Source organism: Micromonospora sp. NPDC049359 (assembly GCF_044466585.1).
Classification (GTDB): Bacteria; Actinomycetota; Actinomycetes; order Mycobacteriales; family Micromonosporaceae; genus Micromonospora.
In genome coordinates this window covers 224,877-281,563 of sequence record NZ_JBITMW010000007.1, presented here as the reverse complement: position 1 = coordinate 281,563, position 56,687 = coordinate 224,877, and the positions used below count along the sequence as shown (strand labels likewise).

General features: G+C 71.1%; 50 protein-coding genes and 3 pseudogenes (2 of these 53 cut by a window edge). 33 read left to right on the top strand and 20 right to left on the bottom strand.

Features of this window, described 5'->3' with window-relative positions:
- On the bottom strand, positions 1-120 hold the beginning of the coding sequence (locus ACIBTX_RS18540) for an NAD(P)H-binding protein (protein ID WP_357121038.1). The gene continues 747 nt to the left of window position 1, outside the view; 120 of the gene's 867 nt are visible here — the first part of the coding sequence; the start codon lies at positions 118-120; its stop codon lies off the left edge, out of view.
- Between ACIBTX_RS18540 and ACIBTX_RS18535 the strand changes: the two genes are divergently transcribed.
- Positions 110-1,084: a LysR family transcriptional regulator gene (locus tag ACIBTX_RS18535; protein WP_396832769.1), complete on the top strand. Its 975-nt coding sequence runs from the start codon at positions 110-112 to the stop codon at positions 1,082-1,084. The genes ACIBTX_RS18540 and ACIBTX_RS18535 overlap by 11 nt on opposite strands.
- Before the next feature lie 32 nt (positions 1,085-1,116).
- On the opposite strand, the gene ACIBTX_RS18530 is transcribed toward ACIBTX_RS18535, so the two are convergent.
- Complete coding sequence (locus ACIBTX_RS18530) at positions 1,117-2,964, bottom strand: glycoside hydrolase family 15 protein (protein ID WP_357172079.1); 1,848 nt, start codon at positions 2,962-2,964, stop codon at positions 1,117-1,119.
- Between the two features lie 159 nt (positions 2,965-3,123).
- Here ACIBTX_RS18530 and ACIBTX_RS18525 point away from each other — a divergent pair, with 159 nt between their 5' ends.
- The gene (locus ACIBTX_RS18525) at positions 3,124-4,359 is read left to right on the top strand and encodes a low temperature requirement protein A (protein ID WP_396832768.1); all 1,236 of its coding nucleotides are present in this window, start codon (positions 3,124-3,126) and stop codon (positions 4,357-4,359) included.
- An 86-nt stretch (positions 4,360-4,445) separates the two neighbouring features.
- Here the strand turns inward: ACIBTX_RS18525 and ACIBTX_RS18520 are convergent, their stop codons facing one another.
- The 7 genes from ACIBTX_RS18520 to ACIBTX_RS18490 form a co-directional block, all read right to left on the bottom strand.
- Positions 4,446-5,012 carry a hypothetical protein gene (locus tag ACIBTX_RS18520; RefSeq protein WP_357121051.1) on the bottom strand — a complete coding sequence of 189 codons (567 nt, stop codon included), beginning with the start codon at positions 5,010-5,012 and terminating at the stop codon, positions 4,446-4,448.
- A gap of 109 nt (positions 5,013-5,121) precedes the next feature.
- Positions 5,122-5,964, bottom strand: coding sequence for an oxygenase MpaB family protein (locus tag ACIBTX_RS18515; RefSeq protein ID WP_396832767.1), 843 nt, complete (start codon positions 5,962-5,964; stop codon positions 5,122-5,124).
- A complete protein-coding gene (locus ACIBTX_RS18510; protein ID WP_396832766.1) occupies positions 5,964-7,178 on the bottom strand; it encodes an MAB_1171c family putative transporter in 1,215 nt (404 codons plus the stop codon). The genes ACIBTX_RS18515 and ACIBTX_RS18510 overlap by 1 nt, the downstream gene beginning before the upstream one ends.
- A gap of 7 nt (positions 7,179-7,185) precedes the next feature.
- Positions 7,186-7,764 carry a hypothetical protein gene (locus tag ACIBTX_RS18505; RefSeq protein ID WP_396832765.1) on the bottom strand — a complete coding sequence of 193 codons (579 nt, stop codon included), beginning with the start codon at positions 7,762-7,764 and terminating at the stop codon, positions 7,186-7,188.
- A gap of 3 nt (positions 7,765-7,767) precedes the next feature.
- Complete coding sequence (locus ACIBTX_RS18500; RefSeq protein ID WP_357121060.1) at positions 7,768-8,277, bottom strand: hypothetical protein; 510 nt, start codon at positions 8,275-8,277, stop codon at positions 7,768-7,770.
- A gap of 276 nt (positions 8,278-8,553) precedes the next feature.
- On the bottom strand, positions 8,554-9,603 hold the full coding sequence (locus ACIBTX_RS18495; RefSeq protein WP_357121063.1) for an SMP-30/gluconolactonase/LRE family protein: 1,050 nt from the start codon (positions 9,601-9,603) through the stop codon (positions 8,554-8,556).
- Between the two features lie 89 nt (positions 9,604-9,692).
- Positions 9,693-11,171, bottom strand: coding sequence for a family 43 glycosylhydrolase (locus ACIBTX_RS18490; RefSeq protein ID WP_357121066.1), 1,479 nt, complete (start codon positions 11,169-11,171; stop codon positions 9,693-9,695).
- Positions 11,172-11,494: 323 nt separating this feature from the next.
- Here ACIBTX_RS18490 and ACIBTX_RS18485 point away from each other — a divergent pair, with 323 nt between their 5' ends.
- Both ACIBTX_RS18485 and ACIBTX_RS18480 read left to right on the top strand, forming a co-directional pair.
- Complete coding sequence (locus ACIBTX_RS18485) at positions 11,495-12,211, top strand: alpha/beta hydrolase (protein ID WP_357121069.1); 717 nt, start codon at positions 11,495-11,497, stop codon at positions 12,209-12,211.
- 58 nt (positions 12,212-12,269) lie between these two features.
- Positions 12,270-12,728: a GNAT family N-acetyltransferase gene (locus ACIBTX_RS18480; RefSeq protein WP_357398727.1), complete on the top strand. Its 459-nt coding sequence runs from the start codon at positions 12,270-12,272 to the stop codon at positions 12,726-12,728.
- On the opposite strand, the gene ACIBTX_RS18475 is transcribed toward ACIBTX_RS18480, so the two are convergent.
- Positions 12,729-14,129 carry a PLP-dependent aminotransferase family protein gene (locus ACIBTX_RS18475; protein ID WP_396832764.1) on the bottom strand — a complete coding sequence of 467 codons (1,401 nt, stop codon included), beginning with the start codon at positions 14,127-14,129 and terminating at the stop codon, positions 12,729-12,731.
- 352 nt (positions 14,130-14,481) lie between these two features.
- On the opposite strand from ACIBTX_RS18475, the gene ACIBTX_RS18470 reads away from it, so the two are divergent.
- From ACIBTX_RS18470 to ACIBTX_RS18425, 10 genes and pseudogenes are all read left to right on the top strand, one after another.
- A complete protein-coding gene (locus tag ACIBTX_RS18470; RefSeq protein ID WP_396832763.1) occupies positions 14,482-15,951 on the top strand; it encodes an anthranilate synthase component I family protein in 1,470 nt (489 codons plus the stop codon).
- A pseudogene (locus ACIBTX_RS18465) lies at positions 15,948-16,520 on the top strand (anthranilate synthase component II); the annotation flags it as partial. The gene ACIBTX_RS18470 and the pseudogene ACIBTX_RS18465, both read left to right, overlap by 4 nt.
- A 116-nt stretch (positions 16,521-16,636) precedes the next feature.
- Positions 16,637-17,425 (top strand): phenylalanine--tRNA ligase beta subunit-related protein, encoded by a 789-nt coding sequence (locus ACIBTX_RS18460; RefSeq protein WP_357398722.1) that lies wholly within the window; start codon positions 16,637-16,639, stop codon positions 17,423-17,425.
- Positions 17,422-18,657, top strand: coding sequence for an ATP-grasp domain-containing protein (locus ACIBTX_RS18455; RefSeq protein ID WP_396832762.1), 1,236 nt, complete (start codon positions 17,422-17,424; stop codon positions 18,655-18,657). The genes ACIBTX_RS18460 and ACIBTX_RS18455 overlap by 4 nt, the downstream gene beginning before the upstream one ends.
- Positions 18,648-19,868: an MFS transporter gene (locus ACIBTX_RS18450; RefSeq protein WP_396832761.1), complete on the top strand. Its 1,221-nt coding sequence runs from the start codon at positions 18,648-18,650 to the stop codon at positions 19,866-19,868. Before ACIBTX_RS18455 ends, ACIBTX_RS18450 begins: the two co-directional genes overlap by 10 nt.
- 29 nt (positions 19,869-19,897) lie before the next feature.
- Positions 19,898-21,202, top strand: a complete 1,305-nt coding sequence (locus tag ACIBTX_RS18445) for a TrpB-like pyridoxal phosphate-dependent enzyme (RefSeq protein WP_357121091.1) — start codon at positions 19,898-19,900, stop codon at positions 21,200-21,202.
- Positions 21,203-21,261: 59 nt separating this feature from the next.
- The gene (locus ACIBTX_RS18440) at positions 21,262-21,960 is read left to right on the top strand and encodes a flavodoxin family protein (RefSeq protein ID WP_357121094.1); all 699 of its coding nucleotides are present in this window, start codon (positions 21,262-21,264) and stop codon (positions 21,958-21,960) included.
- Positions 21,950-22,297: a cupin domain-containing protein gene (locus ACIBTX_RS18435; protein WP_357121097.1), complete on the top strand. Its 348-nt coding sequence runs from the start codon at positions 21,950-21,952 to the stop codon at positions 22,295-22,297. The genes ACIBTX_RS18440 and ACIBTX_RS18435 overlap by 11 nt, the downstream gene beginning before the upstream one ends.
- Complete coding sequence (locus ACIBTX_RS18430; RefSeq protein ID WP_357172088.1) at positions 22,294-22,662, top strand: chorismate mutase; 369 nt, start codon at positions 22,294-22,296, stop codon at positions 22,660-22,662. The genes ACIBTX_RS18435 and ACIBTX_RS18430 overlap by 4 nt, the downstream gene beginning before the upstream one ends.
- A complete protein-coding gene (locus ACIBTX_RS18425; RefSeq protein ID WP_357172089.1) occupies positions 22,659-24,119 on the top strand; it encodes a UbiD family decarboxylase in 1,461 nt (486 codons plus the stop codon). Before ACIBTX_RS18430 ends, ACIBTX_RS18425 begins: the two co-directional genes overlap by 4 nt.
- Here ACIBTX_RS18425 and ACIBTX_RS18420 read toward each other — a convergent pair.
- Both ACIBTX_RS18420 and ACIBTX_RS18415 read right to left on the bottom strand, forming a co-directional pair.
- Positions 24,064-25,575: a PLP-dependent aminotransferase family protein gene (locus ACIBTX_RS18420; protein WP_357121106.1), complete on the bottom strand. Its 1,512-nt coding sequence runs from the start codon at positions 25,573-25,575 to the stop codon at positions 24,064-24,066. The two genes, ACIBTX_RS18425 and ACIBTX_RS18420, sit on opposite strands and share 56 nt — an antisense overlap.
- 23 nt (positions 25,576-25,598) lie before the next feature.
- Positions 25,599-26,093, bottom strand: coding sequence for a MarR family transcriptional regulator (locus tag ACIBTX_RS18415; RefSeq protein WP_357121109.1), 495 nt, complete (start codon positions 26,091-26,093; stop codon positions 25,599-25,601).
- Positions 26,094-26,295: 202 nt separating this feature from the next.
- Here ACIBTX_RS18415 and ACIBTX_RS18410 point away from each other — a divergent pair, with 202 nt between their 5' ends.
- Positions 26,296-26,670 carry a DUF6069 family protein gene (locus ACIBTX_RS18410; RefSeq protein ID WP_396832760.1) on the top strand — a complete coding sequence of 125 codons (375 nt, stop codon included), beginning with the start codon at positions 26,296-26,298 and terminating at the stop codon, positions 26,668-26,670.
- Between the two features lie 52 nt (positions 26,671-26,722).
- Here the strand turns inward: ACIBTX_RS18410 and ACIBTX_RS18405 are convergent, their stop codons facing one another.
- Complete coding sequence (locus ACIBTX_RS18405; RefSeq protein ID WP_357121115.1) at positions 26,723-27,106, bottom strand: DUF6223 family protein; 384 nt, start codon at positions 27,104-27,106, stop codon at positions 26,723-26,725.
- A gap of 216 nt (positions 27,107-27,322) precedes the next feature.
- Here ACIBTX_RS18405 and ACIBTX_RS18400 point away from each other — a divergent pair, with 216 nt between their 5' ends.
- The 3 genes from ACIBTX_RS18400 (at position 27,323) to ACIBTX_RS18390 (ending at position 30,089) form a co-directional block, all read left to right on the top strand.
- Positions 27,323-28,441, top strand: a complete 1,119-nt coding sequence (locus ACIBTX_RS18400) for a histidine kinase (RefSeq protein WP_357121118.1) — start codon at positions 27,323-27,325, stop codon at positions 28,439-28,441.
- Entirely contained in the window at positions 28,438-29,100 is a 663-nt protein-coding gene (locus ACIBTX_RS18395; protein WP_396832759.1) for a response regulator, read from the top strand. The genes ACIBTX_RS18400 and ACIBTX_RS18395 overlap by 4 nt, the downstream gene beginning before the upstream one ends.
- A gap of 80 nt (positions 29,101-29,180) precedes the next feature.
- Positions 29,181-30,089 carry a hypothetical protein gene (locus ACIBTX_RS18390; RefSeq protein WP_363659813.1) on the top strand — a complete coding sequence of 303 codons (909 nt, stop codon included), beginning with the start codon at positions 29,181-29,183 and terminating at the stop codon, positions 30,087-30,089.
- Between the two features lie 111 nt (positions 30,090-30,200).
- Here ACIBTX_RS18390 and ACIBTX_RS18385 read toward each other — a convergent pair.
- Positions 30,201-30,593, bottom strand: a pseudogene (locus ACIBTX_RS18385) (multiprotein-bridging factor 1 family protein); the annotation flags it as partial.
- A gap of 391 nt (positions 30,594-30,984) precedes the next feature.
- Here ACIBTX_RS18385 and ACIBTX_RS18380 point away from each other — a divergent pair.
- The 8 genes from ACIBTX_RS18380 to ACIBTX_RS18345 all read left to right on the top strand — a co-directional run bounded on the left by ACIBTX_RS18380 (position 30,985) and on the right by ACIBTX_RS18345 (position 42,745).
- On the top strand, positions 30,985-31,803 hold the full coding sequence (locus ACIBTX_RS18380) for a basic amino acid ABC transporter substrate-binding protein (protein ID WP_357172092.1): 819 nt from the start codon (positions 30,985-30,987) through the stop codon (positions 31,801-31,803).
- A gap of 78 nt (positions 31,804-31,881) precedes the next feature.
- The gene (locus ACIBTX_RS18375) at positions 31,882-32,676 is read left to right on the top strand and encodes an amino acid ABC transporter permease (protein ID WP_357121130.1); all 795 of its coding nucleotides are present in this window, start codon (positions 31,882-31,884) and stop codon (positions 32,674-32,676) included.
- A 5-nt stretch (positions 32,677-32,681) separates the two neighbouring features.
- Entirely contained in the window at positions 32,682-33,518 is an 837-nt protein-coding gene (locus ACIBTX_RS18370) for an amino acid ABC transporter ATP-binding protein (RefSeq protein WP_357172093.1), read from the top strand.
- A gap of 231 nt (positions 33,519-33,749) precedes the next feature.
- Positions 33,750-34,754, top strand: a complete 1,005-nt coding sequence (locus ACIBTX_RS18365) for a multicopper oxidase domain-containing protein (RefSeq protein ID WP_357172094.1) — start codon at positions 33,750-33,752, stop codon at positions 34,752-34,754.
- A 19-nt stretch (positions 34,755-34,773) separates the two neighbouring features.
- On the top strand, positions 34,774-38,724 hold the full coding sequence (locus tag ACIBTX_RS18360) for a ThuA domain-containing protein (RefSeq protein ID WP_396832758.1): 3,951 nt from the start codon (positions 34,774-34,776) through the stop codon (positions 38,722-38,724).
- 8 nt (positions 38,725-38,732) lie between these two features.
- Positions 38,733-40,262, top strand: coding sequence for an OmpL47-type beta-barrel domain-containing protein (locus ACIBTX_RS18355; protein ID WP_396832757.1), 1,530 nt, complete (start codon positions 38,733-38,735; stop codon positions 40,260-40,262).
- A gap of 32 nt (positions 40,263-40,294) precedes the next feature.
- Positions 40,295-41,272: a hypothetical protein gene (locus ACIBTX_RS18350; RefSeq protein ID WP_396832756.1), complete on the top strand. Its 978-nt coding sequence runs from the start codon at positions 40,295-40,297 to the stop codon at positions 41,270-41,272.
- A 261-nt stretch (positions 41,273-41,533) separates the two neighbouring features.
- On the top strand, positions 41,534-42,745 hold the full coding sequence (locus ACIBTX_RS18345; protein WP_396832755.1) for a helix-turn-helix domain-containing protein: 1,212 nt from the start codon (positions 41,534-41,536) through the stop codon (positions 42,743-42,745).
- 370 nt (positions 42,746-43,115) lie between these two features.
- On the opposite strand, the gene ACIBTX_RS18340 is transcribed toward ACIBTX_RS18345, so the two are convergent.
- Positions 43,116-43,268 carry a hypothetical protein gene (locus ACIBTX_RS18340; RefSeq protein ID WP_396832799.1) on the bottom strand — a complete coding sequence of 51 codons (153 nt, stop codon included), beginning with the start codon at positions 43,266-43,268 and terminating at the stop codon, positions 43,116-43,118.
- On the opposite strand from ACIBTX_RS18340, the pseudogene ACIBTX_RS18335 reads away from it, so the two are divergent.
- A pseudogene (locus ACIBTX_RS18335) lies at positions 43,257-43,475 on the top strand (hypothetical protein); the annotation flags it as partial. The gene ACIBTX_RS18340 and the pseudogene ACIBTX_RS18335 sit on opposite strands and share 12 nt — an antisense overlap.
- A 212-nt stretch (positions 43,476-43,687) precedes the next feature.
- On the opposite strand, the gene ACIBTX_RS18330 reads toward ACIBTX_RS18335, so the two are convergent.
- Positions 43,688-44,812, bottom strand: a complete 1,125-nt coding sequence (locus ACIBTX_RS18330) for a DUF1996 domain-containing protein (RefSeq protein WP_357172101.1) — start codon at positions 44,810-44,812, stop codon at positions 43,688-43,690.
- A 693-nt stretch (positions 44,813-45,505) separates the two neighbouring features.
- On the opposite strand from ACIBTX_RS18330, the gene glsA reads away from it, so the two are divergent.
- The 4 genes from glsA to ACIBTX_RS18310 all read left to right on the top strand — a co-directional run bounded on the left by glsA (position 45,506) and on the right by ACIBTX_RS18310 (position 50,170).
- Positions 45,506-47,143, top strand: coding sequence for a glutaminase A (glsA, locus tag ACIBTX_RS18325; protein WP_396832754.1), 1,638 nt, complete (start codon positions 45,506-45,508; stop codon positions 47,141-47,143).
- A gap of 63 nt (positions 47,144-47,206) precedes the next feature.
- Positions 47,207-48,226 (top strand): glutamine synthetase, encoded by a 1,020-nt coding sequence (gene glnII / locus ACIBTX_RS18320; RefSeq protein ID WP_357172103.1) that lies wholly within the window; start codon positions 47,207-47,209, stop codon positions 48,224-48,226.
- A 67-nt stretch (positions 48,227-48,293) separates the two neighbouring features.
- The gene (locus tag ACIBTX_RS18315) at positions 48,294-49,613 is read left to right on the top strand and encodes an ammonium transporter (RefSeq protein ID WP_357121160.1); all 1,320 of its coding nucleotides are present in this window, start codon (positions 48,294-48,296) and stop codon (positions 49,611-49,613) included.
- 179 nt (positions 49,614-49,792) lie between these two features.
- Positions 49,793-50,170: a MerR family transcriptional regulator gene (locus ACIBTX_RS18310; RefSeq protein ID WP_357121163.1), complete on the top strand. Its 378-nt coding sequence runs from the start codon at positions 49,793-49,795 to the stop codon at positions 50,168-50,170.
- Positions 50,171-50,261: 91 nt separating this feature from the next.
- Here ACIBTX_RS18310 and ACIBTX_RS18305 read toward each other — a convergent pair whose 3' ends face one another.
- Complete coding sequence (locus ACIBTX_RS18305; protein WP_357172105.1) at positions 50,262-50,555, bottom strand: hypothetical protein; 294 nt, start codon at positions 50,553-50,555, stop codon at positions 50,262-50,264.
- Positions 50,556-50,962: 407 nt separating this feature from the next.
- A complete protein-coding gene (locus ACIBTX_RS18300; RefSeq protein WP_363659806.1) occupies positions 50,963-52,060 on the bottom strand; it encodes an ROK family protein in 1,098 nt (365 codons plus the stop codon).
- Positions 52,061-52,101: 41 nt separating this feature from the next.
- Between ACIBTX_RS18300 and ACIBTX_RS18295 the strand changes: the two genes are divergently transcribed.
- The gene (locus tag ACIBTX_RS18295; RefSeq protein ID WP_357392720.1) at positions 52,102-53,322 is read left to right on the top strand and encodes an MFS transporter; all 1,221 of its coding nucleotides are present in this window, start codon (positions 52,102-52,104) and stop codon (positions 53,320-53,322) included.
- A 16-nt stretch (positions 53,323-53,338) separates the two neighbouring features.
- On the opposite strand, the gene ACIBTX_RS18290 is transcribed toward ACIBTX_RS18295, so the two are convergent.
- Entirely contained in the window at positions 53,339-54,724 is a 1,386-nt protein-coding gene (locus tag ACIBTX_RS18290; protein ID WP_357121175.1) for a serine hydrolase domain-containing protein, read from the bottom strand.
- 228 nt (positions 54,725-54,952) lie between these two features.
- Here ACIBTX_RS18290 and ACIBTX_RS18285 point away from each other — a divergent pair, with 228 nt between their 5' ends.
- Complete coding sequence (locus ACIBTX_RS18285; RefSeq protein ID WP_396832753.1) at positions 54,953-56,329, top strand: FAD-dependent oxidoreductase; 1,377 nt, start codon at positions 54,953-54,955, stop codon at positions 56,327-56,329.
- Between the two features lie 51 nt (positions 56,330-56,380).
- Here the strand turns inward: ACIBTX_RS18285 and ACIBTX_RS18280 are convergent, their stop codons facing one another.
- Positions 56,381-56,687: the 3' portion of a heme-degrading domain-containing protein gene (locus tag ACIBTX_RS18280; RefSeq protein WP_396832796.1), read on the bottom strand. The gene runs 131 nt beyond the window's last position; the window shows 307 of its 438 coding nt (coding positions 132-438); its start codon lies beyond the right edge, outside the window; its stop codon occupies positions 56,381-56,383.

The window sequence follows — 56,687 nt, the reverse complement described above, 5'->3', positions numbered from 1 at the left end:
AAGGGGCTCGGGCAGGCGGGAGGGGTCGCGGGCGATCAGGCGCAGCGGTGCGCCGGCGGCGCGCAGGGACTCGGCGACAGCGGCGCCGATCGTGCCCGTGGGAGTCGTGATGACGATCATGGCTCCCATCGTCGCGCGGGTGCTCGCGGGCGAGAAGGACCAGTTCGGGCGGCATTATTATCCTCAGGGTATGAATCCCGTGGAGTCCCGGCCGCTGCGTTACTTCGTGGCCGTCGCCGAGGAGCTCAACTTCAGCCGGGCCGCCGAGCGGCTCGGCATCGCCGCGCCGGCCCTGTCGCGCGCGATCTCCGGGCTCGAGGCGGACCTCGGCGTCCGTCTGCTCGACCGCACCACCCGAAGCGTCGCGCTCACCGACGTGGGCGCGGTGCTTCTCGCCGACGCGCGGGCAGCGCTCGTCGCACTCGACGCCGCCACCCGACGCTCCCGGCGAGCCGCGGGTGTGCCCGGCGGCAAGCTGGTGGTCGCGGTGAAGGCCGACGTCGAGGGCGGCCTGCTCGAGGAGGTGCTCGCGGCGTACCAGGCGGAGCACGCCGCCGTGCCGATCGAGGTCATGTTCACCGGCTGGCGCGAGCAGCCGGCCCTGCTGCGTGCGGGCGAGGCCGACGTGGCGATCGTCATCGAGCCGTTCGATGCCGATGGTCTGGACGTCGAGCCGCTGCTGTGTGAGCCGCAGGTGCTGGCGCTACCGGCCGGGCATCCGCTCGCCGGACGGCCCCGGCTGCGGATGGCCGACATCGAGACCGGGCATCAACGGACTGTTTCCGGCGCCCACGTCTACGTACGACGCGGCGAGCAACCGCCACCGTTCGGGGACATGGTGCAGATGCTGCGTCAGATCGAACTCGGGCGGATGCTCGCCCTGCTCCCGGTCTCGCTCGCCGAGCGCAACGCCAGGCCGCAGCTCACCTGGCGGCCCGTCGACGACGCGCCGGAGGCCGCCTTCTCGGTGGCGTGGTCGCAGAACTCGCACTCGCTCGCGGTCGCCGCGTTCGTCCGGGTGGCCACCGCGATCTCGGCCAGCCGCCGGACCAGCCGGCTGCCGGACGCCGCGGAGACCGCCTGAGCACCCGTCCGGTCAACCACCGTGACGCGGCGCTAGCGGCGGCGACGGGCGTCGGCCTCGGCGTCGAGCAGGCTGTTGAGGGTCAGCGCCGTGTTGATCAGCGACAGGTGGCTGAAGGCCTGTGGGTAGTTGCCGATCTGCTCACCGGTCGCGGCGATCTCCTCGGCGTAGAGGCCGAGGTGGTTGCTGAAGGTGAACATCTTCTCGAACGTGAGTCGGGCGTCGTCGAGGCGGCCGGACCGGGCCAGCGCCTCGACGTACCAGAAGGTGCACATGTTGAAGGTGCCCTCGTGGCCGGGCAGTCCGTCGGGGGAGTGGACCGGGTCGTACCGGTGGACGAGGCTGTCGGAGACGAGTTCGCGTTCGATCGCGTCCAGGGTGGACAGCCACAGCGGGTCGCTCGGCGTGACGAACCCGACCGCCGGCATGGCCAGCAGCGCGGCATCGAGCACGTTCTCGTCGTACGCCTGCACGAAACTGCCGCGTTCCGGGTGGTACCCGCGGGCCATGACCTGGTTGTAGATGCGGTTGCGCTGTTCGGTCCAGCAGGTCAGGTCGCCGGGGCGGCCGGTGCGGTTGGCCAGGCGGATGGCCCGGTCCAGCGCCACCCAGGACATCACCCGCCCGAACGTGTAGTTACGGGGGTGGTGCCGGCTCTCCCAGATGCCGGCGTCGCGCTGGTCCCAGTTGTGACAGAGCCAGTCGACGAGCCGGACGGTGCTCTTCCACACCTGGTGTGAGACGCGGATGCCCTGCTCGTCGGCGAGGTGCATGGCGTAGAGCGCCTCGCCGTGGATGTCGAGCTGGAGTTGGTCGGCGGCGCCGTTGCCGATGCGCACCGGCCGGGAGCCGCGGTAGCCCTCCAGGTGGTCGAGCACCTCCTCGTGCAGGTCGGAGGAGCCGTCCACCCGGTACATGATCTTCAGTGGGTCCTGGTGCTCGCTGGCCGTGCGGATGCGCTCGTCCAGCCAGTCCATGTAGCGGCTGACCTCCTCGGTGAAGCCGAGGCCGAGCAGCGCGTGCACCGAGAACGACGTGTCGCGTACCCAGGTGTAGCGGTAGTCCCAGTTGCGGCTGCCGCCGACCAGCTCGGGCAGCGCGGCGGTGGGCGCGGCGATCATCGCGCCGGTCGGCGCGTACGTCATGAGTTTCAGCGTGATGGCGGAGCGCTCGACCATCTCCCGCCAGCGGCCGGTGTAGCTGGAGCGTTCCAGCCAGCGACGCCAGTAGTCCCGGGTCCATTCGAACATGCCCTGGATCTCCTCCGGCGGAAAGATCCGTGGTTCGGTGCCGCCCGTCTCCAGGACCACGCCGCCGGTGTCGCCCTCGTTCAGGGTGCCGTACGCGACGAGGTCGCCGCCCTCGAGGTGGACGTCGCCGTGTTCGGAGATCAGCCGCCGTACCGGGTCGACCGGGTTGAACGTCAGCGTCGCCGACCGGCTGCGAAAGACGTAGCCGTTGTGGTGGCGCTCGATCTGGTGCTCCTGGCGGGCGTAGTCGAACCGTGGCCGGCACTCCACCCGGAAGCGCATGCTGCCGCGGACCATGGTGACGATCCGGACCAGGCGGTGCGCGTCGGTGACCCGCTCGCCGGTGACCGGCATGAAGTCCATCACCTCGGCCACCCCGTCGGCGCTGATGAAGCGGGTGATCAGGATGGGGGTGCCGGGCAGGTAGAGCTGCTTGGTGACGTACCGGACGTCGTCCGGCGCGATCCGGAAGTAGCCGCCCTTGTCCTTGTCGAGCAGTGCGGCGAAGATGCTCGGCGAGTCGAAGCGCGGCGCGCAGAACCAGTCGACGGTGCCGTCGCAGGTGACCAGCGCGGCGGTCTGCAGGTCACCAATGAGTCCGTGATCTTCGATCGCCGGATAGCTGTCCACGTCTCTCCCCGGTTCGGCCGCGTCCTGCGCATCGAACCTAAGGGGGTATGTGCCGAGTTACGCGGAAATGACGGTCAACCACCCTGTCGCGTACCCCCGACGGCACATCCCTCTCGGCGGGCCGCTCGTTGGTGCGACGAGGGCGGACGGAGGGGGACGATGTCGGGGAAACGGGGTGCGGACCTCCTGCGTCCTCCGGACAGCGCTGGCCGCGCCACGTTCCTGGAGCTCTTCTTCGACCTCGCCTTCGTGGTGGCGCTCACGCGGGTCTCGCAGCGCTTCGTCGAGCTGGACGGCGACGCGGGGTGGGAGCTCGTCAACGGGCTCGGTCGTACCCTGCTGCTGTTCCTGGCGCTCTGGCTGGTCTGGTCGCACACCACCTGGATCACCAGCCGCTACGAGCCGGAGATCGCGATCATCCAGGCCGTCGTGGTCGGCACCATGTTCGCCGGCCTGGTCATGGCGGTCACGCTGCCCCGGGCGATGGAGGAGCGGGCGTTCCCGTTCGCGGTCGCGTACCTGCTGGTGATGGTGGTCCGGCCGCTGGTGATCGCGGCCGCCCTGCGGGGCCATCCGCGGCGGCTGGTCGCGTTCCGGCTCGCCGCGTGGGCTGCGTTGAGCGCGCCGATCTGGCTGGTCGGCGCGCTCGGCCCGGAGCGACTGCGCCTGCCGCTGTGGGCCATCGCCGTCGGCGTCGACTACCTCGCCTGGTTCCTGGGGTGGCCGCTGCCGCGCCTGGGCTCCGCGGCGGTGGCGCACTGGCGGATCGCCGGTACGCATCTCGCCGACCGTTACCAGCAGATGTTCCTCATCGCGCTCGGCGAGTCGATCCTGGTGATCGGCGTGGTGTTCAGCGGCCAGGACTACTCCGCGGGGCGAGCGGCCGCCTTCACGGTCGCGTTCGTCACCAGCGCGCTGATCTGGCGGATCTACTTCCACCGCGCCGGGCTGCTGCTGACCGAGGCGCTGGGTGGGGCGGGCCAGCCCGCTCGCCTCGGTACGGCGTCGGAGCGGACGCACCTGCTCATCGTGCTCAGTGTGCTCCTCACCTCGGTCGGCTACGAACTGGTGATCGACGACCCGTTCGGCGCGCCCCGGCCGATGTGGCTGCTGTTCGTGGTGGGCGGGCCGGCGCTCTTCCTCGTCGCGCGGTTGCGGTTGGAGTACGAGGTGTTCGCCCGGGTCTCCCGATCACGGCTGATCGGACTGGTGATCCTGCTGCTGGGCACGCCGCTGTTGATCCGGTGGCCGCCGATGGTCGGCCTGTGTGCGGTGGCCGGGGTGCTGGCCCTGGTCGCGGTCCTCGACGCACTCGGCAGCCGGCGGTCCGCGCCGCAGGTGACCACCCGGTCGGGCGGGCGGGAGACGCCCGGCGGCCGCGACTTCGAGGCGTGACGGTAAGCCTCGACCGTGCCGCGACGACGGCGCGAGGGTGGGCGACGCGGAGGCGGGCGGTCGAGTCGACCGCCCGCCCGGTGTCGTCAGCTCAGAGTGAACGTCACGTCGTCGACGTCGAAGGCCGTGACGCCGTTGCCGGCCGTCTCGCTGCTCAGGAAACTCGCCGTCGCGGTGCGCTCGACCGCCGCCGTCCCGCTCGACATCACGTACTCCCGCCACTGCGCCCCGCCGTCGAAGGCCAGCGAGAACCTCGTCTTCGGCGGAATGCCGGTGACCGCCAGCCCGACGTTCAGGTAGTCACCGCGGGTGGTTTCCGTGGTGATGGTGCGGACCCAGAAACGGACCGTCAGGTCGCAGTTGGCCGGCACGGTGACGGTCGTGCGCAGCAGGTCGCTACGCGTCACGTCCAGGCCGGCGAAGGTGGCGTACGCGCGACCGGTGTGTGCCGGCCGGGTCTCGTCGCCGAGCACGACCATGCGCGGGCCGGCCGTCCAGCCGTTGGCGCCGCGCTCGAACGACGGGTTGGGGTGCACCTGCCCGGCGCAGGGCGCGGCGGGTGCCGGTGGTGCGTCGGATGCGTCTCGTGCGGCGGATGCGCCGCCCGTGACCAGGAGCAGCAGGGCTGCGGCGGTGGTGGCGATTGCCTTCATCGGTCCTCCTCGAATCATAGAAGGTTGCCGATATCTGACCATCCGTTACGGTGGCCGCCACGTCAAGCGGTTCCCGACCCTGGCGGCCCCGGCGCCAACCAGCCGCTGATCAGTGCGGGCCGAGCTGGCTGATCTCGTACCCCTGGGGGTAGGTCCGAGCCCTGATGCCGTCGGCGAACAGCGGCGTGGCCCGGGGCGCCCCGAACCACCGCTGCCACCGCGCGCGCGTCCGCAACGCGAGGCGCAGGCCGACCCGGACCGGCCACGGCGGTGTGTCGACCCGTGTCGCGCGCCGCAGCGGTTCGTCGTACATGGCGCTGACCAGCGCGTTCCCCAGTGGCGCGAGCGGGCGGGGGAGGCGGGCGAGCATCAGCATGCGGGTGGCCCGCTCGATGGCCGCCGCGTCCTCGTTGGGCAGCAGGTGGGCGGCGTCGTGGGCGTCGAACCAGGTCTCGAACTCCTCGAACGACCCGGGGATGTCGGTGATGCCCATCCGCCGGCCGAGCTCCCGGTAGAACAGGTAGGTGGCCTGCCGCTCGTGGCAGCAGGGCTGCCGCCAGCCGTAGGCGCGCAGCCACCGGATCGGAATCACGACGAGGCAGCCCAGGACGTAGCGGAAGTCGTCGTTGCCGATGTCGTACGGGCGATGGATCTGGTTGACCCGCCGCAGCGCGTCACGGCCCCGGGGCTGGTCGAAGCCGTTGAGGACCATCTCGTACATCAGCAGGCCGGTGTCGTCGATGCGCTTCTGGGTGCGGTCGGTCAGCTCGCCGGTGGTGGTGTGCACGGCGGCGATGGCCGGGACCGAGAAGGACGTGTTGAACGCCAGGTTGAGGCCCAGCTTCAGGTCCCAGGGGAACTCGTGGCGCAGCATCGTCTGGTAGATGTCCAGGTAGTCGCGCTGCGGGTCCAGCGTGCGGATCCGCCCCAGGTTGTCGTACCGGCCCCTCATCAGTGCGCGTCTCCTGCCGTCGGTCGCGGGGTGGCCGCGGCGAGCGTCCGGGCCACCACGGGTGATCGGGCGTAGGCGTCGGTGACGAGCGTCAGCCACGCCACCTCGCCGGCATAGCCACCGTCCGGGCGGTGCAGCTCGTCGGCGGGCTGCGGGGCCGCGGCCACCAGCCCGGCCCGATGCCGCCGCAGCGCGCAGGCCAGGTGCGCGGCCTCGATCGCCGCCTGCCGCTCGGTGGCGCCGAGGCCGGCCCCGGCGGCGAACCGCTCGGCCAGCGCCGTCACCCCCACCTCGGTGTACGGGCGCAGCGCCAGGCGGCCGTCGCGGATCTCGGCGACCCGACGGGTGAGCGCGTAGTCGGTGTCGCGCAGGGCCGCGAACCGGCGGCGCAGGGTGGGGTCGAGTTCCAGCTCGGGAAGGGCCGCGACGAGGTCCCGCCAGAGCGGTTCGAGTCGCCGGTAGGAGTGGAAGTCCTCCCACCGTTGGCCGATCTTGAGGGTGGGTCCCCATGCCGGCATGGTGAGGCCGATCGTGATGAGCAACGCGCCGATGGTCACCAGCACCGCCGCGATCTGCCGCTCGCCGGTCGGCCGGTAGCCGGCCCAGTAGGCGACGAGGTAGACGATCTTGTTGGTGCTGTAGAGCAGCGCGACGGCGGCGCCCACGGCCGTGATGCGCAGGCCGCGGCGCAGCCAGGGGCGTCCGCAGATCTTCGCGAAACCCCAGCACAGCCGGGTGATGTCGAAGCAGTAGGCGAAGAAGCCGAGCAGCAGGAAGATCAGCAGGTAGGCGGTGACGACCGGGTCGGTCGCGTACTCGACGGTCAGGCGCACCGGCTCGTCGTAGGTGAGGGTGACGGCGAACAGGCCGAACATGACGAGGAACGCGCACGCGGTGACCCAGACCCAGCGGCGGGCCCGGACGGCGGCCGTCGCCGGGGGCAGCGCGAAGTGCAGCAGCATGATCTCGGCGTTGGCCGAGATGGTCAGGGCGCCGGCGTGCGCCATCACCTTGGCGAGGTTGGGCAGGCCCGACACCTCGTCGATCGCGCTCGCGACGGGCGGGATGGCGACCGTGATCCCGGCGGCGAACGCACCGAGGCCCGCGCAGATCGCGCGGCGGGCCCGGCTCGGATGCCGGCGCTGCAACCGCACCATGTACACGAACGCGACCCAACCGGAGGCCGCGCACACGGTGTAGAGGACGGTGTCCATTCCCGCGCTACCAGTGGGGGTGTTCGAGGGAGTGCCGCAGCCGGCCGTACAACTCGGCGTCCGGCCCGTCGACAAGTGCCTCGTCCGCGTCACCGCGCCCGCTGCGGACCCGCCGCAGCAGCAGCGAGCCGATCATCTCGGCTTCGCGCTCCTCGGCCGCGGCATAGTTGCTGCGGCCGAGACTGCGCCGCACGAGTTGCGGGTCGAGGTCGGGCAGCAGCAGCCGGGACGCGTCCGCGTCCAGCACCTCGGTCGCCTGGTGCCCGGCGAGCAGGTGACCCAGCTCGTGGCCGATGATCAGCAGTTGGTGCAGTGGCGAGGTGTCCTGCTCGTAGAAGATCGCGTCGAAGTCGTTCGTCGGCACGCACATCCCGCACACCGTCTGTGCCGGCAGCGCGATCGGTACCAGGTGAATGGGCCGGCCGCGCCGCTCACCGAGGACGTCGCACAGCCTCCGGACGTCGAAGGGGTCCGGCATCTCCAGCTCGGCGACGATGCGTTCGCAGCGTCGGCGTAGGCGATGCAACCTCACGTCGGTGTTCCCCCACTCGTCGGTGTGCTCCCACCGCAGGATCTGCACGGCCACCCGCTACCGACGATCGTCGGACGCGGTCGTGCCGGTGCCCTCTGCCACGGCCCGTAGCCGGGCCACCATCTGTTCGACGAGCCGCGTGTCGGTCGCGGAGAGGCCGTTGTCGGCGAGCACCTGCCGCAGCGCCACCCGTTTGACGTCCATCCGCCGCAGCTCGCTGAGCAACGTGATCTGGTCCTGGATTCGTCGTGCCGCCGCGTCGTCCACGAAGTAGCCCGAGTTGACACCGAAGGCGGCGGCCAGGGCGCGTACGTGCGAGGTACGGGGATCGCTCGCCACGCCACGACGCAGCTCGCCGATGTAGGCGGCGCTGATCGTCACGCCCGTCTCGGCCGCCGCTTCGTTGATCTTGTCGGCGATCTCCCGATTGGTGTACCTGCGCCCGGGCTCGTCGGAGTCGCCGAGCTCGTCAGGCGTGGGACGGATCTTGTCGAACAGATACTCCAGCCGTGCTGCCAACGTGTCGAGGGGCGGCAACTCCCGCTCCGTGCGCCGAACGTCCACCATGCTCTTCACCCTCCGGCGACCTGAACGACAGTGTCGCAGATGTGCCCCGCCGCGAAACAGACGTTGACAGGCACACGGAACGTGAGCGTAAGCTCGCTCCTGTTCGGAGCAACACCCGTTGAGCGTGAACCCGTTGTGCTCAACGCCTGTTGCGCGACGGGCCCGATCAGGGCCGTCCGGGCCGAACCTGGGGGGAAGCGGGGAGGAATCCGCTCCGCGAGGAGCACAACGGGGGATTCCTCCCACGGCCCGCCCAGGTCGTGCCGGTCCTTCTCGTCAGTACGGGTAGCCCGGAACGTTGAGCCGGACGCTGTACAGGCCGGAGTCGTTCCGTGGACCCGAGGTGATGAACAGGGTCTGCCGGTCGGAGCCACCGAAGGCGACGTTGGTCGTGCCGGTGAAGCCGGGCCGGATCGTGCCCAACTGGACGCCCGCGGGGGAGTAGACGTGGACGAGGGAGTCTCCGCCGGAGGTCCAGTACACGTTGCCGGCGCAGTCGATCGTGCCGCCGTCCGGGCCGCCGATGTAGTTCACGAAGACGCTCCGCGCGCCGGTGCTGCCATCGGGCTGGACGGCGTACTTGTAGATCTTGTTCTCGGAGTAGGCGCCCACGTACAGCGTGCTTCCGTCCGGTGAGAGCGAGATGCCGTTGGGCTGACGCAGTTGGTCGTCCACCAGCGACACCTGCCCGTTGACGACGCGGAAGACGCTGGTACGCCCGTTCATCTGGTCCGGGCGGTTGCCGCGCTGGAAGTTGGGGTCGGTGAAGTAGGTGACGCCGTCCGAGCGAACCGCGACGTCGTTGGGCGAGTTGAACGCCCGACCCTGGTAGTTCGCCGCGACGGTGCTGCGGGCCCGGTCACTCAGCCGGTACGCGGACACGTTGCGCTGGTCGTGGGTGGCCGCCACGAGCTGCTGGCCGTCGGCGCTGAGCGCGATGCCGTTGCTGCCGGCGTTCGAGATGAACGTGTCGAACGTCGACGGCGGCGTGAACCTGCGGATCGTGGACGGCTGCACGTTGTACGGCCCGGTGCCGGCGGCCATGTCGGAGAAGAGCAGGTAGCCGCCGTCGGCGACCCAGACGGGCCCTTCGAGGAACGAGAACCCGCCCTGGATGCGCGGCGCCGTCACCGAACTGGCCGGCAGTGGTGAGCCGTAGCTGGCCCCCGTCGGGCAGGCGCCGGGCGGCGTGCCGGGCGGGCCGGCGAGCCTGACGTACGCGTCGGCCTGGGCGGTCGCCGATCCTCGGGCGGCGGCGGGAACGGGTGCCGCGCTGACCGCGAGGCAGAGCCCGGCCAGGATGGCGATGGTGGGACGCCGGTTCATCGGGTGCTCCAATCGGCGTCGACGGGTCGCGCGGACCGGCCGACGGTGTCGAGGGCGCGTGCGGGCGCGGTGCGGCCCGCCCGCCGGGGCTATTCCAGGTGGAAGGTGGCGGAGCTTCGCTCGGCGCTCGTACCGACCGCCTCCAGGTAGAGCAGACCGTCGCGGTGCCGCACGAAGCGGCCCGGGTAGTTCTGTGACTCCAGGGAGATGCCGGCGCTGTCGGCCAGGCCGGGCCGGCGTTGGAAACTCGCGTCGCTGGCGAAGATCGACGACCCGTCGTTCGCTGCGATGGACAGGGCGAATCCGTAGTGGCGCAGGTAGTAGCCCGGGTAGTTGGTCGACTCCAACGACACGCTCCCGCCGCCGGCCAGGCCGTTGACGATGCGGAACTGGGAGTCGGCCAGGTTGGTCACGTTCGGCTCGACCCGTGCCCGGTAGTCGTAGTGCCGGACGTAGCTGGTCGTCAGGTCGTGCGACCGCAGCCGGACCGGGGTGGCCCCGTCGGGCACGGGGATGCCGAAGTTGGGGGTGCCGTCGGCGTTCCAGTACAGCTTCTGCAGGCGGGTCCGCCGGTTCGGGTCGTTGAGGGGGTCGCCGCTGATGTCGCGGTAGTTCCGGTCGTGGTAGACCAGGATGTCGCTCTGCCCGTCCTCGGAGACGGTGAACGAGTTGTGGCCGGGGCCGTACTGGCCGGTGGCCGCGCTGGTGGCGAAGACCGGGTTGGGGCTCTTGCTCCAGGCGGCCGCGTCGAGCAGGTTCGCGGTGGTCGAGGCGCTGAGCATCCCGAGGCAGTAGTTGGCGTCGGTGGCGCTGGCCGAGTAGGTCAGGAAGAGACGTCCGTTGCGCTGGATCACGGCCGGTCCCTCGGCGACCCGGTAGCCGCGGGTCTCCCAGGCGTACGTCGGTACGACGAGCCGGGTCACGGTGCCCGTGATCTGCCACGGGTTGGCGCCCATCCGGGCGAGGTAGACGTTCGAGTTGGTGGAGATGCCCGGCTCCTGCTGCGCCCAGGTCAGGTAGCGCACCCCGTTGGCCACGAAGGTCGAGGCGTCCAGGCTGAAGGTGTCCCAGGGTGTCGTGATCCGGCCGCGTTCGGTCCACCCTCCGGTGAGCGGGTTCGCGTTGGCGGTCTCCAGCACGTACATCCGGATGCGCCACACGTCGTCGGTCCGGCCGGCGGCGAAGTAGACGTACCAGCGGTTGTTGATGAAGTGGATCTCCGGGGCCCAGATGTGGGCGCCCATCTCTCCGCTGGTGTGCCGGCTCCAGATCGTGGTCTCCGCCGCCGTCGCCAGACCCTGCAGGGTGGTCGCGCGGCGCAGGACGATCCGGTCGTACTGCGGCACGGTCGCGGTCAGGTAGTAGTAGCCGTCGGTGTGCCGGAAGATGTGCGGGTCGGCCCGCTGGTTGACCAGCGGGTTGGTGTAGTTCACGGCGGGCGCGGCCTGCGCGGGCCCCGCCACGGGCAGCCCGACCGACACGGCGAGCACCACCAGCAGCGCGGCCAGCATCGAGCGGCGGCGGGGGACGCCCGGACCGGCGGTCCTCCGGTCGAGTGGCAGCGGCATCTGTCCTCCGTGAGCTGTGGGTACCGCGCTGGTCGACGCGGCCCTCGGCGGCCGACCTGCGGCACGTCGAGGGCGCGAGCGCCCGTGTGCAGGAACGTGTGACGGGATTGTTGCGCCCAGGTAACGGCCTCAGTGTTGGCGCTAACATCGACGAGTGTCAAGGTCTTCCGGTAGTTCCCGGGCCACCGCGCAGCACCGACCACCACCCGCGACGGCGGGTGACGCGGTCGGTCGCAACGGAGGTTTCACCATCGCCTGGCGGGTACTCAGGCGCACCGGCACGGCCGGTGGAAAGCAGTGTCACGAGCGAGGGAGCGCCTGTCATGCCCGATGCGGAGCCCACCGTCGTCCTGGTGCACGGCGCGTTCGCCGAGTCGGCCAGCTGGAACGGCGTGATCGAGCGGCTGGGTGCCGCGTACAACGTCGTGGCCGCCGCCAACCCGCTGCGCAGCGTCGCGGGCGACGCCGCGTACGTGCGGGACGTGGCACGGGGGATCGGCGGGCCCGTCGTGCTCGTCGGCCACTCGTACGGCGGCATGGTGATCACGCAGGCCGCGGCGGGCGACACGTCGGTGCGGGCTCTCGTGTACGTCAACGCGTTCGCGCCGGACACCGGCGAGTCGGCGTTGTCGCTGTCGGGAAAGTTCCCCGGCAGCACGCTCGCCGACACGCTGGTGCAGTACCCGGTGTCGACCGGCGGCAACGAGGTGGCGATCGGCCAGGACGCGTACCACGCCCAGTTCTGCGCCGACGCGTCGGACGACCTCGCCGCGCTGATGGCCCGCACCCAGCGGCCCATCACCGAGCAGGCCCTGGGCGACGGGCTCACCGGCGAACCCGCCTGGCGGTCCCTGCCGAGCTGGTTCGTGTTCGGCGACGCCGACAAGAACATCCCGGTCGCCGTACACCGGTTCATGGCCGAGCGGGCCGCCCCGCGCGGCCAACGCGAGGTGGCGGGCGGTTCGCACGCGATGGCGGCGGCCCCGCAGGCCGCGAGCGAGATCGCCGAGACGATCATCGAGGCGGTCCGGGCCACCTGACCGCGTACGCCGACGGCTCGACGCGAGAGTCGGAACGCGCCCGCGTAGCCTTGCGGTCGTGCGGGACTGGGCGCTGCGGCCGGCGCTGACGGCGGACGTCGAGGCGGTGGCCGAGTTGCGGTCCGTGGTGCTGCGGCCGGATCTGGAACGGCTCGGGCGGTACGACGCGCAGCGGGTCCGGCAACGACTGCGGGACGGGTTCTCGCCGGCACACACCTGGCTGATCGAGGTAGACGGCGCGTTCGCCGGGTGCGTGTCCCTGCGGCCGGGCGAGGACGCCCATTGGCTGGAGCACTTCTACCTGACGCCGCCCACGCAGGGCGTCGGCATCGGCGCCGCCGTGCTGCGCTCGTTGCTCGAGCGGTGCGACCGCGACGGCGTCCGCGTCCGGTTGAACGTGCTGCGCGGCAGCGCGGCCCGGCGGCTGTACGAGCGGCACGGATTCACGCTCGAAACCGAGGATCCGATCGACGTGTTCATGGTGCGCGAGCCGAACCGGGCCGGACCGGCCGACTGATCAACCGCGACCGGTCGTCTCCCGGTACGCCGCGCCCAGAGCGGTCAGGCCGCGTCCCAACTCCGGGCCGCGTACCCCGGCGTAGCCGAGCACCAGCGCCGGCGGACGGTCGTCCGGCCGTAGGGCGTAGAAGCGGCCACCGCGGACCAGCACCGAGCGACGCCGGGCCGCGTGGACCACGGCCTCCTCCGCGTACCTGGCCGGCAGCAGCAGGTACGCCTGGAGTCCGCCGTTCGCGCCGAGCAGGGTGACGTCGGGCAGGTGCCCGGCGACGAAGTCGCGGACCGCCTGACGGCGCTTCTGCACGTCCGCGCCGAGTCGGCGCAGGTGCCGGTCGAAGGCGCCGGTGTCGATCAGCCGGGCGAAGGCGAGCTGTTCCAGGCCGGAGCAGCCGATGTCCCAGCTGGCCCGGATCCGCTCGACCGCCGCGGTCAGGTCGGCGGGGATGGCCAGCCAGCCGAGGCGCAGCGCCGGCGTGAGGACCTTGCTGGCGCTGCCGGCGTAGACCACCCGGTCGGGCGCGAGGCTCTGCACCGCCGGCAGCCGGTGCGCCGGGGCGACGAGGGCGGCGTCGAAGTCGTCCTCGATGACGTAGCCGTCGACCTTCTTCGCCCAGGCCACGAGCTGTGCCCGGCGTCGTGCGGTGAGCGTGACCCCGGTCGGGAACTGGCTGGCCGGGGTGATCAGCACGGCACGGACGCCGCTCGCGTCCAGCGCGTCCACCCGGATGCCGTCGGAGTCCACCGGGATGCCCACCGGACGCAGGCCGGCCTCGGCGACGAACTCCCACTCGCCCGGGTGCCCCGGATCCTCCACCCCGAGCGTGTCGTGGCCACGGTCGCGCAGCACGCGGCAGAGCAGCGCGAGCCCCTGCGCGAAGCCGGACGTGACCATGAGGCGCTCCGGCCGGGTCCGTACCCCACGCACCCGGCCCAGGTAGCCGGCGAGGGTGTGCCGTACGACCGGCAGCCCGGACGGCGGGGCGTAGCCCAGCTCGCGACGGCCGGCCGAGGTGACCACCGCGCTGACCGCCCGGATCCAGTCCTGGCGGGGGAACGTCGAGTCGTGCGGGCTGCCGGTGCGCAGGTCGCAGACCGCCGGGGCGGGCGGGTGGTCGTCCGGGGTGAGCGCCGAGGCGACGTCGGCGCGGGCCGCCGCCGCCACCGAGGTGCCCGAGCCGTGCTGGGAGACGAGGTACCCCTCGGCGCAGAGTTGTCCGTACGCCTCGACGACCACACTGCGGGACACGCCGAGGTCGGCGGCGAGCTGCCGGCTCGACGGCACCCGGGTGCCGGGGCGCAGCGCGCCCTCCTCGATCTGGGTACGGAATGCGTTACGGAGCTGCACTGCCAGCGTTCCACGCGATTGCCCGTCTATTGACAGGCTTAGATTAAGGGACAAGTGGTCCGCTCCGAGATCGTCGAAGTGGTATGGACAGCGTGATCCGTGCCTGTGGAAAGTGTTGGTCGGGTGCACAACCGCCCGGTGGCCGGCGAATCAGGGCGTATGTTCCGAGCGTGTCCAATGTGGACGCCCCGCCGCCGGCGCCGGGGTGGTCGTGCGAAGTCCTTTCGCCTGGGGGAAGGGTCCGACCTGCCGCGTCGTCGGCGGGACCAGCGCCAACGGTGGTGCGGAATCGGGCTGTTCAGAGGGGGTTCCGCAAGTGTCCCTATTGTCAACCGAACCCGCCGCGTGGTCGATCCGAGCACATTCGTCGACCGATACACGTACCGCATTTATGGACTCAATTCCGGTGGAAGTGACATCTGTCACACTGCCGTCGATCGATCCGTTGTCGCTCTACACGGCACTCGCCGACAGTCTTTCCCACGACGACCTGTATCTGTTCGAAAGCCTGGACGGTCCTGTTCGGGACCGATATGCCGCAGCCGTCGGTTGGGGTCTCCTCGCCGAGGTGCGACTCATCGCCGACCGCCTCGAGCTGGCCGCCGACGGTCCGCTGGGTGACGCCCTGGCCGCCGTGTTCACCGCCGTCCTGGGCGAACCGGGCCGGCGGGCCACCACGGCGCGAGTCTGGCCCGTCGCCGGACCGACCGAGGTGTGGGCCGCCGTCCGGGCGGCACAGCGCGCGTTCGCCGTGCGCACGACCGTCCCCACCGACACCTTCGCCTTCGGATTCCTCACCACCCTGGCGTACGAGGCCGCGCGGGACATGGACGAACTCGGTACCGAGCGGGTGGTCGACGACGTTCCCCGCTGCACGCTCGCGCTGTTCCGGCACACCGTCTGGTGGGATCTACGCGCCGGCACGGTCCGGCGGCTCGACGCCAGCGGGCCGCACCTGCCCCCGGACGACGCCGCCCGTCTGCCCGAGCTGCCCGTGCGACCGACCGCCCCGCACCCGCACGTGCCGGCCGCCCCGCCACCGCGTCTGGTCCGGGACACCGTCGACGAGGAGACGTTCGCCGCCCGGGTGAAGCAGTGCCTGCGGCACATCGAGGTCGGGGACAGCTACCAGATCCAGATCGGCCACCGGATCGACGTGGAGACGACGCTGACACCGTTAGAGGTCTACCGGCGACTGCGTCACCGCAACCCGTCGCCGTACATGTACCTCACCCCGTGGGCCGGACGGACCGTCATCGGGGCCAGCCCGGAGCTGTTTCTGCGCATCGAGGACGGCCGCCTCTCGATGCGTCCGATCGCCGGAACGGCCCGCCGCGCCGCCGACCCCGAAGTCGACCGACGGCGGGTGGTCGAGCTGGCGACGAGCGAGAAGGAACGGGCCGAGCACGTCATGCTCGTCGACCTGTGCCGCAACGACATCGGCCGGGTCTGCGTGCCGGGGACGCTCAGCGTCGACAGCATGTTCGACGTCGAGCCGTTCGCGTACGTGCACCACCTGGTCTCGACCGTCTCGGGCCAGCTCGCCGACGACGCCGACGTGTGGGCGGCGATCTGCGCGACCTTCCCGGCCGGCACCATGACCGGCGCCCCGAAGCTGCGGGCCATGGAGATCATCGACGGTCTGGAGGACGAGCCCCGGGGCGTCTACGCCGGCGCGGTCGGGCTGGTCGACGTCCGTGGCTACGCGGTGCTCGCCCTCTGCATCCGGACCGCCGTGCACGACGGCCGGCACTACCGGACCCAGGCCTCGGCCGGGGTCGTGGCCGACTCCACCCCGGGCGACGAGTGGCGCGAGACGCTGGCCAAGATGAACGCCACCTACTGGGCCCTGACCGGTAGGGAGCTGCTGTCGTGAAGGTCCTGCTCGTCGACGCGTACGACAGCTTCACCCACATCATCGACCAGTACCTGCGGACGCTCGGCGCACAGACCGTGGTGGTCCGCTCCCGGGCGGCGACCAACGACCAGCTCGTGGCCCTGCGGCCCGACGCGGTAGTGCTGGGCCCCGGGCCGGGCCACCCCGCCGAGTCCGGGCACGTGGAGCTGGTGCACGCCTTCGCCGGTCGGGTCCCGCTGCTCGGGGTCTGCCTCGGCCACCAGGCGATCGGCCTCGCCTACGGCGGGACGATCGCGGTCGCCCGGCACCTGATGCACGGCAAGACCAGCGTGGTCACCCACGACGGCCAGGGCGTCTTCGAGGGCACGCCCGCGCCGCTCACCGTCACCCGCTACCACTCGCTGATCGTCGCGGACCCGGTGCCCCCGGCCCTGCGGGTGACCGCGCGGTCGTCCGACGACGGCTACGTGATGGGGGTACGACACCACACGCTCGCGGTGCAGGGGGTGCAGTTCCACCCGGAGAGCGTGCTCACCGAGGCCGGCCTGCGGCTGTTCGACAACTTCCTGCGCCAGGCGTCGACGACCGCGCAACGGCCACCCGGATTGGCCTCACCGGATCACCCCGGATTGGCCACAAGCGGTGGTCGTCCCGCTGCGTACGGTCGGGCGGACAATCGGACCCGACTCTCACGAGGATCACGATGACCCAGCTCAGCGACGGTGCGGCCACTCTCACCGTCCGCATCGACGACCGGGTGCTGACCGCGGTGCCGGACTACGTGCTCGGCGTGCTCGCCGTGGCGCTGGTCGAGGTCGTACCGGCGCCTCCCGCCGTGTCGGCGTTGCTCACCGCCGCGGAGGACGCGCTGCACGGCGCCGGCCTGGACAAGGCCGCCGTGGCCGACCTGCCGGGCATCGCGGCCTGGCGCGAGGCGTACCGGGCGGTGGGGGTGAACCCGAACCGGTTCCCCTGCGCCGCCGAATCGATCACCCGCCGGGTGGCCAAGGGCGACCGGCTGCCCCGGATCAACGCCCTGGTCGACCTCTGCAACGCCGTCTCGCTCGGCGCGGCGCTGCCGGTGGCGTCGTGCGCGGTCGACGGCCTCACCGACCTCGTGGTGCGGCCGGCCGACGGCACCGAGACGTACCTGCCGCTGGGCGTTCCCGACGCGCCCGAGCGTCCCGAGCCGGGTGAGGTCGTCTACGCCGACGCCGACGGGCGGGCCCACTCGCGGCGCTGGAACTGGCGGCAGGGCCACCTGGTCCGCACCGACCTGGGCCCGCACGCGTTGCTGCTCACCGTCGAGTCGGCCCACCCCGGCGGACGGGCGGAGGTGGTTGACGCGTTGGCCCGCCTCGGCGGCGTCCTCGCCGGGATGTCCGCCGGCCCACGGCAGGAGGCGGTGCTCGACCGCGACGCGACGAGCGCCGTCCTGGGTACCGCGGGACCGCTGAGCCCGGCGGGCAGCAACGGTCGGAGCCGTCCGTGAACCCCGCGATCCTGGTGATCTACCGCCCGGCGGCCGGGCGGTACGCCGCCCAGTTCCGCGCCGTGGTCGCCGCCGCCGCCGAGCGGGGCGTGGCGACCGTCGCGCTGCTGCCGACCGGGCAGCCGTCCGCCGACACCGCCGGTCTGCCCTGCTACCACGCCGACCTCGACGACCGCGAGGCCGTCCGTTCGATCGTCGCGACGATCGTCGCCGAGCACCCGGTGCGGCGCGTCTTCCCGCTCTTCGAGGGCGACGTGCTGACCGCCGCGCACTGCCGACGGGACCACGGCATCGACGGGCTCGACCCGGAGGGGGCGCTGACCTTCCGCGACAAGAACGTCATGCACCGCCGCGCCACCGAGCTCGGTGTGCCGGTGGCCCGCTCCTGCCGCCCCGAGACGGTCGGGGCGGTCGCCGAGTTCGCCGCCGAGGTCGGTTGGCCGGTGGTCGTCAAGCCGTACGCCGGCTGGGCCTGCGGCGACACGCACCGGGTGGACTCCGTCGAGGACCTGGCCCGGGTGTGGCCGTTGATCGCCGACGACCGGCACGACTACCGGGTGGAGGAGTACGTCCGGGGTGCGGAATACCACGTCGACTCGCTGCTGCGCGACGGCGAGGTGGTCTTCGAGCAGCTCTCCCGCTACACGTACTCCGTCCTGGAGTTCCGCGACGAGCCCGGCGGCACGGTCTCCCGCAAACACGACCTGACCGACGCCGAGCGGCGCATCCTGGCCGCCAGCGCCACCGTGCTGCGTGGCTTCGGGATGCGGACCGGCGTGGCGCACGTCGAGTTCTTCCTCCGCGACGACGGCGAGGTGGTCTTCGGCGAGGCGGCGGCCCGGGCCGGTGGCGGCTCGATCGTCCCCGCCATCGAGGCCGGGCGGGGGATCAACCTGGCCGGGGAGTGGTGCCGCCTCGAACTGGACCCGGAGCACGTGCCGACGACCACGCTCGGGCCGGAGATCGGCACCGAGTACCTGTGCTCCGACCGGTACGGGCGGATCACCGCGATCACCTCGGCGGCGCAGTTGCGGGCGCTCGACGCGGTACGCGACGCGGACGTGTGGAAGAGCGTCGGTGACGTGCTCGCCGCGCCGACCGCCTCAAACGACGTGCTCGGCTGGTACGTCTGCGAGGGGCGGGACTTCGACGCCGTCCGCGCCCGCTTCAAGGTCATCCGCGACTCCTTCGAGGTGCGCACCGAACCGGTGGGGGAGTCGTCATGTGGCTGAGCCGGTTCCGGGCCCTGCCCCGCCCGCTGCGGATGCTGGTCTACGCGTCCTTCATCAACCGGGCCGGCATGTTCGTCTTTCCCCTGCTCGCGGTCTACCTGGTGCAGAGCCGGCAGCTCAGCACCGGCGAGGCGGGCGTGCTGATCTCCGCGGGCAGTACCGGTCTGCTCGCCGGCAGCCTGCTCAGCGGGCCGGTCTGCGCCCGGGCCGGCCGCCGCGCCGCGCTGGTGGCGAGCCTGGTGCTCAACGCGGCCGGTTACCTGGGCCTGGCCGTGGTAGACGGTCCCACCTGGACGTACGCGGTGCTGCTCTTCGTCGCGCTGGTCGGCATGGGCATGTTCTCCCCGGCGGCCAACACGCTGATCGCCGACCTGACCGAGCCGGGCGAGCGGCCCTTCGCGTACACCGTCAGCTATCTCGCCAACAACCTCGGCATGGGGGTCGGCCCGCTGCTCGGCGGGTTCGCGGCGGCCCTGTCGTACGAGCTGATGTTCGCCGGGAACATCCTGCTCGGTCTGCTCGCGGCGGCCACCATCTGGCTGTTCGTACCCGCCGACACCCGCCGTGCCCCGACGACCGCGCCGGTCGTCACGACCCGCTGGGCCGGGCTGCGCCGGGATGTCGACGTGGCGCTGCTGGTGCTGGTCTCCTTCTGTTACGTCGCGCCGCTGATCGGCCTGGAATACACGCTGCCCCTCGCGGTCACCACCGTGCTGCACTCGTCGGTGGCGGTGGTCGGCGCGGTCTACACCATCAACAGCGTCGTCGTGGTCAGCGCCAGCCTGCTGATCGAAAAGCGGATCAAGGCGTACTCGACCCGGGTCCTGCTGATCGTGGCCGGCCTGCTCTGGTCGGCCGGCATGGCCGTCCTGGTGTTCGCCTTCTCGCTGCCCGCCGTGCTGCTCTCCACGGTGGTCTGGACCCTCGGGGAGATCATCGCCTCGGTGGTGGTGCCCACCTACATCGCCGACCACGTGCAGGAGCGTCGGGTCAGCAGCTTCATGGCCCTGAACGCCTTCGTGCTCAGCTCGGCCCGGTTGGTCGTGCCGATGGGTCTCGGCTTCGTCTGGCAGACCCAGGGGCACCAGCCCGTCCTCCTGATCCTCCTGCTGACCCCGGTGGTCGGTGTGGTCGCGTTCGCGGCGCTGCGAATCCGACCGGCCGTCCGGCCCGTGCCGGCGCCCGCCGAACCGGCCACCGCCAGTCCCTGACACCCACCCACCCCTCATCGGAAGGCGCCATGACGACGTCGAAGTTCGTGCTGCCCGAGAGCGACATCCCGACGACCTGGTACAACGTGGTTCCCGACCTGCCCAAGGGGCTGCCCCCGATGTTGCACCCCGGCACCCGGGAACCTCTCACCCCGGCGGACCTCGAACCACTCTTCGCCACCGGCATGATCGAGCAGGAGTTCAGCACCGAGCGGGACGTGGACATCCCCGGGCCGGTGCTGGACATCTACCGCCAGTGGCGGCCCAGCCCGCTCGTCCGCGCCCACCGTCTGGAAAAGGCCCTCGACACGCCGGCCCGGATCTACTTCAAGTACGAGGGGGTCAGCCCGTCCGGCAGCCACAAGCCGAACACCGCCGTACCGCAGGCGTACTACAGCAAGCTCGACGGCGTGCGGCGGCTGACCACGGAGACCGGCGCCGGCCAGTGGGGCAGCTCGCTCTCGATGGCCTGCACGTACTTCGGCCTCGACTGTGAGGTCTTCATGGTGCGGGTCAGCTACGACCAGAAGCCGTACCGGCGGGGGCTGATGGAGACGTTCGGCGCGTCGGTGACGGCGAGCCCGAGCGACCGTACCGCGGCGGGCCGGGCCGCGCTCGCCGCCGACCCGAACTCCACCGGCAGCCTCGGCCTGGCCATCTCCGAGGCGGTTGAGGCGGCGATGGCCAGCGGTGGCGCCGCCAAGTACGCCCTCGGCTCGGTGCTCAACCTCGTGTTGATGCACCAGACCATCATCGGCCAGGAGGCGCAACTCCAACTCGCCCTGGCCGACGACTACCCGGACGTCGTGATCGGCGCGGCCGGCGGTGGCTCGAACTTCGCCGGGCTGGCCCTGCCGTTCCTGCGCCGCCAACTGGGCGGCGGCCCGGCCGTGCGGTTCGTCGCGGTCGAGCCCTCCTCCTGCCCGTCGCTGACCCAGGGCACCTACGACTACGACTTCGGGGACACCGCCGGCCTCACCCCGCTGACCAAGATGCACACCCTGGGCCACGAGTTCCGCCCACCGGCCATCCACGCCGGTGGACTGCGCTACCACGGCATGGCGCCGATCATCAGCGCGCTGCGGGACCTCGACCTCATCGAGGCGCGTGCCGTGCCGCAGACCGCCTGCTTCGAGGCGGGCGTGCTCTTCGCCCGCAGCGAGGGGATCGTGCCGGCGCCGGAGTCCACCCACGCCGTCCGGGTGGCGGTGGACGAGGCGCTGCGCTGCCGGGAGACGGGCGAGTCGCAGGCGATCGTCTTCTCCCTCTCGGGGCACGGCCACTTCGACATGCAGGCCTACATCGACTACTTCGCCGGAAAGCTGACGGACTGACCTCGCTGGGGCGGACGCCGTCGTGGCGTCCGCCCCCGCGCCGAGCACCGGGGGCGCCAATGCACAGCGAAGCAGCCACCATCCTCGCCATCAACGGGTCGGAACGGGCCGGCGGCAACACCGACCACGCCATCGCGCACGCGGGCCGGCTGATCGCCGAACGCGGCGCGACCCTGCGCACGATCGTGCTCCGCGAGCACCGCATCTCGCCGTGCAGCCCGTGCGGCGACTGCAACAGCCGAACCCTGCCCTGCCGGGTGGACGACGACGTCCCCGCCCTGGTGGAGCAGATGGCCGCCGCCGACGGACTCATCTACGCGGCCCCGGTGCACGGCTTCGGCCTCGCCCACCTCATGCAGGTCTTCATCGAGCGCGCGGGCGTCGGCTACCTGCGGTTCAACCGGCCGCTGGCCGACAAGGTCGGCGGCATCATCGTCACCGGACGTCGGTACAGCGACTCCTCCGTGCACAACCAGATCGTCAACAACCTGCTGCTCAACAGGATGATCCTGGTGGGCAGCGGATTCCCCGTCCTGTTGCGCAACACCACCGGCAGCCCTGGGCTGACCGACGCCGAAGGCGTCGACGCGCTGGAGCGGATGGTGCACCGGATGCTCGACATGGTGCAGCTGCTCAAGCGGCACCAGCGGGTCGACGGTGGCCCGGTCCTGCCGCGCCGGGACCGCAACGAACGCGTCCCGCGGCCCCGTCGCGCCGAAACCGTCCAGAGCAGAGGAGATATCGAGAATGTCCACTGAGCAGGTCGCCACTCCGGTCGGCATCGACTTCCCGGCCACCGAGTGGGAGAGGTGGGACAAGCCGGGCGCCGAGGGCCGGGTCAAGATGACGTACGTGGGCGGTCAGCGGCTGCGCCTGCTGGAGCTGCCACCCGGCTTCGACGAGCACCACTGGTGCCTGCGTGGGCACACCGGCTACGTGCTCCAGGGCGAGTTCACCATCCACTTCCGGGACCGGTCGGTGCCGTGTCGCCCCGGCATGGGGTTCGTCATTCCCGACGACGAGGAGCACCGGTCGCAGGGCAGCGACGCCGAGCCCACCGTCGTCTTCGTGGTCGATGAGGTTCCGCAGCCGTGAGCGACCAGCAGAGCGTCGCCTCGCCGGCCGGGTCGACGCCGGCCGGCGACGCCGACGGGCCGGCCCGGATCGCCGAGCTTCGGGTCGCCATCGACGGGCTCGACCGGCAGATCATCGCCCTGCTGGCCGAGCGCACCCGGGTGGTGCGGGAGCTGACCGTGCACAAGACGGACGAGGGGACCGTCCGCTCACCCGAGCGGGTGCGGCAGGTCCTCGACCGCGTACACGCCCTGGCGGTCGGGCACGGCATGCCGCCCGAGGTGGCCGTCGGCACGTACCGCGCCCTCATCGAGGAGCTGACCCTGATGCAGCTCGACATGTTGGCGGCCCGCCGCGCCGCCGCCGCGGCGACGGACACCAGATGAGCCACCGTCTGCCCGTCGACCTGCGGCACGCCCTGGCCAGCCTCGACCCGCTCCCCGGCGAGCTGGTGCGGGTCGCCACCGAGCTGCCCGCCCGCTACGGCGTGTCCGCTCACTACGCCCGGTGGGCGGGCGCGCCCGCCGCCCCTCCCACCGGCGCCGGCCCGGCCGTCCTCTTCGACCGGGTACGCCCCGATGACGGACCCACCCGGGCGGTGCTGATGGGCCTCTACGGCACCCGTCGACGAGCCGCCGGCCTGCTCGGCTGCACGCCCGCCGAGCTGCCGCACCGGCTGCTCGACGCGGTGGCCACCCCCCGCCCGGCGGAGTTCGCCGCCGACGCGTCCCGCTGGCTTCGCGAGTCGCTGCCGTTGGACCTGACCGCGCTGCCGGTGCCGGTCCTCACCGACGAGGACGCCGGGCCCTACCTGACCCTCGGCGCGGTGCTCGCCACCGACCCGGACACCGGGGTCCGCAACCTGTCCGTGCACCGCATGTGCGTGCAGGGGCCCGACACGCTGACCATCTGGATGGTGCCGGGGCGCGACCTGGAACTCGCGTACCAGGCCGCCCTGCGCCGGGGCCGCCCACTGCCGGTGGCGATCCACCTCGGCCTCAGTCCGGCGGTGCTGCTCTCCTCCTGCTGCCCGACCTCGCTGGTCCCGCCCGACCTCGATGAGCTGGCGGTGGCCGGCGCGCTCGCCGGCCAGCCGGTGGAGCTGCTGCCCTGCGCCACGGTGGACGCCGAGTTCATCGCCCACGCCGAGTACGTCATCGAGGGTGAGCTGCTGGCCGACCACGCGCCGGAGAGCGCGCACGGCACGGTGGCCACGCCGGAGTTCCTCGGCTACCAGGGTCGCGCGCACCCCTCGCTGCCGCTGATCCGGGCCACGGCGATCACCGCTCGGGAGAGCCCGATCCTGCAGGCGGTCTCCGGGCCCGGGCACGAGCAGTCGATCCTGCTCGGCTTCGGGATGGAGGCCGCCGTGCTGGACGTGCTGCGGCGGCGGGGGACACCGGCGCTCGCGGCGCACTGCCACACCGCCGGTGGCGGTCAGCTCATGGTGGTGCTCCAGTGGTCGGCCAAGCGCGGGCCACAGGACGACGTCGCGGTGCGCGCCGCCGCCGAGGCGGTGCTGGAGCAGTTCCGGATGGCCAAGCTGGTGCTGTGCGTGGGCGAGGACGTGGACATCGAGTCCGACCAGGACCTGTGGTGGGCGATGGTCACCCGGTTCCAGGCCGATCAGGACCTGGTCGTGCTGCCCGACCGGGAGGGCTTTCCGCTCGATCCGAGCCAGCACACCGGCTACTCGCCGTCGCTCTCGGCCGACGGGCGCACGGCCAAGGCGGTGTTCGACTGCACCGTCCCGTACGCCCAGAGCGCGCGCTTTCACCGGCCCCGCTTCACCGAGCCGTCGCGTCCCGCACCGCGGCGGCCAGCAGCGCCACTCCCTCGGTGATCCGAGCGGTGGGCAACGCCGCGTACCCGATCAGGAAGGTCGGCTCGGTCGGCGGCCGGGTGACGAAGTAGCCCGAGGCGGGATAGACCCGTACGCCCCGGGCGGCGGCGGCGCGCACGATCTCGGCCTCATCGACGTCGTGCGCGCCGCCCAGGGTCACGAGCACGTGCAGCCCGGCCGCCGTGCCGGAGATCCGTACTCCCGCGCCGAAGTGTTCGTACAGCGCTTCCAGCAGCCGGGCGCGACGCTGGCGGTAGAGGCGGTCCATCCGGCCGATGTGCCGGGCGTACGCGCCGGAGGAGATGAACTCGGCCAACGCCTCCTGGGTCACCGTCGGGGTCAGCCGGTCGGTGATCCACTTGATGCCCAGGAACGACCGGACGAGGTGCGGCGGCAACACCGCGTATCCGATGCGCAGCGACGGGAAGAGGGTCTTGCTGAAGCTGCCGACGTAGACCACGTCCGCGTCCTGCGGGTCGGCGGCCAACGACGCGAGCCGCTCCTCGGCGAAGGTGAACTCGTTGTGGTAGTCGTCTTCCAGCACCGTCGCCGCGTGGTCGCGGGCCCAGCGCAGCAACGCCCGCCGTCGCCGGTCGGACATGATGAACCCGGTCGGGAACTGGTGCGACGGGGTGACGTAGACGAGGCGTACCCGGGCCGGGTCGAGGCCGTGCGCGCGGACCCGGCAGTCGATCTCATCGACCCGCAGGCCCTCCTCGTCGACCGGGACCGGCACCACGGCGGCCCGCGAGTAGCCGAAGATCTGCCGCAGCACGGTGTGGCTCGGATCCTCGATGACCACCACGTCGTCCGCGCCGACGAGCAGCCGGACCAGGATGTCCATGGCCTGAGTCGCGCCGCTGGTCACGACCGTGTCCTCGCGGCGGGCGTCCAGCGCCCGGCTGCGTCGCAGCAGCGCGGTGATCTGGGTACGCAACGACGGGGAACCCTCGGCCGGGCCGTAGCCCAACGCCACCGCGTCCGCCCGGCTGACCGCGTCGGCGAGCGACTGCCGCCACCGGGTCACCGGGAAGCTGGCCAGCGCCGGGGTGCCGTGCCGGAAGTCGTACGTGCCGTCCGGCCGGTGCATCGGCGCCGGTTCCCAGGGCTTCCAGAGGGGACTGCCGGCGTCGGTGGGCAGCGGGGGCTCGGGTCGCAGGTGCGCGCGGGCGGCGCGGGGGACCCGCGGTGGCGCGTCGGCCGGTGCGGCGCTGACCCGGGTGCCGGAACCACGCCGCGACGTGAGCACCCCGTTGGCCCGCAGCAGCTCGTAGGCGCGGGTCACCACCGTCCGGGAGACCCCGAGCTGGTGCGCCAGTTCGCGGCTGGGCGGCACCGCGTCGCCGGGGCGCAGCCGGCCGGCGCGTACGGATGAGCTGATCTGGTCGCAGAGTTGCTGCTGCAACGGCACCGCACTGGCGCGGTCGAGCGTGACGAGGAGCTGGTCCGAACTCACCTGAGCATGCTCCCCGCTCGAGGTCAGGCTGCCCGGGAGGATCGCCTGCGGGCGGGGCGGTCGGTCTGCACGAATGTCGACAGTCGGCCCTGCACCAGCCGGCCGAGCACGTCCAGGAAGATCGCGCGGTCGCGCGACGGGACCGTGGCGAGGATGTCGTGCTGTAGTCCCGCGACGATCTGCCGCGCCTCGGCGACCAGCCGCTCGCCGTCGGGCGTGACGGTGACGATGCGGGCGCGTCGGTCGGTCGTCGAGGTGCGACGCCCGACCAGGCCGGCACGTTCCAGCTCGTCGAGGGTGACGACCATCGTCGTCTTGTCGATGCCGCACATCTCGCCGAGCTGGCTCTGGGTGAACTCGCCGGTGAGACCGCGATCGAGCACGCAGTAGGCACGCGTCGAGATGCTCAGGCCGGAGAGGGCGGCGGCGTGTTCCTGAGCCAGCGCGTGGGTGGCCCAGGACATCAGGAACATCAGGTCTGGTGTCGCGGCATCGGGCCCGGAGGTTCCGGTGGTCATGGCGGCAGCCTAGCAACTGGTTCGTGATTCGAACTATCTCGTAGCGGAGCATCGTCGCCCCGCGAACAAGTTAAGAACGAGATAGTAAAGAACGGAACCTTCTGATACGGTTCGATCTCGACAGCACGTCCCCTCCACTGAGGAGTCACCCCTGATGTCTGCGGAAGCCTCTGTTCCCCGTGCCGGTGCCAGCGCCTCGCGCGTGCGAGACCGGGCCATCGCCGTCGCGGTCGCCGTGCTCGCCGCCGTGGCCGTGTGGTCGATCGCGACCCTCGCCGGCGCGCAGCTCACCGTCGACCAGGGCGTCGGCCCGCGGGACGTCACGGTGCTCGCCGTCGTCCTGAACTCCGCGATCGCGGCGCTGCTCGGCTGGGGCCTGCTCGCGGTGCTCGAGCGCTTCCGGGCGAGCGCCATCACGATCTGGACGGGGATCGCTCTCGTCGTCCTCGTGCTGTCGCTCGTGCCGGCCTCCCTGGTCGACGCCTCGGCCGGCACCCGGGTCGCCCTCGTCCTGATGCACCTGGTGGTGGGCGCGGTCGTGATCGTGGGCTTGCGCAGGGGCGCGCAAGGCGCCTGACGGCGGGTGGCCCGCCCGTCCCGCTCCCGCGCGGAGCAGGACGGGCGGTCCCTCAACCTCGTACGCGCCGCAACGCGAGACCACCGAGGCCCAGGGCGGCCGACCCCACCACCAGGGCCACGTACGCCCCGCCCCGACCGTTGCCGGTCCCGATCCCGCTGTCGGAGGTCGCCACCACCAGCGCGCCGAGGCCCACGGCGAGCAGCCCGGACGCCAGGGCCACGGTCGCGCCGATCATCCCGCTGCCGGTGCCGACGCGACTGGTCGGGCGGGCCAGGGCCAGCGCGCCGACGATCACCCCCGCCAGGCCCAGCAGGCCGCCGACGCTCGCCCCGAGTCGACCGGTGCTCATGGTGGTGACGCTGGCCGCCAACGGCTGGTCCGGGGCGGCGATCCCCTCCAGCAGGGCGGACGTGGCAGCGGTGAACACCGACATGGGCTTCTCCTTCTCGTACGTCGTGGTGTGCCGTTCGATCGTGTCGCCGCGCCGGCCGCCGGTCGTCCGGCAACCGGAGGCTCTTCGTCCTGCCGCGGCGGGCGCAGGCGGCTGCCGCGTACGACGCACCCGCCGCGCGACTACCACGGACGCGGTAGTCGACGGTCGTTCGCGCGCAGGAGTCGCCCGGTGCGTGCCCCGGGCTAGGGTGCGCGCATGAGCACAGGGCGTGCCGTTGTCCGGGACTGGGTCATCGCCGTCGGCGTGGCGGTGGTGCTGCTGGTCGCCGGGCGGTCCATGGGCCCTTCCACGATGGACCTCGACCTGCTGGGCTATGCGCTGCTGGCCGCCGGTGGTCTGGCGTTGGCGGCGCGTCGCCGCGCTCCGGTCACCGTCCTGGCCGTCACCGGGCTGTGCGCGGTGGGCTACCAGGCGGTCGGTTTCGACGTGCCGGCGGTCGCCTTCCTGTTCGCGGTGTACACCGGTGTGCGGGCGGGCCACCGCGTCGTCACGGTCGTCGCCGCCGTGCTGATGCTCGTCGCGTTGCCGCTCACCGCGCTCGCCCCACCGCAGGGTCTGCCGTTGGGCGACGCGCTCGCGCGGGCCCGGGGCGCCCTGGAGGTGGCGTGGCTGATCGCCGCCGGCGCGGCGGGGGAGGCGTTGCGGCAGGCCGAGCGGCGGGCCGACGAGGCCGAGCGCACCCGGGAGGAGACCGCGCGACGCCGGGCCGACGAGGAGCGGCTGCACATCGCGCGGGAGCTGCACGACTCGCTGACCCACCAGATCTCGATCATCAAGGTGCAGGCGGAGGTGGCCGTCCACCTGGCCCGTCGGCGTGGCGAGGCGGTGCCGGAGGCGTTGCTGGCGATCCGGGAGGCCGGCCGGGAGGCCAGCCGCGAGCTGCGCGCGACCCTGGAGGCGCTGCGGGACGACAGCAGGAACCCGCCGCGGGGCATCGACCACCTGCCGGAGCTGGTGCAGCGGGCTCGGCTGGCCGGGCTGGACGCGACGTTGACGGTGCGGGGGCCGCGACAGGCCGTGCCGGTGGCCGTGGACCGGACCGCCTACCGCATCGTCCAGGAGTCCCTCACCAACGTCGCACGGCACGCCGCCGCGGCCACCGCGTCGGTCCACGTCGACTACCGTCCGGACGCCCTCGCGATCCGGGTCGACGACGACGGCGCCGCCACGCCGGCCGCCGCCCCGGCGCCCGGCGTCGGGCTGCTCGGGATGCGCGAACGGGTCACCGCCCTGGGCGGTCGCCTGCACGCGGCGCCCCGCGACGGGGGCGGCTTCACCGTCCGCGCCGAACTTCCCGTCGGGCCGTCCGCGTGATCCGCGTCCTGCTGGTCGACGACCAGGCGCTGCTGCGCAGCGGCTTCCGCGCGCTCCTGGACATCGAGGACGACATCGAGGTGGTGGCCGAGGCGGCCGACGGTCTCCAGGGGTTGGCCCTCGCCCGACGTCACCTGCCCGACATCGCGCTCATCGACATCCAGATGCCGGTGCTGGACGGAATCGAGGCGACCCGGCTGATCGCCGCGGACCCGGCGCTGGCCGGCGTGCACGTCGTCATCCTGACCAACTACGGACTCGACGAACACGTCTTCCACGCGCTGCGCGCCGGCGCGGCCGGTTTCCTCGTCAAGGACATCGAGCCGGAGGACTTCCTGCACGCCGTACGCGTCGCCGCCCGAGGGGACGCGCTGCTCGCGCCGTCGATCACCCGCCGCCTCATCGACCGGTACGTCGCCGAACCACAGCACCTGCGGGTCCCGACCGGGCTGCGGGAGCTGACCAGCCGGGAACGCGAGGCCGTCGTCCTGGTCGCCCAGGGTCTGTCGAACGACGAGATCGCGGCACGAATGGTGATCAGCCCGCTGACCGCCAAGACCCACATCAACCGGGCCATGGCCAAGCTGCACGCCCGCGACCGCGCCCAGCTCGTCGTCGTCGCGTACGAGTCCGGGCTGGTGGCCCCGCGTCAGCACTGAGGTCGGCGGGCCGCCGGAGCAGGGACGGCGTCCAGGCTTGCCGCGCGGCGCCCCGGTCGACCCGTGCCATGATTGCGCCCATGGGCAAGCAGCAGCACGTCGGCGGGGCCGACCGGCACAGCGGGTCGGGAACCACGGCCGACCGTCCGACCGACGGCGGGGCGGACGCTCGACTCGCCCTCGCACAGGACCCCGCAACACCACAGATGACCCTCATCGACCTGGCGTCGGATGCGTCGGTCACGGTGCGCAAGGCGGTCGCGGCGCGGCCGGACGCGCCCGCGCAGGCCCTGCGGACGTTGACCCGCGACCACGATCGTCAGGTCCGGGAGGCGGTGGCACGCAATCCCGCCACGTCGGTCGGCAACCTCCTGCGTCTCGTCAAGGACGCCGACCGGTGGGTCCGGTGGGCCGTCGCCAGCAACCCGGCCTGCGACGAGTCGGTCCGCCGGGTGATGGTCGCCGCGCCCGACAAGGAGCTTCGGGGCCTGCTCGCCGAGACCCGCGAGTTGGAGCCCCACCTCGCCGCCGAGCTGGTCGAGGACGCCTCACCCGAGGTACGCGAGCGGCTCGCCACCCACACCCACGACCCCGAGGTCGTCGTCGCCCTGTTGGCCGACCGTACCGTCCGCGTGCGCAAGGGGCTCGCCCGCAACCCGCGGACCACCGCCGCGCAGCGCAGCGCCCTGGCCAGGGATCCGGCGGTGGACGTACGGGCGGCCCTGGTCCGCGCCTTGGAGCTGAGCGAGGCGGATCTGGCAGGTCTGGCCGACGACCGTGCCGTGCAGGTACGCCTGGCCATGGCCACGTCCGAGCTCATCCCGTCGCACGTGCGGCAGGCGCTCGAGAACGACTCCGACGACATGGTGGCCGCCGCGGCACGTGACTATCGCCCCGGCGTCGGCAGCTCGCCGGTGGTGCGGGCACCCCGGATCGGGTCCCGTCGCCCCGACGGCGGCTCTCGCCGGCAGGGACGCGCCGCCACCTGACGTCGGCGGGCCCTAGGGGGTCCGCGCGCTCGGCTCACCGGCGCGATGTTCCCACCCGCGACGGGGCCGGCGGGTGATCCCGGCGCCGGTCGACGACGCCGCCTCGACCGGAAGGTCCCGGCCGGCGAGGCGGCGGAGCAGGTCGCGGATCTGGCGTTTGTCCGCGGCCGAGACGGTGTCGTCCAGCAAACGTCGGCGGATGGTGCCCATGTCCGTCTCGACCTGCGCCAGCGCCCGGGGCGTCTCGGCCGCGTCCGGCATCGCGAGCGGCCGGATCGCGGCGGCGATGGAGAGGTCGAGGGTGGCGCAGAGGCTACGCACCTTCGCCAGCTCGGGGTAGCGCTGCCAGTCTCCGGCGAGCCAGCGGAACAGCGTCGAGCGGCTCACCCCGGTGTGGTGGGCGATGTCGCCGACGGTCCAGCCGTGTTCCTCACGGGCGTCGTCGACGGCTTGGCGGACGAACTGCGCGAAGGCCATCTGAGGTGTCGTGGGGTAGGTGTCCATCCTCAGGTCCTGCCCTCCCATCCGGGTTGATCTGCCCTGCGGTGACGGCGGTACCACTGATCGTCTATCAGCTTCTGCGGCGGCGCAGCGGCGCTCGGGGCGCTGGCCTACTCCTTCGGGGTGGTGCGGATACTCAAATGCCGGTCGTCGCGGCGGATCGGCGGCGCGAACGCGCGGCCCGCCAGGGCGCACGGGTGGGCCTGGTCCCGTTCGCCGTCCCCTTCGGGGCCCACTGTCCCGTTCACGGCCTGTGATGGTCGCCGCAGCGCTGCGGCTACAACGCGTGACCTGAGTTACCGTTCGTCGAATCAGGTACCGTCCCCTGTCACACCGTCTTCGTACCAACCTGGCTGCCCGGCGCAACGGGAAGCCGAACCGGAGGGACACATTCGTGAGGGTCCGTAGCGCAGTCCGTCAGGCCGGCCTCGTCGTGGCGATCGCCGCTCTGGCGGTGACCGCGGGGTGTGCCAAGAAGGACGACAGCGAGGTCCAGGCCAGCGGGGTCAAGCTGGTCGAGGCCGGCAAGCTGACCGTCTGCACCCACCTGCCGTACCCGCCGTTCCAGTCCAAGGACGCCAGCGGCAAGGTCACCGGGTTCGACGTCGACGTGATGGACCTCGTGGCCAAGGAGTTGGGCGTCGAGCAGACGATCATCGACACGCCCTTCGAGGGCATCAAGTCCGGCCAGGACCTGAACACCGGCAAGTGCGACGCGGCCGCCGCCGGCATGACCATCACCGCCGAGCGGCAGAAGGTGATGAACTTCTCCGACCCGTACTTCGACGCGACGCAGGCGATGCTGGTCAAGACCGGGAAGCCGTACAAGTCGCTCGACGACCTGCGGGGCAAGAAGCTCGGCGTGCAGGCGGCCACCACCGGCCGTGACTACGCCCGCAAGTTCGAGAAGGAGAAGGGCCTGCAGCTCGTCGAGTTCGAGGATCTCGCCGCCCTGCAGCAGGCCGTCGCGAACGGTCAGGTCGAGGCCGCCGTCAACGACCTGCCGGTGTGGACCGAGTACCTGCGCAAGAACCCGGGTGGGTTCGCGGTGACCGCCGAGTTCGACACGGGCGAGCAGTACGGGTTCTCGGTGAAGAAGGACGCGAACCCGGAACTGCTCAAGAAGATCAACGAGACGCTGGCCAAGGCCAAGCAGGACGGCTCGTACGACACGATCTACTCCAAGTGGATCGGCAAGCGGCCGAACGCCTGATCGACGCTCCAAAGGGGTAGGGCGCGCGGACCGCGTGCCCTACCCCGTCGGCACAATCCGGGAAGGCAACGAGCCAACGTGAAGCTGCGCCGCCGCCAGCGGGAACGACTGTCCCTCGGTATCCAGTACCTGGTCTTCGTCGCGATCATCGCCGCGGTGCTCCTCGCCGCGGACTGGGGCCGACTGGCCGACGCGTTCTTCCGCGTCGACATCATCGAGTCGATGTTCCCGACGATCATTACCGTGGCGCTGCGCAACACGATCCTCTACACGTTGGGCGCGTTCGCCTTCGGCCTCGTGTTCGGGACCGTGCTCGCGCTCATGCGGCTGTCCCGGGTGGCGCCGTACCGCTGGCTGGCGACCGCGTACATCGAGCTGTTCCGGGGGCTGCCGGCGCTGCTGGTGCTCTTCCTCGTCGGGTACGGCATCCCCATCGCCTTCCCGGAGCGGCAGATCCCCGGCGGCGTGTTCGGCTCGATCGCGATCGGTCTCGGGTTGACCGCCGCGGCGTACATGGCCGAGACCATCCGCGCCGGCATCCAGGCGGTGCCGAAGGGGCAGATGGAGGCGGCCCGTACCCTCGGCATGTCGCATTTCACCGCCATGCGCACGATCGTCATCCCGCAGGCGTTCCGGATCGTCATCCCGCCGCTGACGAACGAGCTCATCCTGCTCACCAAGGACTCGTCGCTGGCGTACGTGCTGGGCGTGACGGCACAGACCATCGAGGTCACCAAGTTCGGCCGGGACATGCTCAACGACCGGGTGAACGCCACCCCGCTGCTGGTGGCCGGCCTCGCCTACCTGGTCATCACCCTGCCGCTGTCCCAGGTGGTACGCCGCCTCGAACTCCGCTACGCCAAGGCCCGGTGACCCGCATGACGACCAGCCCGTCCCGTCCCGCCGTACAGATCCGTGACCTGCACAAGTCGTTCGGGCCGATCGAGGTGCTCAAGGGCATCGACTTCGAGGTCGGCCAGGGCGAGGTCGTCTGCGTGATCGGGCCGTCCGGGTCCGGCAAGTCGACCCTGCTGCGCTGTGTCGACCTGTTGGAGGAACCCACCGCCGGCACGATCTGGGTGAACGGCGTGGAGATGACCGACCCGGACGTCGAGATCGACGCGGTCCGCCGGGGCATCGGCATGGTGTTCCAGTCGTTCAACCTGTTCCCGCACCTGACCGTGCTCCGCAACCTCACCGTCGCGCAGCGCAAGGTGCTGCGCCGCTCGCGCGCCGAGGCCGAGCGGATCGCGCGGGCCAACCTGGAGCGGGTCGGCCTCACCGACAAGGCCGACGCGTTCCCCGCGCAGCTCTCCGGCGGGCAGCAGCAGCGGGTCGCGATCGCCCGGTCGCTCTCGATGGACCCGAAGCTGATGCTCTTCGACGAGCCGACCTCGGCGCTCGACCCGGAGTTGGTCGGTGACGTGCTCACCGTCATGCGTGGGCTCGCCGAGGAGGGCATGACGATGATGGTGGTCACCCACGAGATGGCGTTCGCCCGGGACGTCGCCGACCGGGTCGTGTTCATGGACGGTGGCGTCGTCGTCGAGCAGGGGCCGCCGCAGGAGGTGCTGGGCGCGCCGAAGCACGAACGGACCCGGGCGTTCCTCTCCCGCGTCCTGGACCCGACGCACGCGCGGGTCGGTCAGCCCGAGCAGCCGCCGGCGCCACCGGAAACCCCCAGCCTGCCGGCCGACGACCGGCACGGTCTCTGACACCACCAGCGCCGGCCGATCGATGGCCATTGTGATGTCGCGGTAATCTTCCTGCAATCAGACCTGTACTTTCGTCGATGGATTACATAAGTTGGGTTCATCCATCGAAAGTTCTGAGTCTTCCGAGCGAAGTCCGCGACGATCCTCACCCCAGTCGTGCTGCCGCCTTGTGCTCGGCGGTCGATGCACCCTGCGCTCGTCGCGTCTTCGCCCGGTCGGGAACGGAGACCCATGGACGATCAGGCCGTTGGCTCCCATCGCCACCTGTCCCGCCGATCACTGATCGCCACCGGGGCGCTCGCCGCCGGAGCGTTGGGCGCGTCCGCCCCCACGCTCGGGAGCGCCTTCGGAGGCAGCCCCGCGCAGGCCGCCGCCGGAGTGACCAGGAAGGTCACCATCTACGCCGAGCAGTTGCCCGGCGGGCTGTACGGCTACGGCCTCGCACCCGGCCAGGCCACCGTGCCCGGACCGGTGCTGGAGATCTACGAGGGTGACACCCTGGAGATCACCCTGGTCAACACCACCGACCAGCGGCTGTCCATCCACCCGCACGGCGTGGACTACAGCACCGACTCGGACGGTAGTCCGTTCAACGACTCCTTCAACGACCCCGGCGAGACACGGACGTACGTGTGGCGCTCGCACGAGATGGTCGCCGCGTCGGGTCGCCGGTACATGCCCGGCAGCGCCGGCTACTGGCACTACCACGACCACGCCATGGGCACCGACCACGGCACGGCCGGCGTCGCGAAGGGACTGTACGGCGCGCTGATCGTCCGGCGTCGGGGCGACATCCTGCCGGAGAAGCAGTTCACGGTCGTGTTCCACGACATGACGATCAACAACCGGATGGCCCCGAACACGCCCATGTTCGAGGCGAACCTGGGCCAGCGGGTGGAGTGGCTCGCCATCGGGCACGGCAACCTGTTCCACACCTTCCACCTGCATGCCCACCGCTGGGCGGACAACCGCACCGGGATGCTCGAAGGGCCGGCCGACCCGAGCCTGGTCGTCGACAACAAGGACCTCAACCCGGGCAGCTCGTTCGGGTTCCAGGTGCTGGCCGGGGAGGGCGTCGGGCCCGGCGCGTGGATGTACCACTGCCACGTGCAGAACCACTCCGACGGCGGCATGGCCGGGATCTTCCTGGTGCGCAACGCCGACGGCAGCATGCCCCCCGGCGCCGAGGAGGCGATCCACCGGTTCCAGGGCCACACCCACACGCACGGAAGCTGACCGAAAGGTGGGGACGGGGATGACAAGAGACCTACGACGTACCCTCGCCGCGATAGCGGCCTTCGCCACGCTGATCCCGGCCACGACCACGGCATCGGCGGCGGTAGCCGCGCCGCGAGCGGCGAGCGCGGCGCCAGCGCCGACGCAGCAGAGCGACACGGCCGTGCTCGTGTTCCACGGGCCGGTGGCCGAACAGCAGGACCCGGTGGCGCGCGCGGTGGACACCATCCGACAACTTGCGGCCAGTCATGACATCGATGTCATGGCCACCACGGACCCGGGTGTGTTCACTCCGACCAAGCTTTCCGCGTACCGGAGCGTGGTGTTCCTCTCCGCGACGGGCGCCGCGCTCAACCGCGACCAGGAGTTGGCGCTCCAGGCCTATATGAAGGCCGGCGGCGGCTTCGTCGGCATCGCCGACGCCGCCCGCGCGCAGGTCGACTCGACCTGGTTCACCGGCCTGATCGGCGCCCGCCCGGCCGGCGCGATCCCGGTGGCCGAGCCGGTGGCCCGGGTGACCGCCAGCGGCGAGAACCCGCCCACCGAGACCAAGGAGAAGCTGACCGACGGCGACGCCAACACGAAGTGGCTGGTCCGCACGCCCACGGCCTGGGTGACCTACGAGCTGGCCGCACCGAAGAGGATCACCGGGTACGCGCTGACGTCGGCCAACGACTTCGTCGGGCGGGATCCGAAGGACTGGACCCTGCAGGGCTCAACGGACGGCCAGAGCTGGACCGATCTGGACCAGCGCACCAACCAGGCGTTCGCCGAACGGTTCCAGACCCGGCGGTTCGACATCGCTTCGCCGCAGGAGTTCAGCCGCTACCGGCTGAACATCACCGCCAACAGCGGTGAGCCGCTGATCCAGCTCGCCGACCTGCGGCTGTTCACCGGCACGGCCACCGCGCCGCCGCCGACCCCGGTGAACCGGGCGGTGGTCGACATCCTGGACCGCAAACACCCGGCCACCGCGTCGCTGCCGCTGACCCTCACCCGGTCGGACCGCTGGGACAACTGGGAGACGAACCCGATCGGGGCGGTGCACACCCTCGCCCAGGTCGAGGAGCGGCACTACGACCCGGGTCCGGGCGCGAACGGTCCGTTCCACCCGGTGTCCTGGTGCCGGGACTACGACGGCGGGCGGTCGTTCTACACCGGCATGGGCCACACCGAGGGCAGCTACGGCGAGGAGGCGTTCCGGGCGCACCTGACCGGGGCGCTGAACTGGACCACCGGCCGCGTACGCGGTGACTGCCAGGCGACGATCGCCGCGAACTACAAGGTCGAACGGCTGACCGCCGCGAACCAGACCGGGCAGCTCGACCAGATCGGCGAGCCGCACGGGCTCACCATCGCCCCCGACGGCACCGTCTTCTACGTCGGCAAGGCGGCCTGCCCGAGCGGCCCGATCGCGGACTGGAACGACCCGAAGGTTGGCCTGGGCTGCGGCACCATCCACTCCTACGACCCGCGCAGCAAGCAGGTCAAGCTGCTCACCACCCTGGAGGTGATGGGCAACCGGGGCAGCGGCTCGGAGTTGGTCAAGAACGAGGAGGGCCTGCTCGGCATCGTGCCCGACCCGACGTTCGCCGAGAACGGCTGGCTCTACGTCTACTGGATGCCACACGAGTCGATCGACCGGGTCAAACGGGTCGGGCAGCGCACCATCTCCCGCTTCACCTACGACCGGACGACCCAGACGATCGACCAGGGCACCCGCAAGGACCTGTTGCAGTTCCCGGTGCAGATCCACAGCTGCTGCCACGCGGGTGGCGGCATGGCGTTCGACGCCAAGGGCAACCTCTACGTCGGCTCCGGCGACAACAACTCCTCCGAGGGGTCGCAGGGCTACTCCGGCAACAACTGGACCGAGGAGTACCAGGGGACCTCGTTCCAGGACGCCCGCCGCACGTCGGGTAACACCAACGACCTCGCCGGAAAGATCATCCGGATCCACCCGGAGGCGGACGGCACGTACACCATCCCGCCGGGCAACCTCTTCCCCCCGGGCACGGAGAAGACCCGCCCGGAGATCTACGTCATGGGCGTGCGCAACATCGCCCGCCTCCAGATCGACCCGGTGCACCAGTGGCTGACCGCCGGCTGGGTCGGCCCGGACGCCTCGTCGCCCAGCCCCACCCTCGGTCCGGCGAAGTACGAGACGGCCACCATCATCACCTCGGCCGGTAACCAGGGCTGGCCGTACTGCATGGGTAACCGGCAGCCGTACCGGGACCGCAGCAACACCGACGCCAGCGTGCTGACCGGCTGGTACGACTGCGACAACCTGAAGAACACCTCGCCGCGCAACACCGGACTGGAGGACATCCCGGCGGCCCGGGACAACATGATCTGGTACTCGCCGGACGGCGGCGGCCCGGTCTTCCCGAAGCGGACCGACGGCAGCGGCCTTCCGACCTACGTCGCGGCCGACGCCACCTACACGCAGCCGTACCTGCGCGGCGGCGGGCAGGCCATCATGTCCGGCCCCACCTACCACCGCAGCCTCGTCGACACCGACAGCGGCGTCGCCTGGCCGGAACACTGGGACGGCAAGTGGTTGATCGGCGACCAGTCGAACCCGGTCAACCGGGTCGCGGTCACCGTCGACGAGGCCGGCGTGCCGCAGGCCGCCCCGCCGGTGTACGCCGAGTCGCTGCGGGCCATCATCCCCAGCGGCAACGGCGACAACCGGTTGCAGAGCTGGATGGACGCCAAGTTCGGCCCGGACGGCGCGCTCTACCTGCTCGACTACGGAGGCGGCTTCTTCAGCCTGAGCCCCAACCAGAAGCTGATCCGGGTCACCTACACCGGTGGCGCGCCCACCCCGGCGCCCGCAGCGACCTCGGTGGCCGTGCAGAACAAGCCGCTGACGATCGCCTTCACCGGCTCGAAGTCCGGCGGCGTGAGCCACCGGTGGGAGTTCGGCGACGGCGGCACCTCGACCGAGGCGGACCCCCGACACACGTACGCCAAGGTGGGCACCTACACCGCGAAGCTCACCGTCACGTACGCCGACGGCGAGACGGCGACCGTGCGGACCACCGTCACGGTCGGCTGCGCGGTGCCCGACGCCCGGGCCACGGTCTGGCTCGGCGACACCGACACCGGCGTGCCCAGCCGGACGGTCGGGCAGGGCTGCACGATCAACGACCTCGTCGACGACGAGAGCACCTGGCCCGACCACAACGCCTTCGTCCGGCACGTCAGCGCGGTGACCCGCGCGTTGCAGGACGACGGCCTGCTCAACACCCGTGAGGCGGGCACGCTCACCCGGCTGGCCGCCGCCTCCGACATCGGCCGGGACGGTCGCACCGGGTACGAGCCGCTCTACGACGGCACCGCCGAGTCGCTACGCGGTTGGGAGCAGGCCCCGACGGGCTCGTTCAGCATCCAGCCCGACGGGGCGCTGCGCTCCAGCGGCGGCCTCGGCATGCTCTGGCACACCAGGGAGCTGGGCGACTTCTCGCTGAAGGTGCAGTTCAAGGACATCGCGCCGGGCACCAACCGGGCCAACACCGGTGTCTTCATCCGCTTCCCGGACCTGCGGGTGCCGCTGGAGCAGCGGCCAGAAGGCAGCTGCGGCACCATCGGGTCGGCCCGGACCTCGACCGCCTGGATGGCGATCTACTGCGGACACGAGATCCAGATCTACGACGGCGAGAGCGGCGAGCCGCAGAAGACCGGCTCGGTCTACAACTTCGACCCGGTGCCGCTCGCCCAGGCCGGCATCACCCCGAAGAACGTGTGGAACGACTACGAGATCCGGGTGGTCGGGCAGCACTACACGATGATCCGCAACGGCGTGGTGATCAACGAGTTCGACAACACGCCGGGCAAGCAGTCCTCCCGGGCCGGCGACCCGCCGACCGACCTGCGGCAGTTCCTGCGCGGCTTCATCGGCCTGCAGAACCACGGTGACAACGACCTGACCGAGTTCCGCAACATCCGCGTGCGCGAGCTCTAGGAGAGACGATGATCCGACGACTCACGGCCGCGCTGGCGGCGGTCCTGCTCACGGTCGCGCCGTTGGCCGCGCCACCGGCCTCCGCCGCCCCGCGCGCCGCCGCGGACCAGGTGCTCACCTGGACCGCCGACGACAACACCACCCGCTACAAGTCCGTCCCCACCACCGCGGTGGCCGGCGCGACGACAATCGTCTGGGAGAACAGCGCGGCCACCGGCAACACCACCGGAATGCCGCACACGTTGACCTTCGACACGTCCACCGAGGGCTACAACCACGACGTCACGCTCAACATCCTGGCGAGTCCGTTCGACGCCAACAACGGCCGGCACGAGGCGACCGTCACGCTGACGCCGGGCCGCTACCGCTACTTCTGCTCGATTCCCGGCCACAGCCAGATGGTCGGCGAGTTGGTGGTCACCGACGGCGGGGGAGGCGGCGATACCACGCCACCGACCGTCACCGCCGCCGTGTCCGGTGACCGCGACGGCGACGGCAACTACGTGGGCGCGGCGACGGTCACCGTCACGGCCACCGACGCCGGTTCCGGCGTGGACACCGTCGAATACCAGGTCGACGACACCAGCTTCCAGCCGTACACCGCGCCGGTGCAGGTAAACGCGGTCGGCGACCACTCGGTCCAGTTCCGCGCCACCGACCGGGATGGCAACACCAGCGCGGTCGGCTCGGTGTCGTTCCGGGTCGTCGAGCCGACCGAGGAGGACACCACCGCGCCGACGGTCACGGCCGCGCTGACCGGCGACCGCGACGGCGACGGCAACTACGTCGGTACGGCCACCGCCACACTGACCGCCACCGACGCCGGGTCGGGGGTCGCCACCATCGAGTACGCCCTCGACGGGGCCGCCTTCACGGCGTACACGAGCCCGGTCGTGGTGACCGCCACCGGGATGCACATGCTGCACTACCGGGCCACCGACGTGGCCGGTAACACCTCGGCCGAGCAGATGGCCCACTTCACCGTCGTCGCGCCGCCGGCCGAGGACACCACCGCACCCACCGTGACGGCCACGGTGGCCGGCGACCGGAACGGCGACGGCGCGTACGTCGGCGGCGCGACCGTGACCGTCACGGCCACCGACGCCGACTCGGGCGTGGCGCGAACCGAGTACGCCCTCGACAGCGGCGCGTGGACCGCGTACACCGCGCCGGTCGTCGTCCGTACCGTCGGGGCGCACACCCTGCGCTACCGGGCGACGGACACCGCCGGTAACACCGCCGCCGAGCAGTCGGTGACGTTCACCGTCGTGGCCGACGGCACCGACGCCTGCCCCGCCTCCGACACGCGGGAAACGGTGGTCATCGACGGTGTCGACACCGGCGTGGCGAACGTCGACACCGGTGACGGCTGCACCATCAACGATCTCATCGACGAACACGCCGACTACCCCGGCCACGCCGACTTCGTCCGGCACGTCGAGGCGGTCACCACCGCGCTGGTGACCGCCGGAACGCTCAGCAAGCGCCAGCAGGGCGCCATCGTCCGGGCCGCGGCCCGATCGGACGTCGGCGCATGAGCCCCCGCATCTCATTCAGAGGGAGAACCACGATGCCCGGACGTACCGTCGCCAAGCTGGCCACCGTGAGCGCCGTCATCACCGCCGCGGTGCTGGCCGTGGCGCCCACCGCCCACGCCGACCTGGTCACCCACTGCATCGGCACCGGCGGCGCGGTAACCGTGCCCAACGACCTGCTCGTCCCGGCCGGCGAGTCCTGCGCGCTGACCGGCACCACGATCACCGGCAACGTCACCGTCGCCGCCGGCGCCAACCTGGTGGTCACCGGCGGCCGGGTCAGCGGTGAGGTACGGATCGCCGCCGACGGCTACCTCGACGCCACCGAGACGACCGTCGACGGCCAGGTCGTGCTGGCCGCCGGGGGCTACGGCGTCTTCCTGTCCGACGCCCGGACCGGCGCGTTGACCGTCCGGCCGAAGGGCTCGGCGACCATCGACAGCTTCCTGTTCGCCGAGGCGTCGACGATCGGCGGAAACGTCACCGTCGGCGCCGGTGAGGTACGCCTCGACCAGGGCACCCAGGTGACGCGCAACGTCAGCAGCACCGGCACGTACTACACCGACGTGCACGACTCGTTCGTCGACGGCACCCTCTCGGTGCTCAACAGCGCCACCGGCAGTGTCGTGTGCGGCAGCGCCGTCCGGGGCAGGGCAACCTTCGCCGGCAACCTCGGCGGCGTCCAGCTCGGCCCGAACGGCACCCTGGACAGTTGCGCCTCGGGCGGCTACTGGGGCGCGGACGTCAGCGTCACCAACACCACCGGTGGTGTCACCGTCGACGACAACATCATCAACGGCCAATTGACGGTGACGGGCAACGACCCGGCCGCGCAGGTGGCGGCGAACAACCGCATCCGGGGCGGCGTGACGGGCGACCAGGCCGCGCCGACCGCCAACCGGGCGGCCCGAATGTCCGCCGCCGACCGGGAGGACGCGGGCGACGAGCGGGCTGAGGTCCGTCGTACCTCGGCGGTGCAGGACGCCACCGAGGCGGGCGCGGCGAAGCTCTAGCCGATCGACGTGACGGTGGCCGGTCACCCCTCGGGGTGACCGGTCACCGCCGTCATATCGGCCCGGACCGTCGCGAGCCGGGTGGGGCTGCGACGGACCAGCACCAGCCCGACCCCGACCCCGGAGACAGCTGCGGGTGGGGTGTCGGAGCGCCCAGAACTTGCCAGCGAGGGGGTTATGAGGGACTTGGCCGCTCGGTAGCGTTGAGGCAACGTCGGCCCTGGATACGGCTGGTGTTGTCGCGCTACGAGGAGGTTCGGGATGGATCTCGTGCCGGAACTGACCTTCGGGCAGCGGTTGAAGGCTTACCGCGAGCGGTCGGGCAAAACCCGCGCGGTGCTCGGTGGGTTGGTCGGTCGCAGTGCCGAGTGGGTCAAGGCGGTGGAGACCGATCGGATCCTGCCGCCCCGTATTCACATGCTGGACCGGATCGCGCGTGCTCTGAAGGTCGAGGTGTCCGTCCTTGCCGGCGAGTTGGGGGCGCGGTCTGCTGCTGTCAATGGGCCGGAGCACCCGGCGCTGGCGTCGGTGCGGGACGCGGTGAACCGCTTCGCAGCTTTCGACGAGATCTCGCCGGAGTCGTTGACGAGACTGAGGGATCGGCTCGCGATGGCCTGGCGTGCGCGTCATCAGGCGTCGGATCACCGTACGGTGTTGGGCGGATTGTTGCCGGGGTTGCTGCGCGACGTGCAGCGTGCTGCGTTGGCGTACGAGGGTGACGAGCGTCGGCAGGCTCAGGCCCTGTTGGCGGAGACGTTCGGCCTGGCGCAGATGTTCCTCGCGTATCAGCCCGTAGCCGAGTTGTTGTGGCGGGTCGCCGACCGGGCGATGGTGGCGGCGCAGGAGTCTGGCGACCCGGAGGCGGTGGCGTGCGCGGGGTGGTTCCTCTGCCAGGTACATCGGGATGCCGGTGACTGGGACACGGCGATGGCGGTGACAGTGAACCTCCTGTCGGCGCTGGAGTCCCGTGCGGCCGATGGGAACACGAACCTGTTGGCGCTCTGGGGTGCGTTGAACTTCGAGGCTGCCTACACCGCCGCCCGTGCTGGTGAGGAAGGTAGGGCCTGGCGGTACTGGGATCGTGCGGATCGAGTGGCGCAGCGCCTGCCAACGGGTTTCTATCAGCCGCAGACATCGTTCTCGAAGGTCATCATGGGCGCTCATGCGGTGACCGTGGCGGTGGAGTTGCAGAAGTCCGGTGAGGCGGTGAGACAGGCGCGCCGTCATGACTCCGCGGCGATCCCGTCGAGGCCGCGCCGGGCGCGCCATCTCATCGAGGTCGCGCGGGCGCACCATGGCAAGAACGACACGGAAGCGGCCGTCTCGACCCTCCGGCAGGCGTACGAGTCGGCACCGGAGACCATCCGCTTCAACGGGTACGCCCGCCAGATCACCGTGGACCTGCTCGACGGCCCACGTTCCACTCGTGACGACGCCCGTGACCTCGCAGTCAAGGTCGGGCTTCTCTCGTGATCCAGGGGTAGGAACTCTACCCATTCCGTTCCGCGACCCACCGTAGCTTCTTGCTCACGGGATGCGGCGGGCGGTGCGGGTATCGCCTGGTCGCCGCGTCCCTCAGCTTCGAGGGCAGGGAGCCCTCCTCGTGCTCGAACGGGGGAGAGGTCGGTGCGGCGCGTTTCTTATGAGGAGTACCTTTCGGCCACCGCGCTGACGCTCGCCCGCAGGCATCGGCCGGTGTGGTCGTGGCGGCTCTGGCGACACGTCTGCCGCTGCGGAGCAGACCTGCCCTGCCGTGCCCGGCACCGGATTCCGATCAGTCGTGTCCACTGGCCCCAGGAGGGTGAGCAGTGAGCAGTGGGCGGCGAGAGGCGAACATCGCGGTTCACATCCGGGGCTCGTACGACAGGTGGAACGGCTGCCGGACGTCGTGGACGCGGCTCGCGCCGTACCCCTGCTGGCAGGGCGGATGGGCGACCAGTCGGCAGACATCGACGATGATCGCTTGCCTCCTGGCCGGTGTGCGATGACCGCTCACGGTCCGGTCATGCCGATCTGGAGCTGCGGTGGCTGCGGCCTGCCCTGGCCCTGCACGATCCGTAAGTGCGAGTTGCGCGCGGAGTATGCGGACGCTCCGGTGTCGTTGGCCCTCTACCTCGGGTCCTACCTCGTGCAGGCGACCGAGGACATGCGGTGGACGCCGGCCGGTGTGCTGCACCGCCGATTCCTCGGATGGACCAGGGATGTCCGCGCTTGAGCGGTGGTGCCGCCGTCGTCTACATCGGCGAGTTCGCCGCCGACCGGGCGTTCCCGACGGCAGCAGAAATTCCTGGGTCTGTTGCGCAAGTCGGCAGTCGAGTCGGCTGGCGCGAGGTCTCCGGCATCGGGTCCGGGCTGGTCGCCCGAATCGTCCACCGGAGACCTCGTCGATCGGCGTCGACTCGCCGGCCGGTCAGTTCAGAAGTTGCCGGCGGAGTTGCACTTCACCTTCTGGTCGAGGCAGTTGCGGACCCTTGCGGCCAGCGCCTCGTCCTTCCAGGCGTTGAAGAAGTCCGCGTGCATCGAGAACGAGGTGCCGGACGCGAGGGTGATGCCGTTCGTGTTCGCGCTCAACGGGTACGAGATCACGAAGGACACCGACGGGACGGGCACCGGGTGACTCTTCGGGCAGGCTCCGGTGTGGTCGCCGTTGGCCATGTGCGCCTTGTGGTCGGGGCTGTCCAGGTGCTTGCCGTCCCAGCAGTCCGGGAAGGTGATCTGCCGGACGACGTGCGCGGTCTTGGCGCAGACGGGGAAGGTCTTGTCGGCGCTGCGGCCGATCTCGCCACCGATGCCGGCGCACCAGAAGTGGTTGCCCTGCTTGTCCGGGGTGTCCACCTGGTTCTTGGCATTGCCGGTGATCATCCGCAGGCCGAACGGGAAGGGCTGGGTCTTGCTCGGGTCCTTCAGGCGGGAACCGTAGTAGACGGTCACCTCGGTCGGGTCGACGACCTTGCCGTTCTGGTACATGGTCGGCACCCAGTAGGCCGACTGGTCGTCCGGCGAGTTGCAGGTGGTCGCCTTCGACGCCCGCAGCGACTCCGCCGTCGAGGTGGCGTCGGTCGACCTGTTGCCCCAGAAGGTGTGGTTGTGCGAGGCGCCGGCCAGCTTGGGCAGGACGATCGGGTCGTCACTGTTGTGGTGGCTGACCGTGCAGCCGACGTTGAACTCCGCGACCTTCACCGGGTTGCCGGTCACCGGCTTCGGCTTGCGCGCGAAGAACGCCCTCGTCGCGGCGGCCTGCGCGGCGGCGTCGACGGTGATCCAGCCACCCGACGTGGTGGGCGCGGCGGCGGTCGTGGACGAGGTGCCCGGCTTGGCCGGGGCGGACGGGCTGGTCGAGGTGCCCGGGGCGCTCGGGGTGGTCGCCGGGGCGGTCGTCGGTGTCGCGGGTCCGGACGAGCCGATGCCGGTGTCGCTGGACGGGCCGGAAGCGCCGGGCGTGCCAGGGGACTCCTTGCATCCGCCGGTGAATGCCAGGCCCACCACCAGCAGGGCGGTCAGGGCGCGACGGTGTCGAGGGGTGGATCGCAGATGTGTCAACGAGGGTGCACCTTTCTTCCGAGGAGAAAGAGTACGAGTCGACCCCCTGCGCCTATCCGGCCGCGCCGATTAAATATGCCTTAAATATCGCTCCGGGATTGCCCTGTCAGCTCTGCGCGACGGTCTGTCCTGTCGATTGGATATCGATTCTCGAAAAGACGTAATCGGCGGGTCCGTCGGCAGTCCATCCCCGCCGCCGCGCGGGTGTCGGCGGTGTCGCCAGCCTCCCACGGGGTCGTCCGCCCCGGCGCCCCTCGGCCGCACGAGGCGTCGCGACAGGTGCCGGGCCGGCCTGGGCAGCCGTGGTCGCGTTCGTCGACGACGGGGGGACCGGCGGCTAGCCGGGCGCGTACGGACGGCTGGGTGACCGCGTGCGCGCGACCATGACATCGGAGGCGTGCGCCCAACGGATTCACACAACCTGTTCTAAAGGTGTGTGAGAAATCACCGTAGCGGTAGTGCTGCCCCTATTCACTCACGTGTCCCGGCACCCCCGATGGAGCGGCTGGGGGCGGCAGTCGCAGGTAAGAGGAAATCAAGCGGTCGTACACCGGTCCCTCCTAGTCTTCGAAAGGTCGGTGGGTCAACCGTCACCGGAGCGCGACTCCCGGAGATGGCGTCGCCACCACGTTGTCACCATTGATTACGGAGTAGTTGAAACCCGCTATGCCCGCGACCAGGAAAACCAGAGCCGTGCCACGTCGCCCCGATCAGGCGTGGTCCCGCCGTATCGAGCCGTCCGGCTTCGACGATTTTGCAGCGGCGGAGTACGGGAAGTTGTTCGGATCCTTCACGGTCGACACCGACGGAACGGTCGCGGTGGCGGAACTCGTCGGCCGGCTGCGCGCCGCAGGCATCTCGGAGACGGACCCGCGCCTGGTCGAGGTGCGGTCTGCCACCAGCGGCGACGGTCCGGCCCGCATCGACATATCCCGTTTCATCGCGTGGTGCAGGACGGGTGGCGGTGTCATCGAGAGGTCCCTTCGCGGAGACCTCGTCATTCCGGACTTCGCCGCCTTACAGACGGAGATCTTCTCGATCTACGAGGGCCTCAGGGGTGTGGACGGGGGGCGGGTAGCCGATTACATCCCGCAGCTCGGCCGCGTCGATCCGGAGAATTTCGGGATCGCGTTGTGCACGACCGACGGCCAGCGTTTCGCCGTGGGGGACGCGGAGACCCCGTTCTGCGTCCAGTCGGTCTGCAAGCCGATCAACTATTGTCTGGCGCTGGAGCAGCACGGCGCCGAACAGGTCCATCGGCACGTGGGGCGGGAACCCAGCGGTCGCGGGTTCAACGAGCTGACATTGAACAACGAGGGCCTTCCGCACAACCCGATGATCAATTCTGGGGCGATCATGTGCTGCTCGCTGCTGCGCCCGAGATGGGAGATGGCCGACCGTTTCGACCACGTCGCCGAAACGTGGCGCAGCTTGGCCGGCGGCGGGACGGTCGGCTTCAACAATGCCGTCTATCTCTCGGAACGGCGTACGGCGGATCGGAACTTCGCGCTCGGGTACTTCATGCGCGAGCATCAGGCCTTTCCGGACGGCACCGACCTCACCGAGACATTGGAGTTCTACTTCCAGTGCTGTTCCATCGAGGTCGACGCGCGGTCGCTGTCGGTCGTTGCCGCCTCACTCGCCAACGGCGGCGTCAACCCGCTCACCCGGGAGCGGATCTTCTCGGCTGACACCGCACGCAAGTGCCTGTCGCTGATGTCGTCGTGCGGGATGTACGACTATTCGGGGGAGTTCGCCTTCACCATCGGTCTGCCGGCGAAGAGCGGTGTCTCCGGCGGACTCATGATCGTGGTTCCCGGCGTGATGGGCGTCTGCGTCTGGTCGCCCCGCCTCGACGCGCTCGGCAACTCCGTCCGGGGAGTCGCGTTCTGCAAGGAACTCATCAACCGGTTCAACTTCCACGTCTACGACTCGTTGGCCGCCGGGGAGGACTCCGGCAAACGCGATCCGCGACGTGGCAGGAACGAGGACGAGGTGGCGTCGACCACGCGGTTGCTGTGGGCCGCCAGTCACGGCGATCTGGAGTACGTCCGGCTCGCGCTGGCCGCGGGGAAGGATCCGAACTCGGCCGACTACGACCGGCGGACGGCGCTGCACCTGGCCGCCTCCGACGGAAACCTCGACGTGGTCCAGTACCTCCTGGACCGGGGGGCCGATCCAACTCTGCGGGACCGTTGGGGAGGCACGGCGCTCTCCGATGCCGAACGCGGAGCACATGACAACGTTGTCGCACTGCTCACGTCGACGGTGGGCGAGGGCCCGGCGTCAGCCACCCTCGTGCGAACCGACGCGCCGCTCGCGGCGGTCTGAACCGTCCGTTCCACCGATCACGATTTCGTGGGCCATCCGGCCCGATCACAGGAGAAGAGACCCATGGCGTACAAGGCTGAATACATCTGGATCGACGGCACCGCGCCGACCGCGAAGCTCCGGTCGAAGACGAAGATCATCGAGGACGGCGTCACGCCGGGCACGTGGGGCTTCGACGGTTCCAGCACCAACCAGGCCGAGGGCAGCAGCTCCGACCGGGTCCTCGAACCGGTCGCCACCTACGCCGACCCCATCCGCGGCGGGGCGCACCTGCTGGTGCTCTGCGAGGTGTTCAACACCGACGGCACCCCGCACGAGTCCAACACGCGGGCGCTGCTGCGCCCGGTGGCCGAGCAGTTCGCCGGCCAGGAGTCGCTGTTCGGCATCGAGCAGGAGTACACGTTCTTCAAGGGCTCCCGCCCGCTGGGCTTCCCGGACGGCGGCTACCCGGCTCCGCAGGGTGGCTACTACTGCGGCGTCGGCGCGGACGAGATCTACGGCCGCGCCGTGGTCGAGAAGCACCTGGACAACTGCCTCGCCGCGGGACTGTCCCTCTCCGGCATCAACGCCGAGGTCATGCCCGGCCAGTGGGAGTTCCAGGTCGGTCCGCTGTCCCCACTGGAGGTCGCCGACCAGCTGTGGATCGCCCGCTGGCTCCTGCACCGCACGGCCGAGGACTTCGGCATCTCCGCGACCCTGGAGCCGAAGCCCGCGCGGGGCGACTGGAACGGCGCCGGCGCGCACACCAACTTCTCGACGCGCGCCATGCGCGAGAACTATTCGGCGATCATCGAGGCCTGCGAGGCCCTCGGCCGGGGCGACAAGCCCGCCGAGCACATCCGCAGCTACGGCGCCGGCGTCGAGGCCCGTCTGACCGGCGCGCACGAGACGGCGCCCTGGAACGAGTACAGCTACGGCGTCTCGGATCGCGGTGCTTCCGTCCGCATCCCGTGGCAGGTGGAGATCGACAAGAAGGGCTACATCGAGGACCGCCGGCCCAACGCCAATGTCGACCCGTACACCGTCACCCGCCTCATCGTCGACACCTGCTGCAGCGCCCTGAAGGCCGCCGACCTCGTCTGAGGCGGTCGGACCGACATTCACCACGCCGCACTGCTGCGGCAGCTACCACGACATGGAGTGCATCTCGATGCCAGACGGCTTCGACGCGGGGGATACCGCATTCGTTCTGATCAGCGCCGCGTTGGTCATGCTGATGACCCCCGGCCTGGCGTTCTTCTACGGCGGCATGGTTCGCGTGAAGAGCGTTCTCAACATGCTGCTGATGAGTTTCATCAGCCTGGGCATCGTCAGCGTGCTCTGGGTGACCTACGGATACTCGCTCGCCTTCGGCGACGACGTCGGTGGACGCGGACTCGTCGGCGACCTGAGCAACGTGGGCCTGAGCGGCATCTCGGACACCACGTTGACGGGCAGCATTCCGGTGCTCGCGTTCGCGGTCTTTCAGATGATGTTCGCCGTCATCACGCCGGCCCTGATCAGCGGGGCGATCGCCGACCGTGCCAAGTTCGGCGCGTGGATGCTGTTCGTCGCGCTCTGGGTGACCGTGGTGTATTTCCCGGTGGCCCACTGGGTGTGGCAGGCCGACGGTTGGATCTTCAAGCTCGGCGTGAAGGACTTCGCCGGAGGCACGGCGGTCCACATCAACGCCGGCATGGCCGCCCTCGGCGCGCTCCTCGTCCTCGGCAACCGGGTCGGCTTCAGGCGTGAGTCGATGCGGGCGCACAGCTTGCCGCTCGTGATGCTCGGCTCCGGCCTGCTGTGGTTCGGGTGGTTCGGGTTCAACGCCGGATCGGCCCTCGCCGCCAATGGCACCGCCAGTGTCGCCTTCATGAACACCCAGGTGGCGGCCGGTGCCGGCATGATCGGATGGCTCGTCTGGGAGCGCGTACGCAAGGGTGGCTTCACCTCCCTGGGCGCCGCGTCGGGCGCGGTCGCCGGCCTGGTGGCGATCACCCCCGCGTGCGCGGTCGTGAACACCTGGGGTGCGATCGCCATCGGTGTCATCGCCGGTGTCGTCTGCGCCGGGGCCGTCGGCCTCAAGGACCGCTTCGGCTACGACGACTCACTGGACGTCGTGGCGGTTCACGCGGTCGGTGGTTTCGTCGGCACGCTGCTCATCGGAGTGTTCGACACCACCGACGGCCTCGTCGCCGGCGCGGGTGCCGGGCAACTGGGGAAGCAGGCGGTCGGCGCCTTCGCCGTCGCCGCGTATTCGGTGGCGCTGACCTGGCTGCTCGTCAAGATCATTGATGTGACGGTCGGCTTCCGGGTGCCGCGATCGGACGAGGTCGCCGGCATCGACCAGGTCCTGCACGCGGAGAGCGCCTACGACTTCGATGTCAGCGAGGGGCGGGCCGACCCGGTCGGCTCGACCGGCGGCCGGGCGCAGGACAGGACGACCCAGCATCCGATCATGGACGTCGTCAACGGCCCGTACACCCGCTGACCGACTGCGACGGACGTCGCCGTGGTCCGGACCGGGAGGGGTGCGCCAACCCTCCCGGTCCGCCGGCGTACGTCGACGGGAGCCGTCGCACTGGCAGCCGTCGCGTGGACGACGCTAGAATCTGACGCTGACGTCAGAGGTAAGTGTTGTCGGCGTCACCACGTGAGGGGGGAGGGGCCGTGCGGATCGGAGAACTCGCCACCAACACGGGAGTGTCGGTGCGCGCCCTGCGCTACTACGAGGAACAGTCGCTGCTGATCCCCGAGCGCAGCGGCGGCGGTCAGCGCCACTACGGCGAGGGAGCGATCGACCGCGTCCAGCTCATCCAGACGCTGTACGGCGCGGGTCTGTCCAGCCGGACGATCCTGGATCTGCTGCCCTGCGTCGACGCTCAGGTCAACACCCCGCAGTCCCGTGCCCTGCTGAACGCCGAACGGGACCGCATCACCCACCAGATCGACCAACTCGTCCAGGTCCGGGATCGCCTCGACGCGGTGATCAGCGCCAGCGAGGACCCGGGCAACGGCTGCGTCTACACGGACGCCGTCCCGCGGTAGGCGACCGCTCGGTCCCGGGGTCGCTCAGCGGGTACGAGGTCACGAACGACACGCAGGGGTCGGTAACGACTGCACGGCGACGCCCATGTCGTCAGCAACTGGCGCGGGCCTTGCGCAGGAAGGTCTTCCGCGAAACGATCTTCGTCGAATCCCGGCCGCGCGGCGCCAGCACCTGGTCCGGCCCGATTCGCGGGAGATCCGCGAGGGTGAAATCTACCGAGATGGCATCACGCCCACCGGACCCCCCGACGCTGTAGGTGACCTCGGGCCTGAGTTCGGTGAGCGGCTCGACGTCCACCACTGTGCCAAGTCCTTCGGCGAAGAAGTCGGTAGCCTCCTCGACCTCCCAGCCATCCGGCGGCTGACCGAGCAGGACAACCTCCACGGTCCCGCTTGTGGGTCGACCGCTGGCGGCCCACAAGACCAGCGGACGCTCGGTCCCGTCGTCCGGGGGGTCCTCGTAGACACGGACCCGGGCTGACATCCCGCCGCAGGTCACCAGGACACCTACCGGCCGACCGTCGTGGACGGCTAGCGCGACAACAGGCTCGTCGGGTGGACTGCAGGCGGTAAGAAGGCTGAGCAGCGGCAATGACAACAGGACCCATGGGGCTCGTCTTCTGCGCATGCCGTCAGCATCCCGACGCGGCATCACCCTCCGATACCTCGGTGGTCACGAAAGGTGTACAGGTTGGCTCGGCGGCTCGCCGCATCCGCCCCCACGCGGGTGACTGAGGGTCACCCCGGCCACCGGCCGCGCCCGGCGCCCCAGCGAGGTTAGGCACTACTCGTCTAGCTGACCGGGGCCAGCGCCGGGACGCCGTACTGCTGGTCGAGGACCTGGATCGCGGCCCCGGCGGCGATCACGTCCGCGCCGAGGCTGGAGAGGGTCACGCTCGGGGCGAGCCAGTCCGCACGCCGCACGTCGGTACGGACGGCCTGCTCCACGGCGGCGCGGTAGACCTCGGCGTGGCGCAGCAGATCCGCGCCGGCGAGGACCACGTGGGCGAGGTCGAGGGTCTGGAGCAGGTTGACGACGCCGATCGCCAGGACCCGGGCGGCACGCGGGACGTCCCCCGTCTCGACGGCACGGAGGTGGACGACCTCCAGGCAGCCGTGGCGTCCACAGACGCAGACGGGCCCGTCCAGGTCGACGACCGTGTGGCCGAACTCGCCGGCGTTGGTGTGCGCCCCCCGATGGGCCGCGCCGCCCAGCCAGAAACCGCCCCCGATGCCGGATTCGACCATGATGAGCGCCGCGTCGCCGAACGTCGCGCCGTACCGCCACGCCTCGGCGGTGACACCCGCGGTCACGTCCTTGTCCAGGTGCACCGGCAGGCGGAGGCGCGCCTCGGCCAGTTCGCGCAGCGGTACGTCGTGCCAGTGCCGTAGGCCGTGCGCGTCCCGGACCAGCCCGTTGGCGTGGTCCAGGGGGCCGATCATGCCGAGGCCCACGCCGGTCAGCCGGTCCCGTAGCGCGGGGTCCGCGGTGATCGTTCCGATGCCGACGCACAGCGCGTCGAGGAGCTGTTCCGGGGTGAAGTCCGCGGGCAGCGGTCGGACCGTCGAGTGGCGCACGGCGCCGGCCAGGTCGACCAGGACCAGTCGCAGCGTGCGCCGGGCGACGTGCGCGCCGATCGCGTACCGGCTGTCCGGGACCAGCTCGTAGACGAGCGCGGGTTTGCCGACGCCCGGGCGGCGGACACCGGCGGGGCGGATCAGGCCGTCGGCGCTCAGGCGCGCGATGACCTTGGAGACGGCCTGCGGGGTCAGGCCGGTGGCGGCGACGACGGTCGACCGTTCGAACGTCCGTGCCGTACGCCCCACGGCCAACACCTGCGCCTGGTTGTAGCCGCGCAGGAACGTCACGTCCGCTGTGGTCCGCGTCATCTCGCCACTCTATTACGCAACGCTGTTGCTAAATTCGCTCGGTGAACGCACTGAGCAGAGGTCAACGCCTCGCGGCGCTTGCCGCCCTGGCACTGGGCGGCGTGGCGGTCGGCCTGACGGAGTTCGTGGCGATGGGCCTGCTCCCCGAGATGGCACGCGACCTGCTCGCCCAGGATTACGCCCGATCCTCGTCGGACGCCGTCGCGCGGGCCGGTTGGATGATCACCGCGTACGCGCTGGGCGTCGTCGTGGGCGCTCCACTGATCGCCGCGCTCAGCGCGCGCCTGCCCCGCCGCCGGCTCGTGCTCGGGCTGCTCGTCCTCTTCGTCGCGGGCACGATCGCCTCGGCGACCGCCCCGAACTTCGAGCTGGTGCTGGTCGCGCGGTTCGTCGCCGCGCTGCCGCACGGCGCGTACTTCGGCGCGGCCGGCCTGCTCGCCGCGACCCTGATGGGTCCCGGCAACGAGGCGCGGGGCTTCGCCACCGTGCTCGGTGGCCTGACCGTGAGCAACGTGGTGGGCGTACCGCTGATCACCCGGCTCGGTCAGGCGGCCGGCTGGCGTACGGCGTACCTGGTCATCGCCGGTGTCTTCCTGCTCACGCTGCTGGCCGTGCTGGCGGTCGTGCCGGAGGTCGCCGCGGCGGCGGACGGCTCGCCGGCCGCCGAGCTGCGGGCCCTGCGCACCTCGCAGGTCTGGCTGGTCGCGGCCACCGGCGCGATCGGCTTCGCCGGGTTCTTCGCGGTCGACTCGTACATCGCGCCGGTCACCACCGACGTCGCCGGACTCTCCGCCGCGACCGTGCCCTGGGTGCTGGTCGCGGTGGGCCTCGGCATGACCGTCGGCAACGCCCTGGGCGGCTGGCTCGCCGACCGGGACCTGCGTCGCAGCCAGATGATCGGCTTCGTGGCGATGATCGTCAGCATCGGCGTGTTCAGTGTCGTCGCGTCGCACCCCGTGGGCCTCTTCGTCGGCGCGTTCCTGGTCGGCGCGACGAGTCTCTACCTCGGTCCGGTCCTGCAGGCACGCCTCATCACGGTCGCCCCCGGCGCCCAGTTGATGGGCGCGGCGCTCAACCAGTCCGCCATGAACATCGCGAACAGCCTGGGCGCGGCGCTGGGCAGCGTCGGCATCGCCGCCGGGCTCGGCTACCTCGCGCCGGCCCGGGTGGGCCTGGTCCTGGCGGTCATCGGGCTGGGCCTGGGAATCGTCAGCTACGCGGGGCGTCGTCGGGACCGGGAGCCGGCCGCCGTGGCGGGTTGACCGCCGATGGCGTCGGTCAGGTGACCGACGAGGCGAGGAGGTCGCCGACGGCCGCGCGGACCGGATCGGGATTCGCCCAGGACCAGTTCGGGTGGGCCCGGTTCGTGAGCAGGGCGAGGACCAGCTTGCGGCCCGGGTCGACCAGCAGTGAGGGACCGGCGAACCCGGTGTGGCCGAAGGTGCGACCCGACGCGAGCCGGCCCATGAACCACTGCTGGTTGAGCACGACGCCGAGACCGTGGGCGGCCGTGCGGTGCGGACGCTCCGGGTCGACTGCCGGCTTGCCCGCGTTGTGGTTGGTCAGCATCCGGCGCACGGTGTCGGCGGCGAGGACCCGGCGGCCCTGGTAGGTGCCACCGTCGAGGAGCAGCTGGCCGACCGCCGCGAGATCGCTGGCGCTGGCGAACACCCCCGCGTGACCGGCGACGCCCCCGAGGTGGTTGGCGACGTCGTCGTGCACGGTGCCGCGGAGCAGGCCGCGGGACGAGCGGGCGTCGGTGGCGACCATCCGGGCCGCCCTCTCGCTGGCCGACAGCCAGGTCGTGGGGGCGAAGCCGGTGTCGCGCAGGCCGAGCGGGCCGGTGAGGTTCGCCTTGAGCGCCTGGTCGAGGCGTTTGCCGGTGATCTTCTCGACGATCTTGCCGGCGACCATGAGGCCGACGCTGGAGTAGCGGAACGTGTCCCCGGGCACGGCGCCCGATACCAGCGGTGTGGCGAGGACCGCGTTCCACCGGGCCGCGTTGTCCGGCAGACCGGTGACCTTGGCGCCGACCGGGAGGCCGCTGGTGTGGGTGAGCAGCATCTCGACGGTGACGCGGTCCTTGCCCGTGCCGGTGAACCCCGGCAGGTAGTCGCGTACCGGGGCGCCCAGGTCGACACGGCCCCTGTCGACCTGCTGCAGCAGCAGGATGGCGGTGTAGACCTTGGTGACCGAGGCGAGGTCGAAGATGGAGTCCGGGCGCATCGCGACCCGGCTCTTCGCCGCGAGCAGTTTCGGGCCGGCCGCGTAGCGCAGGGCCTCCCCGACCGCCGTGTGCACGGTCGTCTTCCCGTTGACCAGCACGAGAGCGACCGCACCGGGAAAGCCGTGGTGCGTGACGGTCTGCGCCGAGGCGGGCAGGTGTCGCCGCAGCAACGCGGTCACGTCCGCGGCGTACCGGGCCTGGTTGCCCGGCACGCCCGCGCCGGCCGTGGGGGAGGCGCTCGGCGTGCCCGACGAAGGGGCCGTGGGCTTCCCGGCCGCGCCGAATCCCACCCTGTTCCCCGCCGCGTCGGTGGCCGTCACCGTGCCGCCCGGGTCGGCCCCACCCGCCGACTCACCGCCGCTGTCGCCACAGCCGGTGAGAGCGGAGGTCGCAGCGGCCAGGCCAACCCCGAGCAGGGTACGACGGGCGACGGGCATGCCGGTGATGCTGACAGATCCGACTCGCGCGCGCCAAGCCCAATCAGCCGTACGCTCACCTCGTCCAGCGGTGTGGCCGGTTTCCGACACCCGTGTGGGCCGTACGGACTACCGACACTGCCTGTGCAACGATCGTCAGGCATCCTGTCGAACGGCCGGCGCCGCCGGTCTGTCCGTGCGGCAGACTCGGGGGAGGGTGCCCTGCCTCGTACTCCTTTGGAGAGCACCATGTCCCTCTCCCCGGTTCGGGTCTTCGCCGCGTTGAACGCCGTGCGACCTCCCGAACAGCCAACTCCGGTCCTGGGTAAGGCGGTGGTGGTCGGCGGCAGCGTTGCCGGCCTGCTGGCCGCCCGGGTCCTGTCCGACCACGCCGAGAGCGTGATCCTCATCGACCGGGACGACCCGCAGGTCAGCGGCGCACGGCCCGGCGTGCCCCAGGGCACCCAACTGCACGCGCTGCTGCCCGGCGGTCTTCTGCAACTGGAGCAGTTGTTCCCCGGGTTCCGCCAGCAGGCGCTGGCCCACGGCGCGGTCGAGGCGCCACCCGCCACCCGACGCAGCTACCTCGACGGTCGACGCAAGGTGGTCGTACCCGACGACGACGACAGCCTCGCCGGCAGTCGGCCGCTGCTGGAGGGGCTGATCCGCCAGCAGGTGCTCCGACTCCCCAACGTCAAGACCGTCACCGCCCGCGCCACCGGGCTCGTGATCGAGGGCGACGCGGTCACCGGTATGCGCTGCGAGGTCGACGGGGTGGCCGGCGTCGAGGGCGGCGATCTGGTGGTGGACGCCATGGGCCGGTCCAGCCGGCTCTCCGACTGGTTGGAACAGGCCGGTTGGGAGCGGCCCGCCACCCGCCGGATGCCGGTGCACCTCAACTACGCCACCGCGCTGTTCCGACGCCCGGAGCAGACCCCTCAGATGCGCGTCGTCATGGCCCTGCACACCCCACGGACCATGACGGACGTCGCCGGCGCCGCTTTCTTCGCCATCGAGGACGGCCGGTGGATGGCCATGATGGCCGGCTACGGCGACGACCGGCCGGGACGCACCGCGCAGGACTTCGTCCGACGGCTGCGCGAGCAGTTCCCGCCCGAGTTCGGCGAGGTCGCCGACCAGGAGATGCTCGGTGACGTGCAGACCTACCACCACGCCGACAGCCGGCGTCGGGACTTCCACGCGCTGCGGCGCTTCCCGGCCCGGCTTGTCAGCGTGGGCGACGCCGTCGCGTCGTTCAACCCGGTGTACGGGCAGGGGATGACGGCCGCGGCCCTGCACGCGGCCTGCCTGTCGGCGTACCTACGCCCCGGCCCGGACCTGAGCGTGCCGGCCCGCCACTTCCTCGGCCTGCAGAAGGTCGTGGTCGACGCCGCGTGGTCGACGTCGACCTCCGCCGACCTGGCGCTGCCGCACGTCGACGGCCCCTACCCGCGCGGCTACCGGATCTCCAGCTGGGCGAGCCGGCAGATCCTCACGGCGACCGTGACGGACGTGGCGATCGCACGCCGGTTCAACGAGGTCGTCTCCATGCGCGAGCACCCGCTGTCGCTGGCCAAACTCGGCGTGATCCTGGGCGCCGTGCGCGCCAACCGTCGGGCGGGCTGACGGAGAGACCCCGCCGCCCGTCCGACGCCGGACGGGCGGCGGGTTCGCCAACTACTGCGCGGCCGACCGCAGGATGTCGACGACGAAGCGGTGGTCGTCCAACTGCGGAAGCCCCGAGACGCCCATCCAGCCCACCACGCCGGTGCCGCGCACCCGCAGCGGCACCGCGCCCCCGGCGGCGGCGTACTTGGAGGCCGGCAGCCCGTAACGTTCGGTCAGCGTCACGTTCTTGTCCTGGCAGAGCCGGGCCACGTAGAGCGACGAGTGCTCGAACCGCATCACCACCCGGCCCTTGCGGCGCAGCCAGGCGTCGTTGTCCTGGGTGGAGCCGGGCAGGCCACAGTGGAACAGCTGACGC

Coding starts and splice junctions, on each gene's coding strand:
- ACIBTX_RS18535 (WP_396832769.1), top strand. CDS start 110: ATGACGATCATGGCTCCCATCGTCGCGCGGGTGCTCGCGGGCGAGAAG.
- ACIBTX_RS18525 (WP_396832768.1), top strand. CDS start 3,124: ATGTCGGGGAAACGGGGTGCGGACCTCCTGCGTCCTCCGGACAGCGCT.
- ACIBTX_RS18520 (WP_357121051.1), bottom strand. CDS start 5,012: ATGAAGGCAATCGCCACCACCGCCGCAGCCCTGCTGCTCCTGGTCACG.
- ACIBTX_RS18515 (WP_396832767.1), bottom strand. CDS start 5,964: ATGAGGGGCCGGTACGACAACCTGGGGCGGATCCGCACGCTGGACCCG.
- ACIBTX_RS18510 (WP_396832766.1), bottom strand. CDS start 7,178: ATGGACACCGTCCTCTACACCGTGTGCGCGGCCTCCGGTTGGGTCGCG.
- ACIBTX_RS18500 (WP_357121060.1), bottom strand. CDS start 8,277: ATGGTGGACGTTCGGCGCACGGAGCGGGAGTTGCCGCCCCTCGACACG.
- ACIBTX_RS18495 (WP_357121063.1), bottom strand. CDS start 9,603: ATGAACCGGCGTCCCACCATCGCCATCCTGGCCGGGCTCTGCCTCGCG.
- ACIBTX_RS18490 (WP_357121066.1), bottom strand. CDS start 11,171: ATGCCGCTGCCACTCGACCGGAGGACCGCCGGTCCGGGCGTCCCCCGC.
- ACIBTX_RS18485 (WP_357121069.1), top strand. CDS start 11,495: ATGCCCGATGCGGAGCCCACCGTCGTCCTGGTGCACGGCGCGTTCGCC.
- ACIBTX_RS18460 (WP_357398722.1), top strand. CDS start 16,637: ATGACCCAGCTCAGCGACGGTGCGGCCACTCTCACCGTCCGCATCGAC.
- ACIBTX_RS18450 (WP_396832761.1), top strand. CDS start 18,648: ATGTGGCTGAGCCGGTTCCGGGCCCTGCCCCGCCCGCTGCGGATGCTG.
- ACIBTX_RS18445 (WP_357121091.1), top strand. CDS start 19,898: ATGACGACGTCGAAGTTCGTGCTGCCCGAGAGCGACATCCCGACGACC.
- ACIBTX_RS18440 (WP_357121094.1), top strand. CDS start 21,262: ATGCACAGCGAAGCAGCCACCATCCTCGCCATCAACGGGTCGGAACGG.
- ACIBTX_RS18435 (WP_357121097.1), top strand. CDS start 21,950: ATGTCCACTGAGCAGGTCGCCACTCCGGTCGGCATCGACTTCCCGGCC.
- ACIBTX_RS18425 (WP_357172089.1), top strand. CDS start 22,659: ATGAGCCACCGTCTGCCCGTCGACCTGCGGCACGCCCTGGCCAGCCTC.
- ACIBTX_RS18415 (WP_357121109.1), bottom strand. CDS start 26,093: ATGACCACCGGAACCTCCGGGCCCGATGCCGCGACACCAGACCTGATG.
- ACIBTX_RS18405 (WP_357121115.1), bottom strand. CDS start 27,106: ATGTCGGTGTTCACCGCTGCCACGTCCGCCCTGCTGGAGGGGATCGCC.
- ACIBTX_RS18400 (WP_357121118.1), top strand. CDS start 27,323: ATGAGCACAGGGCGTGCCGTTGTCCGGGACTGGGTCATCGCCGTCGGC.
- ACIBTX_RS18390 (WP_363659813.1), top strand. CDS start 29,181: ATGGGCAAGCAGCAGCACGTCGGCGGGGCCGACCGGCACAGCGGGTCG.
- ACIBTX_RS18370 (WP_357172093.1), top strand. CDS start 32,682: ATGACGACCAGCCCGTCCCGTCCCGCCGTACAGATCCGTGACCTGCAC.
- ACIBTX_RS18365 (WP_357172094.1), top strand. CDS start 33,750: ATGGACGATCAGGCCGTTGGCTCCCATCGCCACCTGTCCCGCCGATCA.
- ACIBTX_RS18360 (WP_396832758.1), top strand. CDS start 34,774: ATGACAAGAGACCTACGACGTACCCTCGCCGCGATAGCGGCCTTCGCC.
- ACIBTX_RS18355 (WP_396832757.1), top strand. CDS start 38,733: ATGATCCGACGACTCACGGCCGCGCTGGCGGCGGTCCTGCTCACGGTC.
- ACIBTX_RS18350 (WP_396832756.1), top strand. CDS start 40,295: ATGCCCGGACGTACCGTCGCCAAGCTGGCCACCGTGAGCGCCGTCATC.
- ACIBTX_RS18345 (WP_396832755.1), top strand. CDS start 41,534: ATGGATCTCGTGCCGGAACTGACCTTCGGGCAGCGGTTGAAGGCTTAC.
- glnII (WP_357172103.1), top strand. CDS start 47,207: ATGGCGTACAAGGCTGAATACATCTGGATCGACGGCACCGCGCCGACC.
- ACIBTX_RS18315 (WP_357121160.1), top strand. CDS start 48,294: ATGCCAGACGGCTTCGACGCGGGGGATACCGCATTCGTTCTGATCAGC.
- ACIBTX_RS18300 (WP_363659806.1), bottom strand. CDS start 52,060: ATGACGCGGACCACAGCGGACGTGACGTTCCTGCGCGGCTACAACCAG.
- ACIBTX_RS18290 (WP_357121175.1), bottom strand. CDS start 54,724: ATGCCCGTCGCCCGTCGTACCCTGCTCGGGGTTGGCCTGGCCGCTGCG.
- ACIBTX_RS18285 (WP_396832753.1), top strand. CDS start 54,953: ATGTCCCTCTCCCCGGTTCGGGTCTTCGCCGCGTTGAACGCCGTGCGA.